51 protein-coding genes and 1 pseudogene (1 of these 52 only partly in view) are annotated in these 57,671 nt (G+C 68.6%); 32 read left to right on the top strand and 20 right to left on the bottom strand.

Features of this window, described 5'->3' with window-relative positions:
• Positions 1 to 125 precede the first annotated feature (125 nt).
• Positions 126 to 830 (top strand): trans-aconitate 2-methyltransferase, encoded by a 705-nt coding sequence (locus DL991_RS18860; protein ID WP_125785651.1) that lies wholly within the window; start codon positions 126 to 128, stop codon positions 828 to 830.
• Between the two features lie 51 nt (positions 831 to 881).
• Here DL991_RS18860 and DL991_RS18865 read toward each other — a convergent pair whose 3' ends face one another.
• Both DL991_RS18865 and DL991_RS18870 read right to left on the bottom strand, forming a co-directional pair.
• The gene (locus tag DL991_RS18865) at positions 882 to 1,472 is read right to left on the bottom strand and encodes a hypothetical protein (protein WP_125785652.1); all 591 of its coding nucleotides are present in this window, start codon (positions 1,470 to 1,472) and stop codon (positions 882 to 884) included.
• Between the two features lie 7 nt (positions 1,473 to 1,479).
• Positions 1,480 to 2,799, bottom strand: a complete 1,320-nt coding sequence (locus DL991_RS18870; protein WP_370306780.1) for a M28 family metallopeptidase — start codon at positions 2,797 to 2,799, stop codon at positions 1,480 to 1,482.
• A 265-nt stretch (positions 2,800 to 3,064) separates the two neighbouring features.
• On the opposite strand from DL991_RS18870, the gene DL991_RS18875 reads away from it, so the two are divergent.
• Positions 3,065 to 4,228, top strand: coding sequence for a HEAT repeat domain-containing protein (locus DL991_RS18875; RefSeq protein WP_125785654.1), 1,164 nt, complete (start codon positions 3,065 to 3,067; stop codon positions 4,226 to 4,228).
• A gap of 9 nt (positions 4,229 to 4,237) precedes the next feature.
• On the opposite strand, the gene DL991_RS18880 is transcribed toward DL991_RS18875, so the two are convergent.
• Positions 4,238 to 5,422, bottom strand: a complete 1,185-nt coding sequence (locus DL991_RS18880; RefSeq protein WP_125785655.1) for an HNH endonuclease signature motif containing protein — start codon at positions 5,420 to 5,422, stop codon at positions 4,238 to 4,240.
• A 130-nt stretch (positions 5,423 to 5,552) separates the two neighbouring features.
• Between DL991_RS18880 and DL991_RS18885 the strand changes: the two genes are divergently transcribed.
• The 6 genes from DL991_RS18885 to DL991_RS18905 all read left to right on the top strand — a co-directional run bounded on the left by DL991_RS18885 (position 5,553) and on the right by DL991_RS18905 (position 8,833).
• Positions 5,553 to 6,002, top strand: a complete 450-nt coding sequence (locus DL991_RS18885; RefSeq protein WP_125785656.1) for a hypothetical protein — start codon at positions 5,553 to 5,555, stop codon at positions 6,000 to 6,002.
• A gap of 173 nt (positions 6,003 to 6,175) precedes the next feature.
• The gene (locus tag DL991_RS43355; RefSeq protein ID WP_233598899.1) at positions 6,176 to 6,652 is read left to right on the top strand and encodes an inositol monophosphatase family protein; all 477 of its coding nucleotides are present in this window, start codon (positions 6,176 to 6,178) and stop codon (positions 6,650 to 6,652) included.
• Positions 6,598 to 6,819, top strand: coding sequence for an inositol monophosphatase family protein (locus DL991_RS43360; protein WP_233598908.1), 222 nt, complete (start codon positions 6,598 to 6,600; stop codon positions 6,817 to 6,819). The genes DL991_RS43355 and DL991_RS43360 overlap by 55 nt, the downstream gene beginning before the upstream one ends.
• 108 nt (positions 6,820 to 6,927) lie before the next feature.
• Positions 6,928 to 7,578 (top strand): hypothetical protein, encoded by a 651-nt coding sequence (locus tag DL991_RS18895; RefSeq protein ID WP_125785657.1) that lies wholly within the window; start codon positions 6,928 to 6,930, stop codon positions 7,576 to 7,578.
• A gap of 110 nt (positions 7,579 to 7,688) precedes the next feature.
• Positions 7,689 to 8,174 carry an NUDIX hydrolase gene (locus DL991_RS18900; RefSeq protein ID WP_125785658.1) on the top strand — a complete coding sequence of 162 codons (486 nt, stop codon included), beginning with the start codon at positions 7,689 to 7,691 and terminating at the stop codon, positions 8,172 to 8,174.
• Positions 8,175 to 8,353: 179 nt separating this feature from the next.
• Positions 8,354 to 8,833, top strand: coding sequence for a GNAT family N-acetyltransferase (locus DL991_RS18905; RefSeq protein ID WP_233598900.1), 480 nt, complete (start codon positions 8,354 to 8,356; stop codon positions 8,831 to 8,833).
• A gap of 68 nt (positions 8,834 to 8,901) precedes the next feature.
• On the opposite strand, the gene DL991_RS18910 is transcribed toward DL991_RS18905, so the two are convergent.
• The 4 genes from DL991_RS18910 to DL991_RS18925 form a co-directional block, all read right to left on the bottom strand.
• Positions 8,902 to 9,366, bottom strand: coding sequence for a VOC family protein (locus tag DL991_RS18910; RefSeq protein WP_125785659.1), 465 nt, complete (start codon positions 9,364 to 9,366; stop codon positions 8,902 to 8,904).
• Positions 9,367 to 9,375: 9 nt separating this feature from the next.
• Entirely contained in the window at positions 9,376 to 10,227 is an 852-nt protein-coding gene (locus tag DL991_RS42645) for a hypothetical protein (RefSeq protein WP_158634437.1), read from the bottom strand.
• Positions 10,228 to 10,359: 132 nt separating this feature from the next.
• Complete coding sequence (locus tag DL991_RS18920) at positions 10,360 to 12,711, bottom strand: helix-turn-helix transcriptional regulator (RefSeq protein WP_125785660.1); 2,352 nt, start codon at positions 12,709 to 12,711, stop codon at positions 10,360 to 10,362.
• Positions 12,708 to 13,850, bottom strand: a complete 1,143-nt coding sequence (locus DL991_RS18925) for a molecular chaperone DnaK (protein ID WP_125785661.1) — start codon at positions 13,848 to 13,850, stop codon at positions 12,708 to 12,710. The genes DL991_RS18920 and DL991_RS18925 overlap by 4 nt, the downstream gene beginning before the upstream one ends.
• Before the next feature lie 295 nt (positions 13,851 to 14,145).
• Between DL991_RS18925 and DL991_RS18930 the strand changes: the two genes are divergently transcribed.
• The 5 genes from DL991_RS18930 (at position 14,146) to DL991_RS18950 (ending at position 20,550) form a co-directional block, all read left to right on the top strand.
• Positions 14,146 to 15,252, top strand: a complete 1,107-nt coding sequence (locus tag DL991_RS18930; protein ID WP_125785662.1) for an IniB N-terminal domain-containing protein — start codon at positions 14,146 to 14,148, stop codon at positions 15,250 to 15,252.
• 121 nt (positions 15,253 to 15,373) lie between these two features.
• A complete protein-coding gene (locus DL991_RS18935) occupies positions 15,374 to 17,140 on the top strand; it encodes a dynamin family protein (protein WP_125785663.1) in 1,767 nt (588 codons plus the stop codon).
• Positions 17,141 to 17,171: 31 nt separating this feature from the next.
• Positions 17,172 to 18,380, top strand: a complete 1,209-nt coding sequence (locus tag DL991_RS18940; protein ID WP_125785664.1) for a GTPase — start codon at positions 17,172 to 17,174, stop codon at positions 18,378 to 18,380.
• A 68-nt stretch (positions 18,381 to 18,448) separates the two neighbouring features.
• Positions 18,449 to 20,014, top strand: a complete 1,566-nt coding sequence (locus DL991_RS18945; protein ID WP_125785665.1) for a long-chain-fatty-acid--CoA ligase — start codon at positions 18,449 to 18,451, stop codon at positions 20,012 to 20,014.
• On the top strand, positions 20,014 to 20,550 hold the full coding sequence (locus DL991_RS18950; RefSeq protein WP_125785666.1) for a TetR/AcrR family transcriptional regulator: 537 nt from the start codon (positions 20,014 to 20,016) through the stop codon (positions 20,548 to 20,550). The genes DL991_RS18945 and DL991_RS18950 overlap by 1 nt, the downstream gene beginning before the upstream one ends.
• Positions 20,551 to 20,710: 160 nt before the next feature.
• Here DL991_RS18950 and DL991_RS18955 read toward each other — a convergent pair whose 3' ends face one another.
• Positions 20,711 to 21,112 carry a PPOX class F420-dependent oxidoreductase gene (locus DL991_RS18955; RefSeq protein WP_125785667.1) on the bottom strand — a complete coding sequence of 134 codons (402 nt, stop codon included), beginning with the start codon at positions 21,110 to 21,112 and terminating at the stop codon, positions 20,711 to 20,713.
• A 153-nt stretch (positions 21,113 to 21,265) separates the two neighbouring features.
• On the opposite strand from DL991_RS18955, the gene DL991_RS18960 reads away from it, so the two are divergent.
• The 5 genes and pseudogenes from DL991_RS18960 to DL991_RS18980 all read left to right on the top strand — a co-directional run bounded on the left by DL991_RS18960 (position 21,266) and on the right by DL991_RS18980 (position 26,995).
• Positions 21,266 to 22,483, top strand: coding sequence for a glycosyl hydrolase family 8 (locus DL991_RS18960; protein ID WP_125785668.1), 1,218 nt, complete (start codon positions 21,266 to 21,268; stop codon positions 22,481 to 22,483).
• 157 nt (positions 22,484 to 22,640) lie between these two features.
• Positions 22,641 to 23,610, top strand: a pseudogene (locus DL991_RS18965) (ABC transporter substrate-binding protein).
• Complete coding sequence (locus DL991_RS18970; protein ID WP_125785669.1) at positions 23,597 to 24,511, top strand: amino acid ABC transporter permease; 915 nt, start codon at positions 23,597 to 23,599, stop codon at positions 24,509 to 24,511. Before DL991_RS18965 ends, DL991_RS18970 begins: the two are co-directional and overlap by 14 nt.
• Entirely contained in the window at positions 24,504 to 25,271 is a 768-nt protein-coding gene (locus DL991_RS18975) for an amino acid ABC transporter ATP-binding protein (protein WP_125785670.1), read from the top strand. Before DL991_RS18970 ends, DL991_RS18975 begins: the two co-directional genes overlap by 8 nt.
• Positions 25,268 to 26,995, top strand: a complete 1,728-nt coding sequence (locus DL991_RS18980; protein ID WP_125785671.1) for an aminotransferase class V-fold PLP-dependent enzyme — start codon at positions 25,268 to 25,270, stop codon at positions 26,993 to 26,995. The genes DL991_RS18975 and DL991_RS18980 overlap by 4 nt, the downstream gene beginning before the upstream one ends.
• Before the next feature lie 291 nt (positions 26,996 to 27,286).
• Here the strand turns inward: DL991_RS18980 and DL991_RS18985 are convergent, their stop codons facing one another.
• Positions 27,287 to 28,459, bottom strand: coding sequence for a macrolide family glycosyltransferase (locus DL991_RS18985; RefSeq protein ID WP_125785672.1), 1,173 nt, complete (start codon positions 28,457 to 28,459; stop codon positions 27,287 to 27,289).
• Positions 28,460 to 28,748: 289 nt separating this feature from the next.
• On the opposite strand from DL991_RS18985, the gene DL991_RS18990 reads away from it, so the two are divergent.
• From DL991_RS18990 to DL991_RS19015, 6 genes are all read left to right on the top strand, one after another.
• The gene (locus tag DL991_RS18990) at positions 28,749 to 30,254 is read left to right on the top strand and encodes an alpha/beta hydrolase (RefSeq protein ID WP_199754002.1); all 1,506 of its coding nucleotides are present in this window, start codon (positions 28,749 to 28,751) and stop codon (positions 30,252 to 30,254) included.
• A gap of 143 nt (positions 30,255 to 30,397) precedes the next feature.
• Positions 30,398 to 31,300, top strand: a complete 903-nt coding sequence (locus DL991_RS18995; protein WP_125785673.1) for an ABC transporter ATP-binding protein — start codon at positions 30,398 to 30,400, stop codon at positions 31,298 to 31,300.
• Positions 31,297 to 32,028: an ABC transporter permease gene (locus tag DL991_RS19000; RefSeq protein ID WP_125785674.1), complete on the top strand. Its 732-nt coding sequence runs from the start codon at positions 31,297 to 31,299 to the stop codon at positions 32,026 to 32,028. The genes DL991_RS18995 and DL991_RS19000 overlap by 4 nt, the downstream gene beginning before the upstream one ends.
• 20 nt (positions 32,029 to 32,048) lie before the next feature.
• Complete coding sequence (locus DL991_RS19005; protein ID WP_125785675.1) at positions 32,049 to 32,678, top strand: hypothetical protein; 630 nt, start codon at positions 32,049 to 32,051, stop codon at positions 32,676 to 32,678.
• Positions 32,675 to 32,998 carry a transcriptional regulator gene (locus DL991_RS19010; protein ID WP_125785676.1) on the top strand — a complete coding sequence of 108 codons (324 nt, stop codon included), beginning with the start codon at positions 32,675 to 32,677 and terminating at the stop codon, positions 32,996 to 32,998. Before DL991_RS19005 ends, DL991_RS19010 begins: the two co-directional genes overlap by 4 nt.
• The gene (locus tag DL991_RS19015) at positions 32,985 to 34,301 is read left to right on the top strand and encodes a DNA polymerase IV (RefSeq protein ID WP_125785677.1); all 1,317 of its coding nucleotides are present in this window, start codon (positions 32,985 to 32,987) and stop codon (positions 34,299 to 34,301) included. The genes DL991_RS19010 and DL991_RS19015 overlap by 14 nt, the downstream gene beginning before the upstream one ends.
• A 292-nt stretch (positions 34,302 to 34,593) precedes the next feature.
• Here the strand turns inward: DL991_RS19015 and DL991_RS19020 are convergent, their stop codons facing one another.
• Positions 34,594 to 35,013, bottom strand: a complete 420-nt coding sequence (locus tag DL991_RS19020; protein WP_125785678.1) for a hypothetical protein — start codon at positions 35,011 to 35,013, stop codon at positions 34,594 to 34,596.
• Positions 35,014 to 35,130: 117 nt separating this feature from the next.
• On the opposite strand from DL991_RS19020, the gene DL991_RS19025 reads away from it, so the two are divergent.
• Entirely contained in the window at positions 35,131 to 36,258 is a 1,128-nt protein-coding gene (locus DL991_RS19025) for a CapA family protein (RefSeq protein ID WP_125785679.1), read from the top strand.
• 57 nt (positions 36,259 to 36,315) lie between these two features.
• Here the strand turns inward: DL991_RS19025 and DL991_RS19030 are convergent, their stop codons facing one another.
• A complete protein-coding gene (locus DL991_RS19030; RefSeq protein ID WP_125785680.1) occupies positions 36,316 to 37,341 on the bottom strand; it encodes a family 2 encapsulin nanocompartment cargo protein polyprenyl transferase in 1,026 nt (341 codons plus the stop codon).
• A 485-nt stretch (positions 37,342 to 37,826) separates the two neighbouring features.
• On the opposite strand from DL991_RS19030, the gene DL991_RS19035 reads away from it, so the two are divergent.
• Positions 37,827 to 38,591 (top strand): DUF4239 domain-containing protein, encoded by a 765-nt coding sequence (locus DL991_RS19035; RefSeq protein ID WP_125785681.1) that lies wholly within the window; start codon positions 37,827 to 37,829, stop codon positions 38,589 to 38,591.
• Between the two features lie 22 nt (positions 38,592 to 38,613).
• Positions 38,614 to 39,813, top strand: a complete 1,200-nt coding sequence (locus DL991_RS19040) for a serine protease (RefSeq protein ID WP_233598902.1) — start codon at positions 38,614 to 38,616, stop codon at positions 39,811 to 39,813.
• 1 nt (position 39,814) lies between these two features.
• On the opposite strand, the gene DL991_RS19045 is transcribed toward DL991_RS19040, so the two are convergent.
• From DL991_RS19045 to DL991_RS19065, 5 genes are all read right to left on the bottom strand, one after another.
• Complete coding sequence (locus DL991_RS19045; RefSeq protein WP_370306802.1) at positions 39,815 to 40,831, bottom strand: autoinducer 2 ABC transporter substrate-binding protein; 1,017 nt, start codon at positions 40,829 to 40,831, stop codon at positions 39,815 to 39,817.
• Between the two features lie 814 nt (positions 40,832 to 41,645).
• Entirely contained in the window at positions 41,646 to 42,866 is a 1,221-nt protein-coding gene (locus DL991_RS19050; RefSeq protein ID WP_125785765.1) for a glycoside hydrolase family 88 protein, read from the bottom strand.
• 94 nt (positions 42,867 to 42,960) lie between these two features.
• A complete protein-coding gene (locus DL991_RS43995) occupies positions 42,961 to 43,152 on the bottom strand; it encodes a BBE domain-containing protein (protein WP_370306805.1) in 192 nt (63 codons plus the stop codon).
• A 102-nt stretch (positions 43,153 to 43,254) separates the two neighbouring features.
• Positions 43,255 to 44,490 (bottom strand): hypothetical protein, encoded by a 1,236-nt coding sequence (locus DL991_RS19060; RefSeq protein ID WP_125785684.1) that lies wholly within the window; start codon positions 44,488 to 44,490, stop codon positions 43,255 to 43,257.
• A 135-nt stretch (positions 44,491 to 44,625) separates the two neighbouring features.
• Positions 44,626 to 47,577: a BTAD domain-containing putative transcriptional regulator gene (locus DL991_RS19065; protein ID WP_125785685.1), complete on the bottom strand. Its 2,952-nt coding sequence runs from the start codon at positions 47,575 to 47,577 to the stop codon at positions 44,626 to 44,628.
• Between the two features lie 144 nt (positions 47,578 to 47,721).
• On the opposite strand from DL991_RS19065, the gene DL991_RS19070 reads away from it, so the two are divergent.
• Both DL991_RS19070 and DL991_RS19075 read left to right on the top strand, forming a co-directional pair.
• A complete protein-coding gene (locus DL991_RS19070; protein ID WP_199746623.1) occupies positions 47,722 to 48,378 on the top strand; it encodes a hypothetical protein in 657 nt (218 codons plus the stop codon).
• Between the two features lie 43 nt (positions 48,379 to 48,421).
• On the top strand, positions 48,422 to 49,993 hold the full coding sequence (locus tag DL991_RS19075; protein WP_125785686.1) for an alkaline phosphatase: 1,572 nt from the start codon (positions 48,422 to 48,424) through the stop codon (positions 49,991 to 49,993).
• Between the two features lie 422 nt (positions 49,994 to 50,415).
• Here the strand turns inward: DL991_RS19075 and DL991_RS19080 are convergent, their stop codons facing one another.
• Positions 50,416 to 51,420 (bottom strand): helix-turn-helix domain-containing protein, encoded by a 1,005-nt coding sequence (locus DL991_RS19080; RefSeq protein ID WP_125785687.1) that lies wholly within the window; start codon positions 51,418 to 51,420, stop codon positions 50,416 to 50,418.
• Between the two features lie 54 nt (positions 51,421 to 51,474).
• Positions 51,475 to 52,653: a glycoside hydrolase family 105 protein gene (locus DL991_RS19085; RefSeq protein ID WP_125785688.1), complete on the bottom strand. Its 1,179-nt coding sequence runs from the start codon at positions 52,651 to 52,653 to the stop codon at positions 51,475 to 51,477.
• 174 nt (positions 52,654 to 52,827) lie between these two features.
• On the opposite strand from DL991_RS19085, the gene folP reads away from it, so the two are divergent.
• Positions 52,828 to 53,694: a dihydropteroate synthase gene (gene folP, locus DL991_RS19090; RefSeq protein WP_199746624.1), complete on the top strand. Its 867-nt coding sequence runs from the start codon at positions 52,828 to 52,830 to the stop codon at positions 53,692 to 53,694.
• A 13-nt stretch (positions 53,695 to 53,707) separates the two neighbouring features.
• On the opposite strand, the gene DL991_RS19095 is transcribed toward folP, so the two are convergent.
• Positions 53,708 to 54,271 (bottom strand): dihydrofolate reductase family protein, encoded by a 564-nt coding sequence (locus DL991_RS19095; protein ID WP_125785689.1) that lies wholly within the window; start codon positions 54,269 to 54,271, stop codon positions 53,708 to 53,710.
• 141 nt (positions 54,272 to 54,412) lie between these two features.
• On the opposite strand from DL991_RS19095, the gene DL991_RS19100 reads away from it, so the two are divergent.
• Complete coding sequence (locus DL991_RS19100) at positions 54,413 to 55,132, top strand: TetR/AcrR family transcriptional regulator (protein WP_233598903.1); 720 nt, start codon at positions 54,413 to 54,415, stop codon at positions 55,130 to 55,132.
• A 119-nt stretch (positions 55,133 to 55,251) separates the two neighbouring features.
• Here the strand turns inward: DL991_RS19100 and DL991_RS19105 are convergent, their stop codons facing one another.
• Positions 55,252 to 56,772 carry a sensor histidine kinase gene (locus DL991_RS19105; RefSeq protein WP_125785769.1) on the bottom strand — a complete coding sequence of 507 codons (1,521 nt, stop codon included), beginning with the start codon at positions 56,770 to 56,772 and terminating at the stop codon, positions 55,252 to 55,254.
• 216 nt (positions 56,773 to 56,988) lie between these two features.
• On the opposite strand from DL991_RS19105, the gene DL991_RS19110 reads away from it, so the two are divergent.
• Positions 56,989 to 57,671 carry the 5' portion of an ABC transporter substrate-binding protein gene (locus tag DL991_RS19110; RefSeq protein WP_125785691.1) on the top strand. It continues 379 nt past the right edge of the window, so only the first 683 of its 1,062 coding nucleotides appear in the window; the start codon lies at positions 56,989 to 56,991; its stop codon lies beyond the right edge, outside the window.

The following is a 57,671-nucleotide window of genomic DNA, read 5'->3' on the forward strand; positions in this document are numbered from 1 at the left end:
TCCCTGATTCCGTCGTGACAAACGCTTCGGCGGCGAGATTGCGCCGATTGGCCGCACCTCGCCCACTGCCCGGAGGTGATCCGTGACGGAGTGCTCACCAAGTGATATCGATTATCATTACCAGCATGACTGTCGGCGACTGGAATGACGGCTGGGAACGCCTGATGGCGAGATATCAGCCAGGGCGCGCTCAAGCGATCGAGCGGATGATCGATCTGGTCGCGACGCGGTGCGAAGGCGCCGCGCCGCGCGTGCTGGACGTGGGAGGTGGCACGGGCACCCTTTGCTCCCGGCTGCTCGAACGCGTGCCTGGGGCAGAGGTCACTCTGCTCGATCTCGACCCGGTGATGCTGACGATCGCCGGCTCCTCCCTGCCGCCGTCGGTGCGGGTGGTCCGGGCGGATCTGCGGGAGCCGGACTGGACCGCCCTGCTGCCGGATACCGGCTACGACGCCGTTCTGGCGGTCATGGCGTTGCACTACCTGCCGCCTGGCCGGTTGACCGAGCTGTACGCCGAACTCGGCGGGCTCGTGCGGGCGGGCGGATTCGTGGCCAACGTGGACGACATGCCCGATGGGGAGGCGGTGGCGTCCACGGTCGAGGACGGCGAAGACCTCTGGGGCACTTGGTGGAGCCAGGTCGCGGAGGACCCGGTGCTCGGCCCGGCGATGGCCGAAAGGAACCGGCTGTTCGGAGAGTCACCTTCGGCCGAATGGCATCCGCCGGCCGAGTGGCATCTGCGGGCTCTGGAGGCCGGGCCGGTCGACGAGGCGGCCGTGGCGTGGCGGAACGGTGCCCAGGCCGCCGTAGTGGCCTTCAAGCCCCGCTGAACGGCGTTGTGCTCTCCCGTACGGCGTTGTGCTCTCCCGTGGCCTGCTCGGTCAGTCGTCCAGAGGCGCGCCGCGCCACTGCCAGCCGGCGCGGGAGGGACGTCCGGGGAGGTCCACCCTGTCCGTCGCCCACAGCAACGCCGTCCAGGGATCGACGTCGGCGGCGTCCACCTCCGGGAACATCCGCGCGAGCACTCGCGAACAGACGTCACGTGGCGGGTCGAGGGTGACGTCGAGGCCCCTGGCCATGTCCTCGCCGTGAACCAGGACCTCGACACAGCCCATTCCGGCGAAACCTTCGACGTCGGCGCGTCCGCTCGGGTGGTACGCGCGGACATCCGGGTCCGTCGTGCGGAGCGTGGCACCGAGGATGCCGCCGCCGACCGTGACGAACTCCAGCAGTTCCGACGGCGTCGCGGCCTGGTCGGCGACGGCTTCGAAGCAGACGAAACGCGGTGTGGACGGCCGGGCGATCAGCAGTCCCGCGTAGGAGATGAGGCAGTCGCCGAGATGCTCGGCCGTGCGCCAGGCGTTCAGTTCGCCGGTGCCCGGTGCCGCCGACCAGTCACGGCCCGATGCCTCGCGCAGGTTGCCCGTCACGCTCGTGATCGCCGCTTCGAGGTCGTCGGGGGTGACTGTCATCGTGGCATCAGCTCAAAGGTGTCGGAAACGCGACCGGACCGCGGCGGCCGTTCTTCCCGACCGCGCGCACACCGAAGAACACGTTGTCCTTCGACAGATCCACTTTAGCCTCGGTCGTGTCGCCGACCTTGATCGCGTGCGTCCAGTCGGGCGCCGTCGTCTCCCGCCACACGACCTCGTAACCGGCGAGATCCGGGTCTGTTCCGCGCCGCCACACCAGATCCGTGTCGTTCGTCAGCCGGTTCGTCCGGATCCGGACGTCTTCGGGGGTGCCCGGCGCGGTCGCCAGCGACCACATCGTCGCGGCGTTGACCCGTGCGACCCTGGCGATGAACGGGAAGTCGCAGAACTCCGGCAGATCGCCGAACCGCTTGCCGTCCTCCACCCGGATGTCTTGGTGCTGGTGCGCGTAATCCTCGTGCGGTTCGGTGAACCGCGCGGCCGGATAACCCTGCTCCAGGAACGGGATGTGGTCGCCACCCCGGAGGTAGCGGTCGCGCCGGTGGATCACCCGCACGGCCATGCCGGTCGCGTCGTTCTCCGCGACCGAACGCACGAACCGGGCCAGCTGACGGGACGGCGAGTCGTTTTCGCCACCGACCGCGCGCCGGATGTCCGCCTGCGCCGGGGTTTCCGACGTCGGCACACCTTCGGCGAACAACCGGATCGTGCGCGGGTCCCTCGTTCCGTCGTCCGCCCGGCTCGAGCCGACGATGTCGTTGGTGAACATCGCCTGCACATTCGTGCCCGCCGACTTGTACAGCGTGGCCATATGCCGCGCGCCGAACAGGCCCTGTTCCTCACCCGCGACCGCCGCGAACACGATGGTCGCGGCCGGACGGCGAGTGGCGAACACCCGCGCGAGCTCCATCGCGACGGCCACCCCGGAAGCGTCGTCGTCGGCGCCCGGAGCGTCCTTCGTCGCGTCGAGCGGATCGGAACACCGCGAGTCGTAGTGGCCCGACACGACATAGACCCGCTCGGGAGTGGAGGAGCCGCGCAAGGTGGCGACGACGTTGGTGATCGTGGTGGCCACAGGGATCCTGGGAGGAGCGGGCTGTTGCAGATACGACTGCGACTCGACCCTCATCCGGCCGCCCGACCGTTCCGCGGACTTCACCAGTTCCGCGAAGATCCAGTCGCGGGCGGCGCCGATGCCGCGGACGGGATCGGTCTGCGAGGACAACGTATGCCGCGTCCCGAAAGCCGCGAGCCTGCGTACGGTGGCCTCGATCCGGTGCTCGTCGATCTCCCGCAAGATCGCCCGGAGTTCGGCGTCGGGTCGTTGCGGGGAGAGACGTTCGCCGGGGCCTCGTTCGTCGAGCACTTCTGCGTCGGCCGGGACCTCGGCGCTGGCGGTTGATGACAGGGCAGTTGCGGACAGAGCGGTTGATGACAGAGCCGTTGAAGATAGAGCCGTTGAAGATAGAGCCGTTGAAGATAGAGCGGCCGCCGAGAGCGCGGCCGACGTGGACAGGAAAACTCGTCTGGACCTTTCCTCAGCCATTCTCCGTTCCTACGCGCCTTGTGTTCGGGCGTCTACCCGCGAAAAGGATGAGCGCGGCGGACGGGGGATGAGGGAGGATCACCGGGTGATCTTCGGGAGAAAGACGTCAGTGGCCGAGGCACTCCAGGAAACGTTGGAGAGCCGGGGGCGCTGTGTGGGCGTGCTCGTCGATGCGCTCGTGCTCGTAGACAAGTCCGGCGCTGCCGCTGAAATCGCGGCGGCCTTCGAGATGATCACTGAGACACCGGCGCTCATCGCGACTCTCGACGAGTACTGGCGGTACGAGCGGGCTCTGGATGAGGTCGCTCTGACACTCAGGGCCGGTAAGGCAGGACTGCTGACCACCGCGATCGCGGCTTCGTACCGCGACGGCCGGGTCCGGGAGCTGGCGGTCACGAGACTGCTGGCGAAACCGTGCCCGAAGACACTTCCGTTCCTGCTGTTGCGCATGACGGACTGGGCGTCTCCGGTCCGCGACGTCGCCCGCGCGGGTGTCATCCGGGTGCTGCACGATGATCCGGCGACTTACCTGCGGCCGGCTGCCGAAACGATGCTTCACCTGGGGCGCCGTCGCCGCGGCGGGTTCGGCGTGCGACAGCTGTACGCGGCCGCTTACGACGTCCCGGTGGCGGTACTCGAGCAACTGATGTGCTCGGTGAACCTCGCGGTGCCGCGGTTCGCGTTCGAGGTCCGGACCCGGCGGGGTGACCTCGAACTCGACGAGCTGATCCGGCTTGCTCTGACGAATTCCGACAAGGGCATCCGCGCACGAGCCGGTGAGGCCGTCGCACGCCAGGCCGTCTGGACCGGTCGCGTGGACGTCCTGCGCAAGCTGGCCGTCTGCCGCCACGGCGAGGTACGGATCAGCGCACTGACCGGACTCGCGCGCCTCGGCCATTGGGAGGAAATCGCCGGTCTGCTGGACGACCGTTCCACGCTGATCCGTGCGCTCGCACGGGATGCCGCCCGGCGTACGGGAGTCGACGCCGTCGATTGGTACCGGTCCGCTGTTTCCGGTGCGAACCCTTCGCTGGGGGCCATCGCGGGACTCGCGGAGTCGGGGCGGGAAGAGGACGGGCAACTGCTGTATCCGTTGCTGAGGCACCCCGTGGCCAGGGTGCGAGCTCAAGCCGTTGGGGCACTGCGGATTCTGGACGCTGTTCCGGTCGATTCGGTGATGTCGATGGTCGAGGATCCTTCGCGACGAGTGGTCAGGGCGGCTTTGAAGGCGTTGCGGACACGGGCCTGAGTTCGTTGCTCAGACCTCCTGAGGTTCGTCGTCTTCGGGACCTGTGCGTGGCTCGTGGAGCGGCTCTGGCGCCGTCTCGTAGGTATGGCCGCTCGGCGTGGTGATGATCATGCCGCCGTCGCCGGTGGGCACGGTCGACCAACCGGGTTCTTCTCGAAGCAGGTTGTGGGTTTTGCAGTGACTGTGGCAGTTGTACTGGTTGGTCTTGCCGTCGCGAGCCCAAGAGATGATGTGGTCGATCTCGGAGAACTCGGCAGGCTGGTGACAGCCCGGTTGCGTGCACTCGCGATCCCGCGCCTTGATCAACCGTGCCAAGGAGGCCGGTGACCGGTGTTTGCCGGCGCCGGCTTCGATCAGTTGGCCGGTGGCGGAGTCGGTGATCAGCCGCGACCAGGTCGAGTCGGGGTCGGAGGCGATCTCGCGGACCAGCCAATCGGGGATGGGCCCGTACCCGGCGAGTGTCGCGGGGTCGTTGCGCGCGCCGACGAGTGTCAAGAAATCGACATAGACATGGATGTGCGCACGCGGCTTGCCGTGACCGTCTTCGGCCAGCAGGCGTTCGCCGAAGATATCGGCGCGATGCTGGTCGAGGGTCCGGGATTTGTCCTTGTTACGCCGAGCTCGCGCGGCTCTGCTCATCGAGGCGTAGACAGAACTGGCGACTTCCGTGGGCAGATAGGCGGAAATCGTGGACATGGTCTCGTCATTGTGTTCCAGCGAGATATGCCGCAGAGCGCGTTTCTTGGTGGCTCGTTCTTGATATCCGCCGGGGTCGAACTTCTGCACGGCGTACCTCACCGAACGACGGATCGAGACAGGATCACGATCGGCGAGACGCTTCGCCAGCCAGGCGTCGACCTGCGCCGCGACCTCGTCCGACACTTCCCTGGTCAGTTGCATGACCTTGGAAGCCTTGTACAGGTCGATATCGCCACGCTCCAACGCCGCCAGTGTGTTTGGCAGGCGAGCGACGAGGGCGCAGGAGGTCTCGACGAGCAGGAACGCGTGATTGCGGGTGACCGAGAAGCGCAAGGCGACCTCCTCGGTCACAGATCTTCGTGATCCGCCGCGAGCGGCGAAATCGGCTAGCGCTCGTACCTGACGTCCCTGTGTCCGACGAAGCGAAAGCTCTTCGTCGAACGCGGTGTCAAGAAAGCGAGCGGCTTTCGGGTTATAAGGGAGAGTGGTGGTCATGCCCATGATCTTACCCGAACAGGCGTTCGAATGCGATCAAGTCTGTGATCGAATTTACGCGGAGAGTGAACGGGCGTCTCGTTCACCCAGACCGTGACCGACGGCCCGGCTTGCCTGCTTGAATGGGTGAATGAGCGAGGACTACCCGAGACTGCTGGAAGACCGAGAAGTGCTGCTGGCGCGAGGAGTTGAGCGACGACAAGCGCGGCTGCGAGGCTGGCTTGACGGCTACGACGGGCCGCGACCGCTCTATCGGATCGAACTGTTCCTCGGCCGTGACCGGTATACGGCCACCGCCATGGACATGTTCGAGTCACTTGTCCGGTTGCGTCTTCAGCTGGAACCCAGGGGCTGGACGATCGCCGTTCAAGGGGCCCGCCGCGACACCTATCCGAGCGGGATGTGCAGGGATATGGGTGGCGGTATGCGAATCTACGTAACGCGGACCGGCAGCAAGACTTCGGCGGCCGACCTCGTCGATACGCTGGCCGATGCGGAACTCGACCAGATCGTGACTGTTGCGGAGCAGAAGACCCGGCACGCCGAATGGTGCGAGTCGGCCACGGGTCGCCGAGTCTGAGCGCACGTCACGAGGCTGGTGGGCGAAGATGGTGTCTTCCTGGGAATCTGACGCGGAGGTGGCGATCCGTGCCGCGGGTGCCGCGTGCGAGGTGATCCGGCGATCCTACGGTCGAACGGGTCGACAAGAGTGACGGCGATTTCGCCACCGAGGCCGATCTCGCCGCGGAGCGCGTGATCCGGGGAGTTCTGCGGGAGGCGCGGCCGGACGACGGGATCGTCGGCGAGGAGTACGGCGCGGACGAGGGAGCCGGATGGCGGACCTGGCTGGTCGACCCCTTGTGCGGCACGATGAACTACGCGGTGCGGACCCAGTTGGTCGCGGTCGACATCGTCTTGCGTGTCGGCGACGACGTGACCGCGGCGGTGTCGGCGGACCCGTTTTCCGGAGAGGTGTTCTGGACCGGCGGGGCCGAGGCGTTCGTCCGTCGCGACCGCCGTGACGAGCCCTTGGTGCCTGGGCAGGGCGGCGATCTCGTGGATCTCAACCTCGACCCGCCGTTTCCCAACGCCGTGTCCTTCCGTGCGGCACGGATGCTGATGGACGACGCCTTCACCGGACGCTTTCGCCCCCGCGTGGTTCCACGACACTGGCGCTGGCCTGGGTCGCGGCCGGGCGGCGGGCCGCTTACGTCACCGATGGGCACCTGAAGGACAGTGTGCATTTCACCAGCGGAATCGCTTTGTGCCAGGCGGCCGGTTGCGTGGTGACCAACCTCGCCGGAGAAGCCGTCCACACCGGCGCTCAAGGACTTGTCGCGGCCTCCGATTCCGCGATCCACCGAGAGCTGATCGACCTCGTGACACGCCGGTCATGAGGAGTGAACGTCCACTCGGACCGATGGGCTCCGGCGGGTCCACAACGGAGACGACTGTCGCCACCGGACGCGTGGTGCAGGGTATTTCAAGTCCGCTATCTTGCGGAGGTGGAGATCCAAGTGCTGGAGGGTGCGCTGGTCGAGGTGCCCACGAACGCCGTCACGGGAATGGACCGGCGTGCGTTCGGCGAGTTCATCGGGCCGCAGGGTGAACTGGCCTCGTACGCGCTCGGCTGGACCACCGGGTCGGATCCGCACGTCGCCCGCCTGTCGGTCGGGATCGGCGCGGGTAACCCCGGCGGCGGAACATTTCACGCCGTCATCTTCGAAAACGAGGGCGGACACGCGTTCTCGCTGACCGACGACCCGTTCGAGCGCGTGCCGCAGGGCGGTCCGGATCTGACCGCGGACGAAGCACGCGCCCATGAGGATCTGCCGTTCGTCTGGTGGGTCACCGACCGGATCCTGGAGCGCGATCGGCGGGCCTGGTGGCTGCGGCACTGGCTGCTGCGGACCACCTGCGTCCAGACCTTGGAGGTCTTCGAACGCCGCGAGCCCATTCTGTTCGTCCGGCACGACGCGGATGACGGCGTCTGGCGGCTCATCGGTGCCTCCGACGCGGACGGCGGCACCGGAAAGACCGGGCACCTGCACCACGCCGTCGACGAGGATCAAAGCCTGATCGACATCCTCGACCTGCCGCCTGGCGGCAGCGCGACGCGAACGGGCGCCGGAAGTCCCTGGAACGGTCACTTCTAGAGCTGCAGCACGCTCACTCGCCGCGAGTCGAGCTGTCATGCCGATGTGCGGACACTGCTTGGCTGGTTCGTCTCGTCTGCATTCCGTCGGTATTGCGGTGGAATGGCGTCATGGTTGAACTTCCGATCTGTGATCGTGCCGGCAACGCCTTGATCGGGTTTCGCTTCGTCACGGAAGAGGAATTGGGGCGTCTGGTCAAGCGGGTGACCGTGCCCGCGTCGTTGGTTGTCGCTATCCACGCGGAAGCCGTCCTGATGATGTTCGATAGCCGGCGGAGGCAGTGGGAGCTTCCGGGAGGGATGCGGGAGACGGGTGAGAGCCCGCGCGAGGCCGCGGTCCGGGAGCTGGGTGAGGAGACCGGCATCCACGGCGTGGACCTGTCGTTCGCCGCCATGGCCGAGTTCGATCTCACGAAGCCGGAGCGTCGGGAACTCCTAGCCGTATATCGGGTTCGGCTCCAGGTCGTGCCTCGGATGACCGTCAACGATGAAGCGCTGGACTTTCGATGGTGGCCGCCATCGGAACCGGTGAGCGAGGATATGAGCCCGCTGGACGCGGAGATCGCCAGGCGCGTGGTCCAATCGTCTACCAGCTGAATTCGCCGGGTCGTGCTGTCGTGCCGCGAAGCGCGCAGACATGCCGATGAGCGGTCGTGCTCTAGCGGGTGCGTCGTGCTCGGCTGCCGAGGCAGGTTCGTCTCCGTGCCGGACGATCATCACGCGGCGACATCGAACAGGCCGAAGCCGGCGGTTCGTATCGTGCGTCTGACCGGCCCGTGTTCGACTCGCTCGCTCGCGGTGATCTGGCCGGAGTGACCGCGACCAGCCCGATACCGCTGACGACCTACCTGACCGGATCGGACCGGCGTGGGCTGTGGCAGAGGCGCAGCAGGCAGGTCGCGGCGGACCCCGGCAGCGCCGCCTGGGTTACCGGCATCATCTGGGACCAGCAACATCTACTGGCCGTCGGTACGGTCGGTTACCACGGGCCTCCCGACACATCGGGGATGGTGGAGATCGGCTACGCCGTCGACCCGGCACACCGGCGACGGGGTTACGCGCGGGCGGCGCTGGAGCCGTTGCCGGCGCGGGCCGCCCAGACGCCGCAGGTCCACACCGTCCGGGTCACAATCGGCCCCGGCAATACGGCTTCTTATCGGTTGGCGTCGCAGTACGGCTTCGTCAAGGTCGGTGAACAGTGGGACGACGAGGACGGGCTGGAGATCATCTACGAGATCCCGGCGGATCGCCTGTAGTCAGGTTTCGAATCTCCGCTCTTGCCGCCGTGCGTGCACTGAAGTCCACTCGATCTCGGAACAGTCCTTCACGGTCCGACGGCCGGGTCGTCGAGGTCGAGTGGCGGCATCGTCGCGGTGTCTCGGGCCCAGGTGTCGCGGAATCCCGGCTGGACCGCGAGATCGACCAGTTCGATCCTGGCCCCGATGCTGTCGAGCCGGTGGTAGGTGAAGGAGCGACCGTAGGGGCAGGAGTCGAACTCGATCGGCGCGCCTCGATCCGCCAGGCGCTGTTTGTCCGTCATGACGTCCTTGGACCAGTAGCCGAGGTGATCGAAGCGGGACCCGTCCGTCGCATCCCACGGACTGCCGGCGGGGCCTTGGATCACCTCGAAGAACGGTGGCCCGTCAATGGAGAACACGATGCTGTAGTCCCAGTCCCCGAGGGTGCCCGCACGGACTGGACTCCAGGTCACACCGAGAGTTCGTGTGAGGTCCTCGGTCGCCTGTCCGATATCTCGAACGACGAAGCACAAGTGGTAGAAGGCGTTCACCCGTCCTGTCTACCAACTCCGCGATGCACGAAAGTTCGTGACCGCCCGCGAGCCTGGGGACGAGGGAGGGACGGCGTTATCGTTGATCGATGTCGCGCGCAGTCGTTCTCGGCGGGACAGGGTCGATCGGTCGCGCCACCGCACGCCGGGTGGGAGGTGATCGTTGTCGGCCGAGACGCCTCGCGCATGCCCGAGGATGTCGCGGTCGCGGGTGGCCGGTTCGTCGCCGCGGACCGCTGCGAACCCGGCGGACTCGGGGTGGCGCTCGGTGCGGGGGCGGATTTGGTGGTCGACTGTCTGTGCTTCACCGCCGCGCACGCCCGTGATCTGCTGCTTCTGCTGGACGACGTGGGGTCCACGGTGATGATCTCCAGCAAGGCCGTGTACGTCGATGCGATGGGCAACCACGTGAACTCCGCCGCCGCACCGGAGTTCGACGGCCCGATCCGCGAGTCGCAGCCGACCATGGCCCCACGCGAGGATCTCGACTACCGCACTCGCGACGGCTACGGCGCCGACAAGGTCGCCGCGGAACGTGTCCTGCTCGACAGCGGACACCCGGTCACCGTTCTGCGACCATCCAAAGTCCATGGAGAGGGGGCGACCAAGCCCGGTGAATGGGTGTTCGTCAACCGCGTACTGGACCGGCGCGAGGTCCTTCTCCTGTCCCGCGGTGGCCGCGGCGTCGACCACCCGAGCGCGGCCGGGAACATCGCCGCTCTGATCGAAACCGCCGCGAACAACCCCGGCAGGCGTGTCCTCAACTGGGCCGACCCGGACGCACCCGACGCCCTCGACGTCTCGCGGACCATCGCGAGACACCGCGGCCATCGATGGGAGGAAGTGCTCCTCGACGACCACGCCCCTGACGGACTCGGCCTGCACCACTGGGACCGCACACCGGGTATCCGGCTGGACATGACCGCGCCGGGCGTTCGGCTACGCCGCAGAGGACGCCTACCTCGCGGAGCGGTAGCCGGGCCCGAACCCGTGTCAGCCCTCGCCCTCCGCAAGCAACTCCCGCAGCATGGCCAGCAGTTCCCGCCGGTCCCCGGCCCCGAGTTTCCCCCGGATCCGGGCCATGTGGTGCTCCACGGTCTTTCCCGAGATGAACAGTTTGCTCCCGGCCTGTTTGTACGTCAGCCCGTCGACGACCAGGCGGGCGACCTCCAGTTCGCGTTCGCTCAGCGTGCTCAACCCGGTGGTGGCGGCGGGTTCCGGAGCGCGTCCTTGGAACTGGCGGGCCGCTTCGAGCAGCTGGACCATCGCCTTGCGGTCCGAGGTCCGGATCGCCGCTTGGCCCGCCAGGCGGGAAGCGTCCCAGCAGAGGCCGAGTTCGTGCAGCTCCGAGGAGGACGCGGTGATCTCTTCGGGGTCGAAGGTACCGGTCAAGACCGCGAGCCAGCCGGTCGCGGCGGCGGCGAGTGCGGCCGGATAGCGTCCGCAGGCCGCGAAATCGTCGAGTGCGGCCAGATGGTCCGCGGCCGACGTGTGATCCTCGACGGTGATGGCGGCGTGCAGTTCGTGCCAGCGTAAGGTGGCTGTCCACAGTGGAGGGTTGCCGAGCGCGTCGAGCACGGTGTGCGCTCGCTCGAGTCGCCCGGCCAGTTTGGCGCTCGCACCGCCCCGTGCGGCCGCGATCGCGAGTTCGCCCAGCGGCAGCAACGAATACAGGTCCGGCTGCTGCCGCATCGAAGCCTGATACGCCCGGTCCCAGGAGCGTTGCAGGCCGGGAAGATCGCTCGCCCGCCGCGCCAGGCCGAGCTGCAGGGTGGCGGCGAAAAGTTCGTCGCGCGCTTCGAGACCGTCCGGTGGCATCAAGGACTCGGCTGCGGTTTTGAGGTCGCCCGCGGTCATCGCGACCCAGCCGAGCAGCAGCCGATGCCGTTTCGCGAGCAGGTCGCCGCCGATCCGACCGCTCACCGCGCGGCTCAACACCGACTCGGCCAGCGCGAGTTCGCCGGAATGCAGGCCCACCAACGCGGCGAGGGCAGCCGGGCTGTCCGGGAGCGGTGCCGGCGCCCCCGCCGATTCCAGCATCGAAGCCGCGCCCAGCAGGGCCGACAGGGTTTCGGCGCCACAGCCGGAGACCGAACCGGTGATCGCGCGCGCCATCCGTGAGGCGGCGCCCGCGAACAGGGTCGGGACTTCGGGGGTTTCCAGCACGCCGCGGGCGGCTTCGAGTTTTCCGGTGCCCAGCAACGCGATCGCGGCGAACGCCTTCGAGCCCGCCCGGCCGGACCATTGGTACAGCTCCGCGCTGTGCGCCAGTTCGCCGCGATGCGCGAGCACGGTCGCCGCCACTTCGGCGCCCGCGGCCCGGGCGTCGGTGTCGGAGGTGCTGCCGAGCATCCCGTCGCCGAGCCGGAGCGCGGTGTCGAGGTCCCCGGCCAGCGCCGCGGCGTGAGCCCAGCCGACGGTGAGCGCCGCGCCGCGCCCACCGGCCTCGGACGCGGCTTCGTAGAACCGCGCCGCGAGTTTCGTGTCGTCGGGCATCGCTTCACGCGCGGCCGCCTCGAAGGCCGCCGCCGCGCTCGCGCCCGAACTTCCCGTTCCCAGCAGGGATCGGGCGAGGTCCAGCACCGGAAGTCCGTCGCGCAGCTGGAGTTCCACCAGCCGCTGCAGCACGGTCAGCCGCCTTCCGGGCGACCCCCAGGTGCGGATGGCCTCGGCGGCGATCGGCAGCAGCACGTCGTCTTCGCCGAGGAGACCGGTCGCCCTGGCGCTGTCGAAGACTTCGGGCAGTCCTTCGCGATCGCGGTTGAGCAGGGCCGCCAGGAGATCGAGATTCCGGCCCGCGCCGGCCTCGGCCGCGATCAGGAACCGGTGGACGTCGTCGTCGAGCTGTTCCAGCTCACCGCGGAAGTCCGCGAGCCTGCCGGTGACCGCCCGCACCACCAGCCCCGGCACACCACCGGTCCTGGCGTGGACGTCCTCCGCCGTGGCCGGGTCGCCGCCGGCGTGCTCGACGAGCCGCCGGACGTCGTCGACGCCGAACGCGCCCAAGGTCACCGCTGTGCCGAAGGAATCGGCGAGTGCGCGCAAGGTGGTGGTCCGCGCGGCGGGCCGGAAGGCCAGGACGACGGGTGCCGTCGTTTCCTCCGCCAGAGCCTTGATCTTCGCGATCTCGTCGTCGCCGAGCTGGTCGGCGTCGTCGACGAGCACCGCCTCGACCCCGGCGTGGTCGAAGTGGCGTCCGAGCAGGCCGAGTAGATGGGTCTTCCCGTGCGCGCCGGGGGCGACGACGGTGACCCGCACCGGGAGTTCCGGGGCGGCGGTCACCTCGTCGAGCAGGCGCCGGGCACCCGGATGGATGATGCCGGGCTTGTCGAGCAGTGCGTTCAACAGCGACCTTCGGGGGAGGAAGTCACGCCGGGGGTGACCGGCGCGCACGAGCTCGAAGTGGTGGGAGGGGCTTCGGGACCCTTGTCTGCGGTGGCTTCTCGGGTGGTCAAGGTGAGCAGCAGCGTCGTCGCGGCCAGCACCACGACCGCGGCACCGGCGACGAGCGGCTTGCGTCGGCTGAGCAGTTTCGCCGCCCCGGTGCGTTCTGGCAAGGGGAACGGGGTGATGTCGACGGGTGGCCGTTCGGGCCGCTCGGTGAGCTCTTCCGGCACGTCGACCCGGGGAAGAAGGGTGGTTTCGACGGTCGCGACGGCGTTCGACGCCGGGCCCCCGGGTTGAGGAAGGTCACGTCGCGCGGCGATGTTGGCCGCACCGGTCGCCACCGTCAGCACCGGATCACTCGACGCGAAGAGGGGGCACGGTGTCCGGCCGGGAACCGGTGGGGCGTCGCCACAGAGCACGATGCCCGCCAGCGCCTGCGGCGGGATCCCCGCGCCGTGCGCGAGTTCGAAGACCTTGCCGACGGCCTCACCCGGCTCGACGCCTTCCACCGTTTTGACCGGCTGCCAGCCGTTGACGCCGGCCGCGGCGATCGTGACCACCGCGCCGTCGGGCCCGAATTCGCAGACACCGGCGGTGACGTCGCCTTGCGGGGCAAGGTACGCGTGCAGTGCGGCGATGGGCGCGGCGACCAGCGCGGCGCGGGGGAAGCCGGCTTCGGCCAGTGCCCGGCGCAGCAGCTCCCGGCGGAACGAACCCCAGTCGACGGGGTGGGTGAGCACGATGTGCTGCGGCTGCTCGCCGAAGCGTTCGGCCGCTTGATCCACCGCGGCGTCCACCAGGACCGCGCTGAGGGATTCGGCCGGGAACCGCTCGCCGCCGACGATCACGGGGACGTCGTCGCCGACCCTTTCGTGGAATCCGGTCAGCAGCCGGGCGGGCGCGGACCGGCCCGCTTCGACGGCGGCGTCCCCGGTGAGCAGGTAGCCGTCGTCGTCGAGGAACACCGCGGACGCCGCCGCCGGGCCGCGCGCGCCGAGCCACGACGGCTCGGGCACGCCCCAGCCGTCGCCGGTGTTCACGCAGGTGGCGGCGGTGGTGCGGGTCGAGGCGATATCGATGCCGAGGACGTAGGGCAACGAGCATCCTCCTTCGCTTGACCAGCCCCTAAGGACCAAATAGGGCCACTCACCCGAACGGCTTGACCCGTCTGGGTGAGGGTTGGCATTAAACCCAACCGAACGCGTCTCGGTTAAGCCCCTAACGCCCTAACGATGTCATACCGATCCCCTATTGGCTGAGTGAGCGACGACCAGGAGTGATCCCCGATGTGCCCAGTGGCGCCGGCTCACTAACTTCGGTGACCTGCGCTCAGCCGTGCCCTCCGGCCGCTGTGCCTGCCCCACCGACCTAGACCTCCAGGAGAGTCCTTTCATGGGTTCCGTCCAGACCCTGCACGACTTCACGCTGAACCTGCTGAACGACACCGCCGCCCGTGCGGCGTTCGCCAACGACCCGCAGCAGGTGCTGGCCGACGCCGGCCTCGGTGACATCAACGCCGCCGACGTGCACGAGGTTGTCCCGCTGGTGCTCGACTTCGTCCCGGTCGGCACCGCCACAGACCTCACCGGAACCACCGCGGCCACCGCCGACAACCTGGCCGGCTTCGGCGGCGTCACCAACGCCGTCAACGGCACCGACGGCGAGTGCGCCGACGGCGTCCAGGGCGCGATCGACCAGCTCACCGCGCTGACCGCCGGCCTGCCGGTCGCCGTCCCCGGTGCGGACGCCCTCCCCGGCGTGCCGAGCCTTCCGGGCCTGCCCGAGGCCGGTCTCCCCGCCGTTCCGGGACTGCCGGAGCTGGGCGGCCTGCCCGCCGTCCCCGCCGTGGGCGACCTGCCGGTCGCCGTCCCGGGCCTGCCCGCCGTCCCGGCCGTCTCCGACGTGACCGACGTGTCGAACGCCGCCGCCGGCGTGACCGCGCTCGCGCAGAACACCGTCGGCAGCTTCGGCCTGACCGACGACCTTTCGCGTGGCCTCGACGCCGCCCCCGCCGCCCAGGCCGGTGACGTCGCCACCGGTGCCGTCGACACCGCGACCGACCTGGTCCACGACGTCCCGGCCGTGGACACCGCCGGTCTCCCGGCCGTCGACTCGGTTCCGGCCGTCGGCGACCTGGCCGGCGACCTGCCGCGCGCCGACGGTGTCGCGGGCGGTGCCCCCGACTTCCTGTCGACGGTCGGTGACCTCACCAGCGTCATCGGTCAGGCGGGTGTCGCGGACGTCACCACCAAGGTGCACGACATCGCGAACAACTACGGCAACGGTGACATCGCCAACAATATCGCCCACAACAACGGTGACGTGACCGGCAACGTGGCCAACGAGGTCGCCAACGTCGCGAACCACGCGGGTGTCTCCGAGGTCCACGACACGGTTTCCGAGGTCGGCAACAACATCGGCCACACCATCGGCAACCTGAACGACGTGCACATCGGCACCGGCGACATCGGTTCGGGCAACGACATCAACATCGGCTGATCCGAATATTTTTCAGTTCTGTGCCAGGGCCCCGCGACCGCACCAGGTCGCGGGGCCCGCAGGGCATTGTTGGCCCATGCCACATTGATTCCGCGCTTGGTTAAGGGAACACTGCATCCCCGTGACAGCCCCAGCCTGGCTCGACGTGCTCAACGAGACCTTGGACGCCTGTGCCGCCCACGGTCGCGCCGACCTGGCCGAACGCCTCCGGCGCAGACGTGACCAGCAGGCGCCGGGCACCCGGATCGCGGTGGTCGGTTTTCCCAAGCAGGGCAAGGGTTACCTGCTCAACGCGCTGCTGAACGCGCCGGTCTGCGCGGTCGGGGACGCGAGCACGCCCGCCGTGCCCACCGAGATCGGTTACGCCGCGGACCCCGCCGCGACGCTGATCGGGCACGCCAGGGAAAGCGTGCCGGTCGGGAATCTCGCCAAGGAACTCGAGGTACGGCCGCCCGGTTCGCTGCGCCGGGTCGAAGTCGGCCTGCCGCGCGAACTGCTCGGCACGGGACTGGTGCTGGTGGACACCCCGGCGATCGGGGATCCCCGATCGCCGCGCACGGCCGCCACCCTCGACGTCCTCGCCGACGCGCACGCGGTGATCCTCGTCTCCGACGCGACGCAGGAACTCCAGCCGGCCGAACTGGCGCTGGCAAGGCATATCCGGACCTGGTGCCCCGCGTTGGTGCTGGCACTGACCAAGATCGACGTGAGCCCGGACTGGCGGGAACTCGCCGCCCGCAATCGTGCCGCGCTCTCCGAGACCGGTGTCGTCGCCGACGTCTTCCCCGTGTCCGCGACGGTGCGCCAGGCGGCCGCGAAGGCCGGTGACGCCGGCCTGAACGGACGGTCCGGTTTCCCGGAACTCCTGAACTGGGTGGGGGAACAAGCCGCGCGCCCGATCGAGCGCACCCGCGCGCTCGCCGCCGCGGTGAGTGTGCGGGCGGCGGCGGTCGAACTCGTCGAGACGCTGCAGGCGCGGCTCAACGCCGTCTCGCAGGACAACGGGGCCGATCAGATCACCCTGCTGCACCAGGCACAGCGGCGCACCGAGGAGCTGCGGCGGCAGAACGTCCGCTGGCAGAACCTGTTGTCGGACGAGATCACCGACCTGATCTCCGACGCCGAATACGATCTGCGCGAGCGGACCAGGGTGATCGTGCGCCATATCGACCGCACCTTCGACGAGGGCGATCCGGTGCAGATCTGGCCGGATTTCCAGACCTGGCTGGAAGAGAACCTCGCCGAAGCCGTCGAGACGAACTACAACTGGGTGTCCGACCGGGCGACGTGGATCGCGCACGCGGTCGCCACGAGTTTCGGGCCGCGCTACGGCCAGGCTCCGGAACTGCCGCTGACCGGGTCCGGAGTGGACTCGATCCCCGAGGTCGGCGCCCCCAAGATCGAGCGGTTCAAGATCGGGCAGAAACTCTTCACCGGCTTGCGCGGCTCCTACGGCGGCGTGCTGATGTTCGGCCTGGTCACCAGTCTCGCCGGGCTGCCCCTGATCAACCCGGTGTCGCTCGGCGCCGGTGTCGCGTTCGCGACCAAGAGTGTGCGCGACGAAGGCGGGATGCGGTTGCAGCGACGCCAGGCGCTGGCGAAGGCCGCGGCGCAGCGCCACGTCGACGACGTGTTCATCCGGTTCAGCAAGGAGATCAAGGACGAGGTCCGTCAGGTCCAGCGGCGGCTGCGCGATCATTTCGTCGCGTTGTCCGACGAACTCGCGGAAGAGCTGACCCGCCAACGGGAACTGATCATCGCGGGCTCCGCCGAACGGGACCGGCGCACCCAGCGGGTCAAGAAGGAGATCGATCGGTTGGCCGCTCTGCACCGGAAGGCGGGGGCGCTCGGCAGTGGCGCCGCGCCGCGCCGGGAGCTTTCGGCGTGACCGCCGACGTACTCTTTTCCGCGGAGGCGGCATGAACACCGCACTCGATGTCCGTGAACTCCTGAACGAGGCCGCGGCGCACTATCGTGGCCGCCCGCATGCGGTGGCGATGCTGCGGGAATGCCTGGAGCGACTGGAAGAACCGCTGCGGGTCGGCTTCGCGGGCACGCCGGGCACCGGGAAGTCCACTTTGGTCTCCGCGCTGGCGGAATGGCCGACCAGGGCCTTGCGTGAACTCGATCTGTTCGACACCCCGGCGCCGGCCGAACACGTCGACGCGACCGTGCGCCTGGTGCGTCATCTCGAACCCGACGAACTCGCCGGTACCCGGCCGGTGGGCGGTTCGCCGTTCGCGCGGCAGACGGCGGTGAATTCGGTGCTGGTGCTCGGCAGGGCCGACGAGGTCGGCGCGGGCCGGATCGACGCCTTGCTCACCGCGAAACAGCTGGCACGCCGGGCCTGGCGCGAGGACCCGGATTGCGCTGGATTCCAGGGGGTCATCGCGGTCGCCGGACAACTGGGGTACGCGGGACGCGCGCTGCGGGACGACGAATTCGAGGTACTGCGCGCGCTGGCGTCGGTCACCCGGCCGGAGCTGGAGCGGTATCTCCTGTCCGTGGATTCCTTTGTGGACGATCCGTTCCCGGTGGCGGTCCCGCCGGAGTCGAGGAAACACCTGGTGTCGCGGTTCGGCCTTTACGGAGTCCGGCTGGCGATCACCCTGATCCGCACCGGCTGCGAGAGCAGGCTGAAACTCTCGGCGGAACTCGTGCACCGCAGCGGCCTCGGCGACCTGCGGGACACGCTCGCGGGGTGCTTCGTCGCGAGGGCCGACGCGCTGAAGGCACGCACGGCGGTGGTGCGGCTGGAAGGGCTGCTCGCCGCCGAACCGCTTCCGCACGGTGACCGGCTGGCCGCCCGCGTGGAGCGCTTCGCCGCGGCCGCGCACGACTTCCGGGAACTGCGGCTCATCGCCGGCATCCGCGGTGGCCGCACGGCGTTGTCCGGGGAGATCGCCGAGGAGGCCGTCCGGTTGCTCGGCGCGCAGGGACTCGCGCCCACCGAGCGGCTCGGTCTCGAACCCGACGCGGATCCCGCCGAGATCCACGCGGCCGCGGAAGGCGCGCTCGTCCGCTGGCGGCAGGAGGCTGAACGGCCCGATGCCGCGCACGCCGAACGCGCCGCCGCACGGGTGATCGTGCGTTCGGTCGAGGGACTGCTCAGCCTGTTCGTGGCTTGACGCCTTCCGGTCCCGGAGTCACCATAGACCTCTCTATGGTGACTCTGACCAGGCGAAAGGGGTCCGGCATGCCCGACGACGTGCGTCCGGATGTGCGGCTTCTCGGTGAACTTTTCGCGCATTGGGCGAAGACGACTCCCGAGCGGGAAGCTCTCTCGTACCAGGGGCGGCGGCTCACCTGGGCCGAACTCGACGAGCGGGCGAGGCGGGTCACCGGCGCGCTCGCGGCCGCCGGGCTCGGCAGGGGGGACAGGGTCGCGTTCGTCGACAAGAACACGCCCGCCTGCCTGGAGGTGACCTTCGGCGCGTCCTCGCTCGGGGCGGCGAACGCGGTGGTCAACTGGCGCCTCGCACCGGAGGAACTGGCGTACGTCCTCGGCGACAGTGGCGCGCGGATCGTCTTCGCCGGTCCGGAATCGCTGGCCGCCGTCGAGGCGCTGCGTGATCGGCTGCCGTCGGTCGAGCGCGTGATCGTCGTCGGCGGAGAAGACGACCAGTACGAGGACTTCCTGGCCGGAGCGGCCCCCGCCGGGCTGTCACCCGAGGTCGGCGAACACGACGGCGCGCTGGTCATCTACACCAGCGGAACCACCGGTTTCCCCAAGGGCGCCGTGCTGACGCACCGGAACCTGCTGGCGCACAGCCGCAACGCCGGCGCGCAGTTCCCGATGGGGGAAGGCGACCGAAACCTGGTCGCGATGCCGCTGTTCCACGTCGGCGGGAGTTGTTACGCCATCATCGGTTTCCACTACGGGCAGCCGACGACGATGACCCGCGACCCCGACGGCGAGTCCCTGCTGGGCGCGCTGGCCGAAGGGGTCACGCACGCGTTCCTGGTACCCGCCGTGGTCGCCGGGATCGTGCAGGCGGGGGAGCAGGCCGTCGCCGCGTTCTCGCGGTTGAAGTACCTGGGTTACGGCGCGTCGCCGATGCCGCTCCCGTTGCTGCGGAAGTCGCTCGCCGCCTGGCCGGACACCAGGTTCGTGCAGGTCTACGGCATGACCGAACTGTCGGGAGTGGTGACGGCGCTCGATCCGGAGGCACATCGCGACCCGGCCGGGCCCGAGCGGCTGGCGTCGGCGGGCACGGTGCTGACCGGGGTCGAGATGCGGGTCGTCGACCCGGCGACGCTGGAGGACGCCGAGCCCGGGGCCCCTGGCGAACTGTGGTTCCGGACCGACCAGGCGATGGCGGGCTATCTGGGCAAACCCGAGGCGACCGCGGAGACGATCGTCGACGGCTGGGTCCGCAGCGGCGACGTCGGCAGGGTCGACGACGGCGGCTTCGTCTTCATCGAAGACAGGGTCAAGGACATGATCATCACCGGCGGCGAGAACGTCTACTCGCCCGAGGTCGAGCGGGTCATCGCCGAACATCCCGCGGTTGGCGAGGTCGCCGTCATCGGTGTCCCCGACGAGCGCTGGGGAGAACAGATCAAGGCGGTCGTCACCCCCGCCCCCGGGCAGCGGGTCGACGTCGACGAACTCGTCGGATACTGCCGGGAACGGCTGGCGCACTACAAATGCCCGCGTACGGTCGAAATCGTGGAGGCGTTGCCGCGCAACGCGACCGGCAAGATCCTCAAACGCACCCTGCGGCGTCCGTACTGGGAAGGGCGGGAGCGGGCCGTCTGATGCCGTCGATCGTCAGTCGCGAGAAGTACTTCGACGCGGCCTTGGACATCCTCGCCGAGTCCGGGTTCGCCGGCCTCAACGTCGGCACGCTCGGCAAACGCCTGGGCGTCACCAGCGGATCCTTCTACCACCATTTCGGCGGCTGGCCGGCTTTCGTCGGCGCGCTGCTCGAATTCTGGACGCAGCGGCAGGTGCGGATCCTGCGGGAACTGGACTTCGGTTCCGGCGGGCCCGAGGCGGACTTCGCCGCGCTGATGAGCCTGACGCGCGGCCTCAGACATCGTGCGGAGGCGGCCATCCGTGCCTGGGCGGCGAACGACGAAACCGTTCGCGTGGCGCAGAAACGCGTCGACGACACCCGGGTCAAGACGGTCGGGAAGGTGGTGGCCGAGCTGATCCCCGACCGGCGTCGCGCGGAGGTCGTGACCTCGCTCGGGCTGGCGATGCTGGTCGGGTATCAGCAGCTGGCCTCGGCGGGGGGATTCACCGACCTCGGCGAGATCCTCGACGAATACACCCGGCTGGTGCTCGCCTAGGCCGTGTCCGGTAAGTCATGTTCGCGGTCTTCGCGCCCAGGTGGTCCCTGACGGCACGGGCGGACGCGGCCGAGTACGACCTGGTACGAGGCCGATCCGCCCGCACCGCCAGGAACCACCTGGATCACGAAGCCCATCGAACAGACTTACCGGACACGGCCTAGGCGTTGCCGAGGACCCGGGTCACGGTGATCTCGATGACCACGCGTTCCGGATTCGGCTTGGGCTGCCGGTACCGCGCGGCGTAGCGGTTCTCGGCGTCGCGCACCGACTCCGGGTCTTCGCGCAGCACCGCGCGTCCCTCCAAAGTGGACCAGCGTGGTCCGTCGAGCTGGCAGGCGGCGACCGGAATGCCCTTTTCGCCCGCTTCCTTGACCATGCGGGCCTTTTTGGACGAGCGGAACGTGATCACGCGGGCGATCCCGGCATCGAAGTCCACTGTGACCCCGACCGCGACGACATGCGGGGTCCCGTCCGGTCGGACGGTGGTCAGGGTGGCGAGGTGCCGCTCGGTCCAGAAGTCCCGGAAGGTCTCGCCGCGCGCGCTCAGGTCGATCGTCATGCGGTCAACGCTAGGACACGGCCTCGGCCGCCGATCACGAAGGCGTCTTTTGAGGTAATAGTAAGGAAACTTTCTTAACTCTCTTGTTTTTGACCGACCCGGATGTCACTCTCGGAACGCGCCGCCGCCACCAACGACGTTTCCGGAGGAGCCATGAGAAAGACCGTTCGGACAGTGCTGGCCGCGGCCGCGCTGACCGCCGGGCTGGTCGCCACGACCGCCCCCGCCACCGCGGTGACCACTCAGGGAACCCCTTACCTGCCGGGAGTTCTGCGCCCGTCGGTGTCGCAGGCGACGCAGGACGCCGCCCTCGCCAAGTACTACGACTACTGGAAGAAGAACTTCCTCACCACGAAGTGCGGGACGGGCACCTACGCGGTCAAGGCGCCGGACGCCGACCACGCCTTCGTGGCCGAGGGTCAGGGCTACGGGATGACCATCGCGGCGATGATGGGGACCAAGGACTCGCAGGCCCGGACCGTTTTCGACGGCATCCTGAAGTTCGTGAAGGCGCATCCGTCGGTGATCGACAAGGATCTGCACGCCGCCGAGCAGGATCCGAACTGCAAGAGTGTCAACGGCAGCGACGCGGCGACGGACGGCGACCTTGAGATCGCCTACGGCCTGCTCCTCGCCGACAAGGTCTGGGGCAGCGGCGGTTCGGTGAACTACAAGGCCGAGGCGCTGCGGATCATCAAGGCGATCAAGCGCAGCGAGGTCAACCCCGACACCAAGTTCATGCGGCTGGCGGACTGGGCCGACAGCGGCAAGTACATCAACAGCTCCCGATCCTCCGACTGGATGCCGGGTCACCTCCGCGCGTTCGAGAAGGCCACCGGAGACTCGTTCTGGGGTCAGGTCCGGACCCGCCAGGAGAAGGCCGTCACCCAGCTTCAGCAGCAGTACGCGCCGAAGACCGGGTTGATCCCGGACTTCGTCGTCAACACCAACTCCACGCCGAAGCCCGCTCCGGACGGCTTCCTCGAGGACAACGACCCGCACTACGCCTACAACGCCTGCCGTGACCCGTGGCGACTCGGCGTCGACGGGATCACCGTCTCGGGAAGCCCCGCACAGGGACAGGTGCGGAAGATGAACACCTGGATCCGGCAGAACACCGGCGGCGACCCGGCCAAGATCACCACCGGCTACACGCTGTCCGGGTCCAAACTGCCGGGCGAGACGGGTCAGCACCCCTGCTTCACCGCGTCGTTCGCCATCGCGGCGATGAACGACCCGGGCAGCCAGGCCTGGCTGGACAAGCTGTGGACCTCGATCACGACGTGGTCGCCGAACGCCAAGGACTACTACGGCACCGGCATCACCGTGCAGGTCCTGCTCATCCTCTCGGGGAACTACATCGCGGTTTGATCCCACTCGCGTGAAGGCCCCTTCCCTCGGCTCAGCCGAGGGAAGGGGCCTTCACGCACGAAACGGACATCGACTGGACAGGATTTCAACTCCGAGTTGACCTCTTCAACAGCCAGTTGTAGCGTCGGCGACCATCCGAAGCTCGTGGAGGTCCTTCATGCCGTCGACGCCGCTCACCCTGACCCGAACCTGGCGCCTGGCCGTGCTCACCGGCCTGGCCGCGCTCGTCACCGCGGCCTGCGGAGGCGGGCCCGACGGAGCCGGCGGGGCAGGAACCCGCCGCCCCGGGCGCCCCCGCCGCCATCCCGGACACGACCGCGTTGATCGAGTCCGTCCAGAAGGACGCCGCCGTCGCCGGCACCCTGCCCGCGAAGTACGCGCAGGCCGGGATGCTGCACCTGGCCTCGAACCTGCAGTCCGCGCCCAACAACTTCTACGCCGCCGACGGCAAGACCCCGATCGGCTACGAGGTCGACCTCGCCAAGGCCATCGGCAAGAAGCTGGGCGTCACCGTGCACCACCAGGACATGGCGTTCGGTTCGCTGATCACGAGTCTCCAGTCCGGCCGCGTCGACCTCACGATGGCCGCGATGAACGACACCAAGACCCGTCAGGCGCAGATCGATTTCGTCGACTACTTCTCCTCCGGCATCACGATCATGGTCCGCAAGGGCAACCCGGACCAGATCACCGGCGCGGACACGTTGTGCGGCAAGAACGTCGCGGTCGTGCAGGGGACGAGCCACCAGAAGTTCGCCGAAGAGCAGAACGGCAAGTGCACGCAGGCGGGGAAGCCCGCGCTGACCGTGACCGCGACCGATTCCGACACCCAGAACCAGAACCAGCTCCGCACCGGCCGGGTCGCCGCCATCCTCAACGACCTGCCCAGTGCGGTCTACATCTCGCGGACCGCGGGCGATGGCAAGTTCTTCGAGGTCGTCCCCGGCGAGCCGATCAACGGCGGGCCGTACGGGATCGGCGTCAACAAGGAGAACAAGCCGCTGGCCGAGTCCGTCCAGAAGGCACTGCAGTCCCTGATCGCCGACGGCGGTTACGGCAAGATTCTCCAGGCATGGGGCGTCGAGCAGGGCGCGGTCAAGGAGGCGAAGCTCAATGCCGGAAGCTAGGGGGTCGACAGCCGAGCCGCTGCCGATCGTCCGGCTGAGGCACTGGGGTCGTTGGGTCAGTGCCGTCGTCATCCTCGCGCTGCTGATCCTGCTCGGGATCGCGCTCGGGAACGCCCAGATCCAGTGGGATTCCGTCCCGGAGTTCCTCTGGTACCGGGTGATGGCGGTCGGTCTGCTCAACACCGTGCTGCTCGCGGTGATCGCACAGGGTTCGGCGATCGTCATCGGGATCGTGATCGCGCTGATGCGCCGCTCGGCGAATCCGGTGGCGCGCTGGTTCGCGGCGGGTTACATCTGGTTGTTCCGCGGGCTTCCGGTGCTGCTGCAGATCCTGATCTGGTACAACCTGGCGCTGGTGTTCGAGTTCATCTCGATCCCGCTGCCGTTCGGCGGCCACCTGCTGCACGAGCAGACCAATGTGCTGATCACCGCGTTCACCGCCGCGCTGCTGGGCTTGGCGCTCAACGAAAGCGCGTACATGGCGGAGATCGTCCGCGCCGGGCTGAACAGTGTCGACAGTGGACAGACCGAGGCGGCGAAGTCCATCGGGATGTCGCCTGGCGCGACCCTGCGCCGCGTGGTGCTGCCGCAGGCGATGCGGGTGATCATCCCGCCGACCGGCAACGACTTCATCAACATGCTCAAAGGGACGTCGATGGCGTCGGTGATCGGCGTGACCGAACTGATCCACGCCGCCAACAACATCTCGTCCAACAACCTGCTGGTCATGGAGACGCTGCTGGCCGCCGCCGTCTGGTACATGGTCGTGGTGACTGTCGCCGGGGTCGGGCAGCACTACCTGGAGCGCGCCTTCGATTCCGAAGACCGGTCGCGGAGCGCGTTCTCCCGTGCGGCCAAGGCTTTGCGCACCGCGCCGCTGGTGAGGAGTGAACGTGTCTGAGCCGCTGCTCAAAGCCGTCGGCGTCCGCAAGAGCTACGGCCACACCGAGGTGCTCGGCGGGATCGACCTCGAAGTCCACAAAGGACAGGTGGTCTGCCTGCTCGGCCCGTCGGGCGCGGGGAAGAGCACCTTCCTGCGCTGTGTCAACCATCTGGAGACGATCGACGCCGGACAGGTCTGGGTCGACGGCGAGCCGATCGGTTTCCGGCTGCGCAACGGAAAACTGTACGAACTGAAGGAGCGTGAGGTCGCCCGGCAGCGGCGCGACATCGGCATGGTGTTCCAGCGGTTCAACCTGTTCGGCCACCGGACGGCGCTGCAGAACGTCATCGAGGGGCCGGTGCGGGTCCTCGGGCTGAACCCCGAGGAAGCGCGCGTCCAGGCGCTCGAACTGCTCGACAGGGTCGGCCTCGCACACCGTGCCGACGCCTATCCGGCGCAGCTGTCGGGCGGGCAGCAGCAGCGCGTCGCGATCGCCCGGTCGCTAGCGATGAAACCGAAGCTGATGCTGTTCGACGAGCCGACGTCGGCACTCGACCCGGAACTCGTGGGCGAGGTGCTGGCGGTGATGGGTACGTTGGCCGCGGAGGGGATGACGATGGTCGTGGTGACGCATGAGATGGGGTTCGCGGCCGAGGCCGCGGACGAGGTGGTGTTCATGGCCGACGGCATGGTCGTCGAGACCGGGCCGCCGGGGGAGCTTCTGAGCGCTCCGAAGCACGAGCGGACCAAGCAGTTCCTGGCACGGGTCCTCGCATGACGCGGATCTCCCCGCGGTACCTGCTGCAGTTCGACGAGCCTGCCGGGTACCTCGACTTCGCGCGGTTCGGCCCGCCGTCGCACGCCGTGCTCGACACGACGGCGAGCCTGCTCGACGCCTCCACCAAGGCCGGTCCGTCCACTGTGGACGACCTGATGCGGCAGGAGACCAGGGCCAAGGCCGCCGCCGCGCGGCTTTCCGGCAGCGACACCGACCACACGGTGTTGTTGCCGCACACCAGCCTCGGCCTGTTCCAGGCGGCGTTCAACGCTCCCGGCGGTGAGACGCTGGTGTCTTCGGCGGAGTTCCCGGCCAACACCTACCCATGGGCGCGGGCCGAACAGGCGGGACGGCTGACCGTGCGGCGGCTGCCGCTCGGGAACGTCACGGCGGACGCGGTCAAGTCGGCGCTGACGCCGGAGACGTCGCTGGTCAGCGTGAGCGCGGTCGACTTCCGTACCGGGTATCGCGCCGATCTGGCGGCGATCCGGGAGGTGGTCGGCGACCGGCTGCTCGTGGTCGACGGGATCCAGGGCTTCGGGGTGACCGAGGCACCGTGGGAAGTCGCGGACGTGCTCGTCGTCGGTGGGCAGAAGTGGTTGCGGGCGGGCTGGGGCACCGGTTTCGCGGTGCTTTCGGACCGGGCGCTGGAGCGGATGGAACCGATCCTGTCCGGCTGGACCGGCGCCCGTGACCCGGGCCTGTTCGACGACGAGATCCATCCTGCCGACGAGACCGCGGCCGCCTGGTCGATTTCGAACTTGAGCCCGATCACGTCGGGCGCGTTCGCCGCCGCTTTGGAACTGGTCGAAGAGGCGGGCGTCGAGGCCATCGCCGCGCGGATCACCGAACGCGTCGGTGAACTCGAAGAAGTCGTGAAATCCGCCGGGGGAGAGGTGGTTTCGGCCGTGGACCGGCGGGCCGGGATCCTCGCTTTCACTCTGCCAGGGCAGGCCGCCGAACAGGTCGGGGCCGCGCTGGCGGACGCCGGGATCGCCGCGACCGTGCGGCCGGAGCACGTCCGGCTGTCCCCGCACGCGTCCACTCCGGCGAGCGCGGCGGAACAGGTGCGGACGGCGTTGGAGCGGCTGAACAAACCGGTCACGGTGTTCTCCGGAGTTCCCGCGGTCGGAGTGGCGTCGAGTGACCTGCTCACCGCGCTCGTCCCGGCGGTGCACGCGCTCGCGGCGATGCTGGGGCCGGGCAACGAGGTCCTGCTGCACGATCTGAGCAGGCTGCCGGACTCGATCGTCGCCATCGCGGGCGACCTCACCGGCCGGACGGTCGGCGGGCCGATGACGGATCTGCTGCTGGGCCTCGTCCGTCGCGGCACCACGCAGGACCTGACGAACTACGAGACCCACGGCCCCGACGGCCGGGCGATCCGTTCCTCGACGCTGTTCCTGCGGGACGCCGACGGCGTCGCGATCGGCTGCCTGTGCGTCAACCGGCTGTCCGACGGTTCGCCGAAAGCCAACGGGCACGAACCCGAGACCTTCCCGCCGGACGTCGACAGCCTGCAGCGGTTCCTGGTCGGGCGCGCGGTGGCGAAGGCCGGGATCCCGGTGGACCTGATGAAGAAGCGGCACAAGGCGGCGGTGGTCCGCGAACTCGACGAGGCGGGGTTCTTCCTCATCAAGGACTCGGTGGACCACCTCGCCGGGGAACTCGACGTCACGCGGTACACGATCTACAACTACCTGAACGAGATCCGGGGCACCTGACGCTCTCGCGCGCGCGATGAAGGACGCTTTCATAGCAAATTTTGCAATGAAAGCGTCCTTCATCGCAGCGGGTGACCAGTCCTTTCATGGCGTGGATCCGGCTGCTGATCGGTGCCAGGCACGGTCCGTCAAGGCCTCCTTGAGGGACCAGTAGTCACAACAGCTGCGCGTGAAGGCCTCCGTCCCTCGGCTGAGCCGAGGGACGGAGGCCTCGGGCGGGCAAGGCCACCGGTACCGAGCCGGTCAAGGCTGTAAAGACGGTTAGAACCGTCCTTACCACTCATGAGGGCGCTAGTTCAGGAAGGACTCCACGGCATCGGCGGCCCGGTCGATGCCGCCGTTTCCGCGCGTCTCGGCCCGCACCTCGGCAAGCCGCGCTGCCACGGAAGGCGACCCGGCGACCCGCTCGACGGCGGCCCGCAACGTCGAGGCCGTCACCTCGTCGGCCGCGAGTTGCTCGCCGACGCCGAGTTCCGCGAGCTTCGCCGCGTTGCCGAAACCGTCGGTGGCCAGCGGGATCGCGACGGTCGGCACGCCGTACCACAGCGATTCCGTGCTGCCGCCCATGCCGGCGTGCGTGATGAACGCCGACGCGGCCTCGAGTACCGCGAGCTGCGGGACGAACGGGCGCACCTCGATGTGCTCGGGCAGCGGCCCGAGCGCGGCCGGATCGGTCTGGCCGATCGAGATGACCACGTGCCAGTCCGAGTCGCGGAACCCGTCCACGCAAGCGCGGAACAGGTCCAGCTGGTCGGTGAACGCGGTGCCGAGCGACATCAGCAGGACTTTCCTGCCGTTCGACGGCGGCGTCCAGCTCCGGTCGGCGAGGCGTTCCGGGTCCAGTGCCGGGCCGACGAAGCGGACCGACGACGGCACCCGTTCGACGTTGGGCTGCATCGCCCTCGGCAGCAGCGCGAGCACCTGGGACGGGTGGGAGATCCAGTCCCAGGCATCGGCCTCGATGCCGTTCTCGTTCAGCCACCGGGTGAAAGTGGTGAAATAGTCCTTTCCGGACGGTGAGGTCCGGATCGAGGTCAGGATCTCACCCATGTCCTCTTCGTAGCCTTCCCAGGCGACATAGGTCGGCGAAAGCTGCACCGCCGGAACGTCGTAGCGCCTGGCGAGCAGCGGAGCCGGAAGCCCGCCGATGTCGTACAGCAGCAGGTCCGGACGGTTCCGGTCGTAGAAATCGGTGAGCACCGGCATCGCCTGGATGCCCTCGTCGAGGAAGACCCGCATCTGCGACGCCGGATCCTCCGGCCACGCCGACTGGTCGCCGAGCGGGAGGATCGACGGATGCGGGACGATCTCGGCCCCGGTCGGTTCGATCAACCCGGTGAGCGGTTCGCCCACGGCGTAGCTGACCCGGTGCCCTCGGGCGACCAGCTCACGGATGACGGCCAGCGACGGGTAGATGTGGCTCGGCGCGGTGCTGCCGATCATGGCGATATGCGTGTTCTGCATGATGTCCTGTCTGAATTCGTGAAGGAGCGTCAGACGGCGCGCGGAAAAGGGGCCACCCGGTCGCGGGCGGCCCTGCGGTCACGCCGACTCAGGCGGTGCGCATGCGGACGTGGCAGATCATGATCGAGATCCTAGCGCGCCCCGCGCGGCCTCCCAACCGGTTAACGCGTTGCCCGGTTTGCCGCGATCGGGACCCGCCGTTTGCAGGGACCTTCGCCGGAAGGCTTTCGCGGGTCATGGACGTGGATAGGGTTTCCGGGCTTTCACCTTCGCAGGGAAGGGGAGAACCTTGAGACGTGTTCTCATCACCGCGCTGGCCGTGGCCACGCTCGCGTCGGTCGCGGTGACCGCGACCGCCGTCGCCGCGGAAGAGGCGCAGCCCGCCGGGACGATCACCTGGGGCGCTTGTACCGACCAGACCTTGATCAACGCCGGCGCGGAATGCGGCTATCTGCCGGTCCCGCTGGACTATTCGAGGCCGCGCGGTGAGCAGATCCAGCTCGCGCTCAGCCGCGTCAAGCACAAGGCGCCCGACGCGCGGTACCAAGGCGTCATGTTCACCATCCCCGGTGGGCCCGGCGGTTCCGGGTTGCTGCTCGCGACTCGCGGGCCGCGCGTGCCCAACCACGCCGGCGACGCCTACGACTGGGTCGGTTTCGACCCGCGCGGCGTCGGCGCCAGCAAGCCCGCGCTTTCCTGTGTCCCGGACTACATGGATTACCACCGGCCGAACTACGTGCCGACGACGCGGCAGCTGGAGAAGACCTGGTTGCTGCGCTCGAAGTCCTACGCCGACGCGTGCGCCGAGAAGAACAGCCTCGCGCTGCTCGAGAACATGAAGACGACCGACACGGTCAAGGACATGGAAAGCATCCGCGAGGCGCTCGGTGCGGAGCAGCTGAACTTCTACGGGTACTCCTACGGCACCTACCTCGGCCAGGTCTACGGGACACTGTTCCCGCGGCACGTCCGCCGCATGGTCCTCGATTCCACTGTGGACCCTCGCAATGTCTGGTATCAGGCCTTCCTGAACCAGGATCTCGCGTCCGACGTCAACCTCGGCATCTGGTTCGGCTGGGTCGCCTCGCACGACGACGTCTACCACCTCGGCAAGACCCAGGCCGCGGTGAAGCAGGTCTTCGACACGCAGCTGAAGAAGCTGGCCGCGGCGCCGGCGGGCGGCTACATCGGTCCCGCCGAGTTCCTCGACGTCTTCCTGCAGGCTTCGTACCGCCAGCTGAACTGGACGCTGCTCGGTGACGCGCTGACGAAGTTCGTCAAGGGCGACTGGCAGACGATGAAAGGCCTGTTCGAGAGCTTCGGCGGGCGCGGCGACGACAACGGTTACGCCGTCTACCTCGCCGTCGTGTGCACCGACGTGAAGTTGCCGCCGAGCTGGCAGCAGTGGAAGCGCGACAACTGGCGCACCCATGAGAAGGCGCCGTACTTCACATGGCAGAACGCTTGGTACAACGCTCCTTGCCGGTCCTGGCACGCGAAGCCGGGCAAGCCGGTGAAGGTCGACGGCTCGAAGGTGCCGAGTGTGCTGATGATCGGCGAGACGCTCGACGCGGCGACGCCGTACGAAGGCAGCCTCGAGGTGCGTAGCCGGTTCCCCGGCGCTCGCCTGATCGGTGAGCCGGGCGGCACTAGCCACGCCATCACCCCGCGCGGCAACGCGTGCGTCGACAGCCGAATCGCCGACTACCTGGCGACCGGGGCGCTCCCCGAACGCAAACCGGGGCGGATGGCCGACGTCGAGTGCGCGCCGCTGCCCCTCCCGGTGCCCGCCTAGCCCAAGTCCGTGAAGGCCTCCTTGAGGGACCCAGAGTCCCTCAAGGAGGCCTTCACGGACTTCTGAGGTTTCCGCGACAGGGCACTTTGTGTTACAAAGTGAAAGTGAGCTTTGTGATTCAGAGTGCTCGAAGGGGGAAAGTCATGGCGGACGCGTTCAGCCTCGAAGGGCTGGTGAAGCACTTCGGTGACGTCCTGGCCGTCGACGACGTCAGCGTGCGGGTCGCACCGGGGGAGGTGGTGGCGCTGCTCGGGCCGAACGGGGCGGGCAAGTCGACCACCATCGACATACTGCTGGGGCTGACCAGGCCGGATTCCGGCCGGGTGAGGGTCGCCGGACTCGGCGCGGCCGAGGCGATGGACCGGGGGATGGTCGGCGCGATGGCGCAGAACGGGACGCTGCTGAGGGACACGACGGTCGCCGAACTCGTCGGCCTGTTCGCCTCGCTGCATCGGAATTCGCTGTCCGTCCGCGAGGTCCTCGAGCGCGCCGGAGTCATCGAATACGCGAATCGCCGCTGCGGGAAGCTCTCCGGTGGGGAGCAACAGCGGGTGCGGTTCGCGCTCGCGCTGGTCGGCGATCCGGACCTGCTGGTGCTCGACGAGCCGACCGCGGCCATGGACGTCGACGGGCGGCGCCGCTTCTGGGCGTCGATGCGCGAGTACACCGGGACGGGCCGCACGGTCCTCTTCGCGACGCATTACCTCGCCGAAGCCGAGGACTACGCGGACCGCGTCGTGCTCATGCGGCACGGTCGCGTCGTCGCGGACGGCCCGGTCGGCGAGGTCCGGGCCGCGGTCGCCGGACGGGTGCTGCGCGCCGTCGTCCCGGATGCCACCGAAGCCGCGCTGGCCGCGTTACCCGGGGTGTCGCGCGCGGTACTCCGGGCAGGCCACGCGGAACTGGGGTGCGCCGATTCCGACGCCGCCATCCGCGGCCTGCTGCGGGAGTTCCCGCTCGCCTCGAACATCGAAATCACCGCTGTGGGACTGGAAGAAGCCTTCATCGCGCTGACCGCCGATGCGGCCGAAGGAGCTTTGAAATGAACATGAACTACTTGGCGCTGGAGATCAAGCGCATCGTCCGCAGCCCGCAGTTCGCGTTGTTCACCATCGGCATGCCACTGGCGATGTTCCTGCTGTTCGGTGGGATCTTCGGCGCCCAGGAGATCGCTCCCGGGATTTCGACCGCGACCGTGACCATGGTGAACATGGCCGCGTACGGCGCCATGACCGCCGCGCTGTTCACCGGCACCCGTGTCGCCACCGAGCGCACCGACGGCTGGCAGCGCACCTTGAGGCTGACGCCGCTGCGAGCGCCGGGCTATCTAGGGGTCAAGGTGTCGGCGGGGATGTTCGTCGCGTTGCCCGTGCTGCTGGTGATCTTCGCGGCCGGGATGATCCGCGGTATCCGGCTCGAAACCGGGCAGTGGCTGACGATCTTCGGCACGCTCTGGCTCGGGACGCTGCCCTTCGCGGTGCTGGGCCTGATGATCGGCCTGTTCGGCAAGGGCGACACCGTCCAGGCGGTGACCGGCGCGCTGATGCTGCCGCTCGGCATGTTCGGCGGATTGTGGATCCCGCTGCAGGTCCTGCCCGGCTGGATGAACACCGCCGGGCACCTCATGCCGACTTACTGGCTCGGTGAAATCGGCCGCGCGCCGGTGCTCGGCGGATCGGGCACGGTGACCGCCGTCGGGGTGCTCGCGGCGTGGCTGGTGGTGCCCGCGCTCGTGGTGATGGCGAGGTTCCGGCTCGACACGGCGAGACTGTGAACCCGTGTTAGTTTTCCGAAGTGGTGGAGGATGAACGGGACGACGACGCGCGGTCGATGACGCCCGAGGAGTCGCTCGCGCTCATCGCCGCGCAGTCGGAGAAGACCCGGCGTGAGATCGGGCCGAATCCCGCGGTGTTGCTGGCCATCTGGGGGCTGGTGTGGCTGTTCGGTTTCGGGCTCGTCTACGTCTCCGCCCCGCCCACCGCGCTGATGCCGATGTGGGCCGCCGCGGTGATCGCCGGCGCCGGTTTCGTCGGGGCCATGGCGTATTCGGCGGTCTACGGCATCCGTGCTGGCCGCGGCGTGCGCGGGCCGTCCCGGCTCGTCGGCGCGATGTACGGGTGGAGCTGGATGATCGCGTTCGGCGGGCTGACGGTGGTGAACACCGCGCTGATCCGCCTCGGCCTCGACACCGGGCTGATCCCGTTGCTGTGGTCGGGGACCGCGCTCATGCTGACCGGACTGATGTATCTCGCCGGCGGGATGCTGTGGCAGAGCAGACTGCAGTACGGCCTCGGCGTCTGGATCATCGCTTGCGGTGCGGCGAGTGTGCTGGCCGGGGGACCGTACAACTTCCTCGTGCTGAGCGTCGCGGGCGGCGGTGGCTTCCTGGTGGCGTCGCTGGTCTTCCTGGTGCGGGCGCGATGAGCGAAGACGGGCTGCCCCAGCTCGATCCGGTGATCCACGCGCAGGCGCGGCTGCGGGTCACCGTCGCGCTGTCGAGCCTCGAGCCGGGCGACAGCATCACTTTCCCGCGCCTGCAGCAACTGCTGGACATGACACCGGGCAACCTGTCGACGCATCTGCGCAAACTCGAGGACGCGGGCTACGTCGAGATCACAAAGGCTTTCGAACACCGCACACCGGTGACGCTGGTCCAGTTGACCACCCGGGGCCGGGCCGCGTTCGAGGAGTACACGAAGGCCCTGCACCGGCTTCTCGAGGTTCCGGGCGATGGGCGCGCATGACCGGTGGGTCATCCACCTCGACATGGACGCGTTCTACGCCTCCTGTGAACAGCTGACCCGGCCGACCCTGGTGCGGCGTGCCGTGCTGGTCGGCGGCGCGGGCCCGCGCGGCGTGGTCGCCGGCGCGAGTTACCAGGCGCGCGAACACGGGATCAAATCGGCGATGCCGATGTCGCAGGCCCGGCGGCTGCTGCCGCCGACCGGGGTCATCCTGCCGCCTCGGTTCAAACTCTACGAACTGCTGAGCACCCAGGTGTTCGACCTCGTCGCCCAGTACGCGCCGGTGCTGGAACGGATCTCCCTCGACGAGGCCTTCGCGGAACCGCCCGCACTCGCCGGGGCTTCCTCGGACGAGGTGCGGGAATTCGGTGCGCGCCTGCGGGAACACATCCGGTCCGAAATCGGCCTGGTGGCGTCGATCGGGGCGGCGTCGGGGAAACAGGTCGCGAAGGTCGCCTCGGATCTGGCGAAACCGGACGGGCTGCTCGTCGTCGACCAGGGCACCGAACGCGATTTCCTCGCGCCATTGCCGACCAGGGTGCTGTGGGGGATCGGCCCGGTGGCGGAAGGGAAACTGCGCGCGATCGGGGTCCGGACACTGGGCCAGCTGACCGCGCTCTCCGACGCCGACGCGGTGTCCACTTTGGGCAGCGTGGTCGGCAGGGACCTGCGGCGGCTGGCCACCGGCGTCGACGACCGGCCGGTGTCCGACCGCGCGGAACTCAAACAGGTCAGCGCGGAGACGACCTTCGACCGCGACCTGATCGACCTGGTGAGCCTGCGCCGCGAGGTTCGCGACCTCGCCGTGCACGCGCACCGGCGGCTCGTCAACGCCGACCGGGTCGCGCGGACGGTGGTGGTGAAACTGCGGCACACCGACTTCAGCACGGTGACCCGTTCGGAGACGATGGCCTCGCCGACCGACGAATTCGACCAGCTCGCCTCCATGGCGGAACGACTGCTGATCGACCCGACCGAATTCGGCGGAGTGCGGCTCGCCGGGGTCGCGTTCTCCGGGCTTTCGGTGCCGCATCAGGATCCGCTGTTCACCCTCTCCGTCCCGGCTTCGGACGTGCCCGTGATCTCACGCGCTCCGGCGCCGGTTCCCGTGGTGTCGTCGAGTTGGCGGCCCGGCGACGACGTCGTGCACGAGGCGTATGGAACCGGGTGGGTGCAGGGGGCCGGGCACGGGCGGGTGACCGTCCGGTTCGAGACGCGCTCCAGCGGGCCGGGGGTGGCGCGGACCTTTCCGCAGGAGGATCCGGCGTTGCGCAGGGGAGAACCCGGTGACTGCCTGCTCTGAGGCCGGAGGGTGCGTGGGTGCCTTCGGCGAGCCGGCGTGTGCTCCCCATGTGGCATTGGGGACGTTGAGCGGCCCCAATGCCACATTGGGGGCACCTCTCTGCCCGCGAGCGGGAGCCGCAACATCAGCGGGCTGCTCGGCGGACCCGTCGTCCTCGTGTTCTGGTGAAAGGCAGGCAAAGTGGTGACGCTGAGTGAGAGGTGTGTGGAAACAGGAACGTTGAGTGTCCCTATTTCCACACATCCCTCCCGTAGCGGGCATCCCACGTCACGACCCCGCCCGGATGACCGCCTCAGCCGCGGCAGACCGTCACGAAGTTCACGCTGGTCACCTTGACGTCGCGCGGGCAATTGCGGAAGCCGAAGAGGCACCAGTTCCCGTCGTCCCCTTGCACCAGCAGCGCACCGTACGACCGTTGCGCGTTTCGCTGATCGTTCAAGACAGCCATGGCGGCCTGTCCCTTTTGGTCCACGCTGCCGACGGTGACCGGTGTTTCGCCGGAGACGAGCTCGTCGGGGGCGGCCGGCTTGTCCGGCGTGCGCGGGCAGGTCAAGGCGATGAGGGCGGGGTTGTCGCCGTCGGTCATCGCGTTCGCGATCACTCCGGCCGTGCCGCCCGCCGTCGCTCTGTCGTTCGACGAACCACACGCCGCGGTCACCCAGAACGCCAGCACGACGAAACCGATCAGACCTGACCGGGAGAGCGCAGTCATGGCGGAGATGATCCCAGGACCGCCGCGAACCGGGTGGTCTCGGTGACTTCGGTTGAGTGTCTTACCCGATCGGCGTAAGGCAGGATGGGAAGAACTGTCACCCGATCGAGGGAATCGATGTTCAGCTCCCGCGCCCGTCAGACCACCGCCCTCCTCGGCGCCGCCGTCCTGCTCGCCGCCTGCAGCACCACGCCTGACCAGCAGGAACAGCCGCCCGCCATCGAGGCGCCACCGTCGAGCCGGGTGCCGGAGGGGTCGTTCACCGTGGTCGCGACCGGTGACGTGCTGATCCACCCCGCGCTGACCGACCAGGCCAAGGAGGACGGCGACGGCAAGATCGACTACCGGCCGTTGCTGGCCGGGATCAAACCGCTGATCTCCGGGGCCGACCTCGGCATCTGCCACCTCGAGACCCCGCTCGCGCCGAAGGGCGGCCCCTACAGCGGGTACCCGTCGTTCAGTGCGCCGCCCGAGATCGTCACCGCGCTCAAGGACACCGGGTACGACAACTGCTCGACGGCGTCCAACCACACGATCGACCAGGGGGTCGCCGGTGCGACCCGGACCCTCGACGAACTCGACGAGGCGGGGATCAAGCACACCGGTTCGGCCCGTTCGGCCGAAGAGGCCGAGAAGCCGCTGATCGTCGACGTCAACGGCGTCAAGGTCGCCCAGATCTCGTTCTCCTACGGGTTCAACGGGATCAAGGTGCCCGCCGGTAAACCCTGGCTGGTCAACCAGATCGACGCCGAAGACGTGATCGCCGAGGCCAAGGCCGCGCGGAAGGCCGGCGCCCAGGTCGTCCTCGCGAGCCTGCACTGGGGCACCGAGTACCAGCACGACCCGACCGCCGAGCAGCGATCACTCGCGAAGAAGCTCCTCAGCGACGACTCGATCGACCTGATTATCGGCCACCACGCGCACGTCGTGCAGCCCTTCGAGCGGATCAACGGCAAGTGGGTCGCCTACGGCCTCGGCAACAGCGTCGCCCGGCATTCGGAACCGAAGGGGTCGACCGAACAGGGCGCCGCCGCGCGGTTCCGGTTCGTGCGGGACGGCGAACGCTGGAAGGTCGACAAGGCAGAATACGTCCCGACCCTGGTCCAGCTCGGTCCGCCGATCCGGCTGCTCGACCTGAGCGCGGGGCAGGGCGGCAACGCCGGCGCGGAAGCGCTCAAGGCCACCGACGAGGTCGTCCTCAGCCGCGGCGCGGGTGAACAGGGGCTGACCCGGCCCGCACGCTGACCCGGCGGGACAAGGATGGGCTCTTCCCAGCCCACCCTTGCCTTCCCGCGCCCGCCGTCAATATCGTCGCCGCACCACCAGTTTCGCGAGGGCCGCGAGTTCGGCGCCTGGGCGGGGCACCGGATTCGAGACGGCGAGATGATGCAGCGCGCCGGTCAGGAGCACGTCGGCCTGCTCCTGGCTCCACGTCCGGCCGCCCGCCCGTTCCACCAGCTCCGCCGCGTGGGGCAATTCCGCGGCGTCGAGGTTTTCCTTGCGGTACAAGGCATCCAGTTCTCGCCCGGCGTCCGTCCCGGAGTGGAGCGCGGCCACCACCGGCAAGGACTTCTTCCGGTGGGAAAGATCCGAGTGGACCGGTTTCCCGGTCACCGCCGGATCGCCCCAGATCCCGAGGAGATCGTCGATGTGCTGGAACGCCAGCCCGAGTGCCCTCCCGTACTCGGTCAGCCGGTCGACCTGATCCTGCCTCCCTTCCCCGGCGAGCGCGCCGAGCGTGCAGGACGCCCCGAGCAACGCGCCGGTCTTCCCCTCGGCCATGTGTACGCATTCGGCGGTGTCGACGTCACCGCGTTCCTCGAACTTCAGATCCGCGCTCTGTCCCTCCAGCAGATCGATCACGGCCGTGCTGAGCACGCGCAGCGCGGTCTGCCCGAACGGGGACAGCACCTCGAAGGCCCGGCACAGCAGGGCGTCCCCGGCGAGGATCGCCGCGCCGGTACCGAAAACGGTCCAGGCCGTCGGACGGTGCCGCCGGGTGGTGTCGGAGTCCATCACGTCGTCGTGCAGCAGGGAGAAGTTGTGCACCATCTCCACCGCGACCCCTACCGGGACGGCGATTTCGGCGTCCCCGCCGACGGCCTGCGCCGACAACAGCGCCAGCGCGGGCCGCAAGGCCTTGCCACCATCCGAAGTGGACGATCGGCCGTGCTCGTCCCACCACCCGAAGTGGTAGCCGGCGATGAGCCGCATCGATTCGGGCAGTCCGTCGACGGCCTCGCGCAGAGCCGGGTCGAGCAGGTTCCGGCTCCAGGCCAGCACTTCGACGGCGGGCCGGGCACCGGTATGGGTCTCGATGGTCGTCAACGAACTCCCTTTCGGTCTCGAAGTCGACGGGATGACACAACCGGTGGTCGACCAGGTGAACTGCCGCAACTCAATTCGTGGATACCCATTCGAGTGGAGTGGGTGCAAAGTCAACATAGCAAGCGGTAATGCCCGGACAAACAACTCGATCGGGTCTGCGGAGAGGTTCACCTGTTTGCCGGATGGGCCCGGACGCGTCGTTCCGAGGCGGCCTTTCGGGTGCCGGAGCTGCGGAAAATCTCGGTATGCGGTCGCGGCGGTGACGTCTCGTGGTGGCTGCTCACCCGGTCGTGAAGCCGCGTTCCCCGACTGGTGACGGCCCTTTCCTGCGTGTGCCGGAAATCGTTTCGAATTACGGGAAACTGGGCCGAGAAGGTGATGATCGACTTTGGCTCATCCGCCACCGGTATGAATTGATTCAAGCGACCTTTTCCACTTGTCTCGGCGTGAACTAGTTTCGGCACTCTGCGCACGGAAGGAGTCGAATGGGTATTTACCTGACCGGCATCACTTGGGTCGTCGGCGCGGCGGCCTTGGCTGGATTCGTCGGCTACCTCGTCCGCCGGTTCGGCTGGGACGAAGGACGGCCGGACAACAACGACGCCGCCGGCCAGGTGTTCACCATCGTCGGCGGCCTGCACGCCGTCATGGTGGCGTTCATCCTGATCTCCCTCTTCGACTCCGCGAGCGCCGCGCGCGAAGGTTCGTACCACGAGGCGGACAGCCTGGTCGCCACCGTCTGGGCCGCCGATTCACTGGGGACCGAGGTCAAGGACGAGGTGCGGAAGCTGAGCGCGGCGTACATCGCCACCGTCGAACAGAAGGAATGGCCGCAGATGGCGGGCGGTAAGGAGACCGTCCCCGACATCGGCTGGACGCAGCTCGACCAGTTGCGCAAGGCGATCGACAAGGCTCCAACGGACGACGACTGGATCCGCGAGCGCAAAGCCGAGGCGTCCACCCAGCTCTGGCAGGTCTACGAGGCCCGGCAGGAGCGGCTCAACGCGGTCGAGGGCGGCAAGGTCGGCGGCGTGGTCTGGTTCGCCCTGATCCTCGGCAGCCTCGTCTCGGTGCTGCTGCCCAACCTGTTCGGCGGTACCCGGCTGGCCGCGCACCTGGTGATCGTGTCGACGCTGGCGGGCACGGTCACGTTGCTGCTGTTCGCGATCTACCAGCTGCAGAACCCGTACGGTGGCGGCGTAGGGATCCCGCCCGACGCCTTCACCGCCGCGCTGGCGCGGATCTCTTGAGCCGGTGCGCACCGTGGACGGTGTGACGCGGACGGCGGCGACGGTGGCCGTCGCGGGGCTGGTGGGGGCGTCGGCGCTGCTGGCCCCCATGGCCGCGCGCGCCGCCGAGTCCTGCCTGGTGGTGCAGGCGGAGACCGGGTCGCACGGGAAGTCGAAGCTGCGCTGGATCGACGTCGGCTCGGGGGCCACGTCGAGAGTGACCGATTCGGGTTACCGGCTCAACGCGCTCGGCTACTCCGCGACGCGGGACCGGGTCTTCGGTGTCGCCGAAGGACTCAGCCGTGGCGCGCATGCGGTCACGATCGATCGTGACGGCGACATCCAGGACCTCGGCCCGATCACCCGCGCCGGGAACCGGCTGCCGGTGTGGAGCCCGGTCGCTGGGGTGACCGCCGGCGCGATCGGCGGGAATTCCTGGTATCTGCTCAGGAACGGCACACTGTACACAGTGGACTTGACACCGGGGGAGCGGTACCTGCGGGTGATCAAGACGGTGTTCCTGCGGCCGATCACCCTCGCCCACGACGTCAACGACTTCGCGTACCACAACGGACTGCTCTACGGCGTTTCCACCACCTGGCGCGGAAAAGGCGCAGTGATCACCATCGACCCGGCGTCCGGCAAGGTCCGCGAAGCCGAAGACGCGCGTTTCCCGCCTGCCGACGTCTACGGCTCGGTCGTGCTCGGCCGCGACGGTGCCCTGTACGCCACGGCGAACCGGATCGGCGGGCGCAGCGTGCTCTACCGGCTGGATCGGAGCGGGCAAGTGACCGCGGTGCGTTCGGGACCGCCGCTGGCGGGTTCGGACGCAGCGGGCTGCCTCACCGCGGCCGAGCTCCCCGAACCGCCGAAGCCGGAACCGCCCAAGCCGACACCGACGCCTACGCCGACCCCGGCTCCCACGCCTACTCCGTCTCGCACCCCTTCTCCCAGCGCGAGTCCATCGCCGAGCGCGTCCCCCAGCTCCAGCCCTGGTCCGACGCCGACGCCGACGCCGACGCCTTCGTCGAGTTCGGCGCCCACTCCCACCCCGAAGGTGGTCCCGCCACCCGTCGCCGTGCCGAAGCCGTCTCGTTCGGCGTCGCCGAGGGAACGGAAGGAAGAGGCTGCGGAGACCGATCCGCACGCCCGCACGAAGGAGAAACGGCGGTGGGGATTGACCGCGCTGGTGCTGATCCTCGGTGGTGGCGCGGCGGCGGGTGCCGTCCGGCGGGCCCGGTGAGTCAGTACTTGAACTGGTCGACGTTCTCGCGCGTGATCAGCAGCGGGTCGCCCAGCAGCACGGTCTTCGTGCCTTCCTCGTACTTGATCGCCGGGAGTTCGAGATTGACCTTGTTCGACGGGCCGAGCGGTTTGCCCTCGGCGATCTGCTTACCCGCCCAAGCGGTGAGATAGCCGAGCGATTCGACGTTCCACAGCACCGAAAGCGAAGAGGAACCGTCCAGCAGGTACGGCTTGATCGCCTGCGGCGTCCCGACCCCGACGGTGAAGACGCGGCCGATCTTCTGCTGCGAACGGACCGCCTCGGCGACCCCGGGCGCGGACGTCGTGCACTCGCCGACCAGACCGGTGAGGTCCGGGTACTTGGTCATCAGCTCTTTGGCGAGCGCGGTGGCGGTGTCCTTGTCCTCGCCCGCGTAGACCGTCTCGACGAGCTGCGCTCCGGGATACTGCGAAGCGGTGTAGGCGCGCTGGACGGCGATCCACGCGTTGAGGTTCTCGGCGGTCTCGCCACAGGAGACGATCGCGTACTTGCCCGCGTTCCCCATCTTCTTCATCAACGCGTCGGTGAGCGCCTTTCCGATGCCCTCCGGGGTCGCCTGGTTGACGAACAGTTCGCGATCGGTGCCGGGCGCGTCGGTGTCCGAAGTGATCACGTGGACGCCTTTGGCCCGCGCGTCGGCGATCGCGGGCGCGATCGCCCTTGGATCGTTCGGCGCGATCGCGATGACGTCCACCTGCTGGTCGACGAGGCCGCGCACGATCGAAACCTGCGCCGCGGGGTCCACCGTGGCCGGACCCGTCGAGGACCATTCGACACCGAGCTGTTTCGCCGCGGCCTGCCCGCCGGTGTTCATCGCCTCGAAGTACGGGATGTCCGCGACCTTCGGCACGAACGCGATCCGGATCGGCTTGGCCGCCAGCCCCGCCGGTTCTTCACCGGTGCAGCCGGTCAGCCCGAACACCATGCCCAAAACGAGCACAGTGGCAACGACGAGCGTCTTCGTCGGCCCTCGCATCTCCACCCCATAGTCACGGAACCACTTGAACCCAGCCGATCGGTCTGCGCGCGGTGGAGACCTCCGGCGAAACTAGGGTCTCTGGTTACCCCGGTCAACCGGATGAGCGCAAAGGGTTACGGAAGTGAGTTCATCGACCTGGCCTGATTACCGGGTCGGCCTACGGGGGTGACTTTGGGTGATTGTGGGTGGGGAGCCGGGTAGGTGTCGGTGAGCGGTTGATCGGCGAGTCGGCCGCGAAGCGGGTGATGTGGGCAGGGCCGAGTGGGGAGGATTTGGGACGTTCAACGTCCCAAATCCTCCCCACTCGCCTGGCTTTGAGCTTGATCAACGGAGGATCGGGGACGTTGAGTGTCCCCGATCCTCCGTAGACCGAGGTCCGAGGTCGGCGCCTTCGCGAAGACGTACGAATCGGGACACTGAACGTCCCAGTTCCTACATCGTCGACCATCGAGGGCGCGCTGTCCGTCGCCGGTGGGTCGTGAGTGGCCATTCGGGCTATTGCGGGGTAACGCAAAGGTGTCGGGTCGCAGGGATTCGCTCGCGGCCGTCTCGCGAAGGCCACTTCTGGGACGTCAGGCGTCGCGAAAGTGGCTTTCGCGACGCATCTTGACCATGTGTCCAGCGAGGGCACGCCTCCGGCGTAGCGAAGCGCCCCCCTTCGCAGCCGTACCCTGCCCTCGGTGTTGCGAAAGCCACTTTCGCAACATTGAAGGTTGCGAAAGTGGCTTTCGCAACCTGCCACCTTCGCCTTACCCCTCAACAGAACCCGAATCGCCACTCGCGACCCACCGGACCGAGCACCACCGCCGGGTCAAACGCTCGACAGGTCGATCGCCTTGTCGATCTCCGATGGCATCAGCACCCGCAGGATGCCCTCCAGCAGGTAGTAGTCGCCGTAGGGCAACGAGACCTCGACGCCGTCCTCGGCGCGGCGGTTGCGGGTCCCTCGCGCCATGATCGCGTCGGCGCGGGTGGAGTTCGTGGTCAGGCAGGTGTCGCACAACGCGGTGAGGATCCGGATCGCCGCCTCGCGGTACTGCGGCCGGTTCGTGACCTTCGCGAGGTCGAGCAGGCCGCACGCCATCACGGCGCCGGCGGAGGAGTCCTTGATGTCGTGCGGTGCCTGCGGCGCGAGGTAGTCCCACACCGGCACGTTGTCCGGGGTGAGGGCGCGCAGCGCGAAGTCGGCCAGGCGTTGCGCGGTCCGCAGGAACAGCGGGTCGCCGGAGCGCCGGTACATCGTGGTGAATCCGTAGATCGCCCACGCTTGACCGCGCGACCAGCAGGACGTCGGGCTGTAGCCCTGCACGGTGTTCGGGCCGATCTCGGCGCCCGTGGCCGGGTCGAAGTCGAACACGTGCGGGGTCGAACCGTCCGGGCGCAGGAAAACCCGTTCGGTGGTCTTCGCGTGTGAGACGGCGATGTCGAGGTACTTGCGGTCGCCGGTCTGCTTGCTCGCGAAGGTCAGCAGGTCCAGGTTCATCATCGTGTCGACGATGACCCGGCCGGCGTTGCCCGGGGTGCCGAGCGCGCCCCATGCCCGGATGAACTTTCCTTTTTCGTTGTAGCGCTGGATGAGCGACGCGGCGGCGTTGAGCGCGCCGATGCGCCATTTCTCGTCGCCGGTGAGCCGCCAGCCGGTCACCCACGACGGGTAGAACAGGAATCCGAGGTCGTGGTCCCGCGTCTCGTGCTGTCGCGGCGCGAGTTTTTCCGCCGAGGCCATGGCGAGGGTGCGGAATTGCGGATCGCCGCTGTAGAGCGCGGCGAGCCACAAAGTCCCCGGCCAGAATCCGCCGATCCAGCCGCCGTTCTGCGAATAGGTCCATTTCTCGAACCGGGTGATCTCGGGAAAGGCCGTCACGCCGGGCGCGACGGCCCGCAGTTTGGTCACCGCGTAATCGGCCGTCCGGCGGAAAGTCCTCAGCCCGTTGGCGTCTTGCTCGGCCGCGGTGGCGGCCGGGGTGATCGCGGTGGCCGCGACGGCGGCACTGGCGGCGGTGGTCAACAGGGTTCGCCGGGAAACGCTCACAATGCCCGCCATTCGTCAGTGGGAAATGCGTCACGGGAGTTTCGCACGACGATTACGGACTTGTGAAGAGCATTCACGGTTGTGAATAACCGCGTCACTCAGCGGGACGGATGTTCGCATTATGTCGGAACATATTGTCCGGGTCGTACACCGCCTTGATCGCGGCCGGCCGCGCGTACTTCGCCGTACGCACCCGTAATTGTCGGAACGCGGCAGGAGTTCTTCCCGCAGCGCCGCGCCCGGCCGCGGTCGCGTCGTCGTGCACCGTCGAGAACGTGTCCTGCACAGTGTCGCTGGCCGACGGCCTCGCTCCAGGGCCGCCCGCGCGGGCGAAAGGGCGAAGGCCCGGCGCTATGGGGTGCGCCGGGCCTTCGCGATCAGGAGTGCGTCACGAGCACTTGGGTGCCACCGGCAGGTCCGATCCGGTCTGCAGGTAGGTGTCGGAGATGTAGTGTCCCGGGCCGATCCGGTCCCAGATGTTGCTGGTGCCGAACTTGCCGGTGACGGTCTCGCCCTCGACGTAGCATTCGATGGTGACCTTCGCGTAGTTCGCCGCGAGGCCCTTGATCGCCGCGCTGGTGCTCGCCGAGGCCCGGACGTTCATCGGGTCGCCCGCCGTGCTGACGACACCGGTCGGGCCGGAGCCGGTCCACAGGTAGGAGACGTTGACCCAGCCGTTGTCGGTCATCTTCAGGCCGTCCCAGAAGGTGCCGTCCGCGAGGTCGATACCCGCCGGGTTGGCCACCTTGCGGCCGAACTCGTCCTTGCCGCCGTTGTAGCCGTCCTGGTAGGCGGCCTGCGCTTCGGGCTTGCCCTGCGGTAGGTTCTTCCACATCTGACGGGTGGCCGACGGGTTCCAGTAGTCGTCCTTGGTGTTCCACGGGCCGACGTCCCACACCGGCGCGTATTCGCAGCGGCTGTTGTCGGTGCGGCAGATGCGCACGGTGTAGTTGCCCGTGTTCTTCGGCGCCAGGCCGCGGCCCGAGGGGAGGGCGACGAAGTGGTCGCGGGACTTGATCACGTGCCCGTTGGCCGTGGTTCCGCCGACGAGGCCTTCGCGGGTGCCGTAGACCTTGTACGTCAGCGGGGCGGCGGCCGCGCCGATCGCGTTGACCTGCGGGCCGAGCTCACCCTGGAGGGTGACATCGCTGACCTTCGCGGTCACGCCGTCGTTCACCGTGCGCAGTCCGATGCGGACCTGGACCGTGGAGACCGAAGTGGACAGCTGGGCGGCGCCACCCTCGGTGGGCGTCCATTCGGTCCAGTCGTTGCCGTTGAGCTTGCCGCGGACGGCGACCTCGACCTCGGTGCCCTTCGGCGCGTCGGCGGTCACCTGGGCGGAGACCCGGTTCACCGGCTTCCCGAGCTTCTGCTCGGCCAGCAGCAGGTAGCCCTGGCTGCCGATGGAGTCGGGTTTTCTGTGCCAGGCGGCGTTTTCCAGGCTGAGCACGCCGTCGTCGCTGTGGACGTTGACGTCGTCACCGTCCACAGTGGACAAGTCGGCGCGCCAGCTTCCTTCGGGGGCGGCGTTCGCCGGGCTGGCGGCCAGCGAGGTGACCGCCCCCGATGCCAGCACAGCCAGCACGGCCGCCATCACCCGGCGGGCCTTAACGGTCCGGACCATTCCGGTCTCCCTTCGAGCACTCTCGGTTGCTATGAAGGGAGCTTCGCCGGGTCGTGTACACGATCGATACAAACGCAAGTCGGCACCTGATTGCGGTGGGTGAAACCCGCATTCAGGTGCCGAATTGCGAAAAGGTCAGGCGCTGGCGGAGTCGCCGTAAGAGGCTTCCGCAGATTCCTGCAGACGCGAAGCGAGCGCGGATTCCTGTGGTCGCGCGGAGAGTTCACGCCACAGCGCCAGCGCGCGTTCCGAATACGTCCGCGACCGTTCGGGCTGGCTCAGCGCCTCGTGCAGTTCCCCGAGCAACTGCGACACCTCGGCCTCGGACCGGCGGTCCCCGTTGCGCCGGTGCACGCTCAGCGAATTGACCAGCAGCAGTTGCGCGTGGGCAAGGTCGCCGCTGTGCAGGTACAGCTCGCCGAGGTTCTGGTTCGCGTAGCCGACGCAATGGTCGTCGCCGAGTTCGTTGAAGATCGCGATCGCCCGGTCGACCCGCTCCCGCGCGCCCGCGAGGTTGCCCTGATGCTGCCGCAGCATCGCGAGCCGCTTCAGCGCGTGCGCCTCGCGGTGCCGGTCGCCGATGCGCGCGGACTGTTCGAGCGCCTCGGTGAACCAGCCTTCCGCGTCGGCGTACCGGCGCCGCGCCAGCCACACCGCGCCGATCGCGATCCGCGTGACCGCCTCGCCGTGCGGATCACCGGCCGCCGCGAACTGGTCGAGCGCCGCGTGGCAATGCTCCAGCGCGACGGTGTCCTCGCCTTTGATCCGCAGCACGGTGCCGAGCCCGGCCAGCGCGATCGCCGCGCCCCGCGCGTCGCCGATCTTGTCGAACAGCAGTTGCGACTGCTCGAAGGCGACCAGGGCTTCGGCGTAACTGTCCTGGTAGAGCTGGATCTGCCCGAGGTTGCGCTGGATGATCGCCTCACCGCGGACCTCGCCGGACCGGCGCGCGGCGGCCAGCGCGACGGCGTGCGTGTGCAGCCAGTCGTCCTGGTGCCCGCGCTGGTCGAAGTACGGCGCCAGTGCCGCGGCGAGGCGCCAGGCCAGGGCGTCGAAGCCGAGGTCCGCGGCCAGCGAGACGGCGGCGACGCAGGTGTGCCGTTCGGCGGCGAACCACGCGGCCGGATCCTCGATCAGCTGCGCGGTCCCCGGCGGGAGGGCGGGCTGGACGGCGGTGTCGTCCCGGTAGAGCCCGAAGAAATGGATCGGCAGCCGGTCCGCGGCTTCGACCGCGAGCGCGAGATAACCTTCCAGCACCCGTTTCGTGGCGTCGTGCGCTTTCGCCGGGACGTCCTGCGCGCGTAGTTCGAGGGCGTAACACCGCAACAGGTCATGCAGGCGGTAGCGGGGTTCGCCGGTGCCGTCCGAGCCGCTGAGCTCGACCAGATGGGCGTCCACCAGCACGTCGAGGACGTCTTCACCGTGCGTACGGCCGAGCAGAGCCGCGACCACCCAGCCGGGGAACTGGACCGAGCCGAGTCCGCCGAGGCCGCGGAACGCGGTCGCCGCGGACATCGGCAGCAGGTCGTAGCTGAGGGTGACACTGGCCCGGACGGCGAGATCGCCGACGCGGAGCTCGTCCAATCTTCGTCTCTCGTCCCGAAGCCTGTCCGCCAGCACGCGCAACGTCCAGCCCGGCCGGTGGGTCAGCTTCGCCCCGGCGACCCGGATCGCCAGCGGCAGGTACCCGCAGTGGCGCAGGATCGCGGCCGCGCACTCCGGCTCGGCGGCGACCCTGTCGGTGCCGACGATGCCTTCGAGCAGCGTCGCGGCCTCGGCCTCGGGCAGGAGTTCGACGTCGACCGGGGTGGCCCCGGCCAGATCCGGCATCCGCACCCGGCTGGTGATCAGGACCGCGCAGGAGCCCGCGCCGGGCAGCAGCGGCCGGACCTGGGCCGCGCTGCCGGCGTCGTCGAGCACGACGCACATCCGCAAGGTGGTGAGCCGCGACCGCAGCAACGCCGCTCGTTCGGGAAGCTCACGCGGCAGCCCCGCGTCGGGGACGCCCAACGCGCGGAGCAGCTCGGCGAGCACGGTCATCGGGGGCCGGGGCGAGGACGACGTCCCGGCGAGGTCGACGTGCAGCTGACCGTCCGGGAAATCGTCGCGGACCGCGTGCGCCACCCGGATCGCGACGGAGGACTTGCCGATCCCAGGCGCGCCCGAAAGCACCACGATCGCGGGTTTTCCCTGCTCACGTCGGTCACGGAAGAGGCCGACGAGATCGCCGACCATCCCGTCGCGGCCGGTGAAGTCCGGCAGGTCCAGCGGCAGCTGGCAGACCGGCGCCATCGGCCGGGGGAGGGCGACGGCCACGGCGTCCGGGCTCACGGGCGGCGCCACGATCAGCGAAGCCCGCAGTTCCTTCAGCCGCGGACCCGGTTCCGTGCCGAGTTCGTCGGCCAGCACCTTCTCGGCCGTTTCGTAGGCCTCGATCGCGTCGGCCGTGCGGCCGTCGGCCCGCAACGCGACGATCAGCTGCTGCCAGAGTTCCTCGCGCAGTGGATGTTCGGTGACCAGGCCGCGCAGTTCGGCGACGGCCTCGGCGGTCCGGCCGAGTTCGATCCTGGCCCGTAGCCGCTGTTCCTGGACCGCGAGCCGCAATTCCGTCAGCCTGGCCACGGTCGCGCCCCAGCCGTGGTCGTGGGGAAGGCCTTCGAGTACTTCTCCGCGCCACAGCGCTTCGGCTTGATCCAGCAGGTCGAGAGCGGATTCGGCCTCCCCTCGGCCGAGCGCGGACTGGGCGTGGGCGGCCAATTCGCCGAAGCGGATGTGGTCGATCTCCCCGGGTGTGGCCTTGAGGATGTACCCGGAGGCCCGGCTCCCGATGCGTTCCCCGAGTTCGGGGTCGTGGTCGGCGAGGCGTTTGCGGAGTGAGTGGACGTAGGTGCGGATGTTCGCCGCCGCCGAACGTGGCGCCGACGAAGGCCACAGGACCTCGATCAGGAGTTCGGTGGAGACGACGACGTTGGGCTGGAGCAGGAGAGCGGCCAGCAGGAGGCGCGGTTTGGGGCCGCCGAGCGGCACCACCTGTCCGTCCACCGCCACTTCGAGCGGACCGAGAACGCGAAACCCGAGAATAGTCACCTAAACCGCCAATACGGCAGGAGCCCCATATCCGCCGATAATATTGCCGTCCCGCCATGGTTGGCTAGATCCATTCGCATGCATGTGCAGACACCTCGTCGGCGTTTGTACGTGATGTGTACGACGCCGGTCGACGCTGAAGCCATGAAGCGTTCAAGTGTCCGGCGGCTCGCCGGTTTCTTTCTCGTGCTGGTGACGGCGGGCGCCTTCGGCCTCGCCGGAGCCACTCCCGCACTGGCCGCGGCCACCGGGACCGTGAAGACGGCGGGTGATCCGCTGAACGTGCGCCGCGCCCCGAGTACCACCTCGACCGCGGTGCGCACGGTGGCCAACGGGGCCACGGTGACCATCGACTGCCAGACGATCGGGACCTCGGTCACCGGTCCGCTGGGCACCACGACGTTGTGGGACTACGTTCCCGCGCTCGGCGGTTACATCTCGGACGGATATGTCTACACCGGCTCCGACCAGCGGATCGCGCCCGACTGCGGGGTCGGTTCCGGCAGCGCCGAATGTTCCACCGGCGTCTGCGCGGGCGAGGGCCAGTTCCGTTCATCGGATGCTCATTTCCTCGTCTACGACAAGGACGCCGACGGCAAGTCCGCCGTGGTCGCCTACTGGCTGAAGGGTGGCGCCGGCCCGTTCTACGTCTGGGCCTCCGGCGGCAACGGCACCCACGTCGACAAGGCCGTGCCGGTCGCGAAGGGATCGTGGGTCTATTACAAGGTCTGCGTCGCCAACGCCGCCGCGAATCCGACCCTCGAAGCCTGTAGCGGCGGCATCACCGATTACGCCGCGTGAAATCCCTCCCCGTTCTTTCCCCACTTCGAAAGGTTGAATTCTCATGGGTCAGGTGAACCGGCGGGCGGTACTCCTCGGTGGAGCCGCGGCGGTTTCGGCGGCTGCCTTGTCGTCGACGTTGCCTTCATGGGCGAACGCCAGAACGATGGCGGCGGCGCCCGCCATCCACGATCCGTTCCAGCTCGGTGTCGCCTCGGGTGATCCCCTCCCGGACAGCGTCGTGCTGTGGACGCGGCTCGCTCCCGCGCCGCTGAACCCCGACGGCTTCGGCGGTATGCCGGACGCTTCGTACACAGTGGACTGGGAGATCGCGAACGACCAGGCGTTCTCCTCGGTCGTCCAGAGCGGCACCGCGACCGCGGCCCGCGCCTCCGGGCACAGCGTGCACATCGAGCCGGTCGGCCTCCAGCCGGGCCGCGAGTACTTCTACCGGTTCAAGACCAGCGGCTACATCTCACCGGTCGGCCGGACGCGGACCGCGCCCGCCGCCGGTGCCGCGGTGAACCAGCTGAAGTACTGCTTCTCCTCGTGCCAGCACTGGGAGGAGGGCTGGTACCACTCGTACAAGGGAATGCTCGCCGACAACCCGGAACTGGTGCTGTTCCTCGGCGACTACATGTACGAGCGAAAGTCCGGCCGCGCCGCCGCCGAACGGAACCCGCGCAGGCTGGCCTTCACCGACGACGTGACGACGCTGGCCCAGTACCGCGCCCGGCACGCCCAGCACAAGACCGACGCCGACCTGCAGAACGCGCACGCGATGGCGCCGTGGGTCGTGGTCTTCGACGACCACGAGGTGATGAACAACTGGAACGGCACCGCCAGCCCGGCCACCGCGGACCGCAAGGCCGCCGGTTTCCAGGCGTTCTACGAGAACATGCCGATCCGGTCCACCGCCAAGCCGAGCGGCGCGTCGATCCGGCTGTACCGGCAGTTCGGCTGGGGCAACCTCGCCCGGTTCCACATGCTCGACACCCGCCAGTACCGCAACGCGCAGGTGCCCGACCCGTCCGGTACGGCGGGGCCGTCGTGCACCGACATGCGGTCGACGTCGCGCAGCATCCTGGGCACGACGCAGGAGGCTTGGCTGCTGAAGGCGCTGGAGACGCATCCGGCGAAGTGGGACTTCCTCGGCCAGCAGGTCTTCTTCGCCACCCGTGACGGCGACGGCAACAAGGCGACCTGCGAGAGCCCCGACTCCTGGCAGGGCTACGAGGCCTCCCGCGACCGGATCGCGAAGGGCATCGTGGACCGCAAGGTGCCGAACCCGATCGTGCTGACCGGCGACGTCCACCGGCACTGGGCGGCCGACCTGCGCCGCGACTACTTCAACCACAGCGACCCGGTGTTCGGTTCGGAACTGGTGACGACCTCGGTCACGAGCAACAGCGACACCGCGACCGATCCGTCGTCGACCTGGCTCTCGAACAACCCGCACGTCAAGTACTGCCGGGGAAAGCGCGGCTACGTCCGGGTGACGGCGTCGCAAACGCAGATGCGGGCCGACTTCATGACGGTTTCGGACACCAGCGAGTACGACTTCTCGAAGGTGACTCTTGCCGCGGACCGGTCCTACGTCGTCGAGGCGGGGAAGCCTGGGCTCCAGAGGGTGTAAGACAACGGCTGGGCGTTGGGTCTCGCGAGTGGCGATTCGGGTTTACCGTTCTTGCCGGGCTCGGCGCCAGTGACCTTCCCCAGTACATGAAGGACCCCTTCCTTGCGCCTGGCGCAGTGAAGGGGTCCTTCATGTACTGGGGAAGGGGCCCTTCACGCGCCACTGTTGTGGCTGCTGGTGCATGTGGGGCGAACGTGATGATGCCCGAGTCCGTGAAGGACCCCTTGAGGGACCCAGAGTCCCTCAAGGGGGCCTTCACGGACCTGCGGTTCCTTTCAGCGCTTCCGATGGCCAGGCGTCGACCTCTGATGTCGTGAATGGCCCCTTTGGGACCTTCATCGTCTTAAAGGGGCCCTTCACGACATCCCCAGGATCGCGAAAACTCACGTGAGCGCCTGACTGGTGGCGCGGGTACTCGTGAGTCAGGACAGCAGGTCCACCAGCGCGTCACCACGAGGCGTCCGGACGACGAGGACGACCTGGCCCTCGCGGTGCCGCTGGATCAGCCCGGCCGAAACGAGCTGTTCGCAGTGATAGGTCGCGGTGCTGGCGGCACACGACAGCAGATTCGCGATCTCCCCCATCCGGGCGGGCTTTCCCAAGTGCCGCAACAGTTTCGCGCGGTGGGCGCCGACCACGAGGTCGAGCCCTTCGACGCCGGGGGCGGTTTCGGGCCTGCCGCTGTCGAGCAGGCCGTCCAGCCCCGGCAGCGGGTAGCCGATCCAGATGGCGTCCTCTTCGTCGAAGTTGGACACCACCGAGCGGGCGCCCGCGACCATCGGGACGAGGATCAGTTTGCGGCCGCGCGTGGTGTACCGCGCCGGTTCCGCGTCGGGCAGCAGCAGGCAGCCGTTGCTGAACCGGAAATGCGGCCGCAGCAGGCCGAGTACCGCGTCCGTCCCGCCTCGGACGGAGGCGACGCCGATACGTTCGATCTCACGGTCGAGCAGGGGACGGGCCCTGGTCCAGAGGCTTTCGGTCGCCACTCTGGTCGCGGTGAAGGCGTCCGCGAGCGAGGCGACCCAGCGTCTCGGATGGTCGGCGGCCTGCCGCCACTGCGCGGGCAACCGGTCGCCGAAAACCTCTTCGAGGCCTTTCAGGACGTCGGTTTCCGTCAGGTCGCGCAGCATTTCCGCCTGGGCGGCGGCGGAAGAGTCCTCGCCGGGGCTGATCGGGACGATGAAATCCGGCTGGACCGAGGTGCCCCGGCGGGCGAGCGCGCTCGCCGCGCGGTATCCCTGTTCGGGGATCGCCGAGCCCACCTGGCGGCGCCAGGCGGCGGGCATACCTCGGTCGTACCCGCCGACGACCTCGACGAGCATCGAAACCAGCGAAACGTGCGGGGAAACCGTCACCCCGATCGGGATCGTGCTGGTGTCACCGAGTTCGAGCCGGGTATAAGAAGCCGGGGGCGGCGTCTCGCGCATCCGGTCGTCCCTCCTGGGAGTGGGCGTCGCAGCACGCGATGTTAGCGCCTCCCGTCAATACCCGGCACTGCCAGGGAAACCCAATTGCTCATTCATGATGAGAAACGCGCCGAGACCGTGGAAATCGTTGGTATTGCGTTTGCGTGCGTAGTAATACGCCGTGTCGCCGACATTGGTGCCTTCGGAGATGTTTGCGATATCGGTCAACCCGCCGGCTCCGGTCGAAACCTGGGACAGGACCCCGCGATAACCCTTCGCCGCCACGGGTCCGTACTCCGCGCCGACGTAGCCGCGTTCCACCGCTCGGGAGAGCAGGAAGGTGTACATCGCCGAAGCCGACGTCTCCAGCCAGTTGTCCTTGTCGCCGCCCCGGTCGACGACCTGGAACCAGCGGCCGGAGGCCCGGTCCTGCCAGCGGGTGTAGCCCGCCGCGAGGAACCTGACGACGTCGACCAGCCGCTTTCGGCGCGGATGGTCACAGGGGAGGATCTCGAGCAGGTCGATCGCCGTCATCCCGAGCCAGCCGATCGCGCGGCCCCAGTGGTACTTCGAATGCCGCCCGGCGCCCGAAGCCCACGGTTCCGAGCCGTCCTCGTCGTAGGCGTGGTAGAGCAGGCCCTTGGCGGGCTCCTTGAGCCGGTCGAAGTAGACGCTGACGTTCTTCGCGGCCTCTTCGTAGCAGTAAGCGGTGTCGCCGAAGGTCTTGCCGTACAGGGCGAGAAACGGCTGCGCCATGTACACGCCGTCCGCCCACAGTTGTCCGACCTTGCTCGTGGCGTGGAACATCCCGCCGTCGGACGTCCGGGGATAGGACGGGAACCGGCCGCGCAGCTGCTCCGCCGCCGTCTTGTACTTCGCCTGCCCGGTTTCGGTGTACAGCAAGGGGAACATCTGCCCGGAGCGCATCGCGTCCAGGTTCGTGAAGCCGTTGGAAATCCCGCTCTCGGTGACGAACCGGTTGTACCAAGCGAGGATGTAGTCGAGATAGGACTTCTCGCGGGTGCGCCGGTACACCAGGTACTGGCCGTAGAGGTAGAGGCCCCGGGTGTAGCTCCAGCCGCCGAGGGTGGCCGGGGTGAAGCGTTGCATCGTCGAGTCGACGATCGCCCGCGACCGGTCCACCGGCGCCGCGGTGGCCACGCCGGGCAGGGTGAGCGCGCCGAGGGCGCCCGCGGTTCCCGCCAGTACCGTGCGCCGGGAAAGCCGTGCCGCGTGAAGAGGATCCGATGACATTCGAGGCCCTTCCTGCACCGGGAAACCGGGGAGGCGACTCGCCGGGCTGAACTTCCTTGCGAGACAACGTCTACTCGGGTGCTCGACGGCGAGTCAATGGCTGCTCCCGGTGTCCGGGACGGTCCCGATGGGCGGCACTCTCCGCGGCGGCCTCCGCTCGCCTACGATCGGTGCGTGAACGAGCTGACCTTCCGCGGGCGCCGCGTCGCCCGGGACCGCGCCCTGGTCATGGCGATCGTCAACCGGACCCCCGATTCCTTCTACGACAAGGGTGCGACCTTCTCGGATCCGGACGCGCTCGCCGCCGTCGCCAAGGCGGTGGCCGACGGCGCCGACATCGTCGACATCGGCGGGGTCAAGGCCGGGCCCGGTGCGGAGGTCGACGTCGAGGAAGAGATCCGGCGGGTGGTCCCGTTCGTCGAGCGGATCCGCGAACTGCATCCCGACCTGGTGATCAGCGTCGACACCTGGCGCCACGAGGTGGGCAGGCGTTCGGCGGAGGCCGGCGCGGATCTGATCAACGACACCTGGGCGGGAGCCGATCCGAAACTGGCCGAGGTCGCCGCGGAGTTCGGCACCGGCTACGTCTGCTCGCACACCGGGAACGCCGTCCCGCGCACCCGCCCGTTCCGGGTGAACTACCCGGACATCGTCGCGGACGTCGTCGCGGAGACGACGGCGCACGCCGAGGCGGTCGTGGCACTCGGCGTCCCGCGTGAGGGGGTGCTGATCGACCCGACCCACGACTTCGGCAAGAACACGTGGCACAGCCTGGCACTGCTGCGGCACGCGCGGGAACTGGCCGTCACCGGGTGGCCGGTGCTGATGGCACTGTCCAATAAGGACTTCGTCGGCGAGACGCTCGGCGTGGAGCTCGCGGAGCGGGTCGACGGGACCCTCGCCGCGACGGCATGGGCGGCGGCCGAGGGGGCGCGGGTGTTCCGGGTGCACGAGGTCAGGCGCACCCGGCAGGTGCTGGAGATGGTCGCGTCGATCCAGGGGGTGCGGCCGCCCGCGCGCGCGATCCGCGGGCTGGCCTGACACCCTCCCCGGCTCAGGAGCTCTTCGGCTCCAGGTGCAGCGCGGTGATCCCGCATTCGAACGTCTTGGACCGCACCAGCCGCAGCGGCTGATTGCCGCCGAGCGCGGGGAACACCGGCAGGCCGGCGCCGATCGCGGTCGGGTTGACGAACAGGTGGATCTCGTCCAGCAGGCCCTTGGCGATCAGATCCGCCGCGAGCCGGGCGCCACCCGAGGTGATGATGTCGCCGCCCGGCTGGTCCTTGAGCTTGTGCACGATCTCGGTGAGATCCCCGCCCGCCACGGTGGCGTTCTCCCAAGGCGACTCGGTGAGGCTGTTCGAGATCACCACCTTGGGCGTGTTGTTCATCTTGTCGATGGTCTCCTGCGTCTCTCCCTCCATGTCCGACTGCCAGGCCGGGATGAACCCTTCGGCGAGGTTGCGGCCCAGCACGATGCAGTCGACCGGGTCCCAGAGCGGGCCGACGTAGGCGTTCACGTCGTCGGTCCACGGCATGGTCATCCAGTCCATCTCGCCTTCCGGGCCACCCATGTAGCCGTCGACGGTGGTCTGGACCTGCAACTTGAACTTGCGCATGGCGCTGTTCCTTCCCAGTGAAGTATCTCTCGGACGCTCTTGTGTCCCCAGGAGAGCGATGTGTCCGCCGGACACATGGTGTACGTTAGACACATCCGAGACCGGATGACAAGTCCCGAATGTCCGAAAGCGGAGTGCACGATGGCGACCTCGACGGGAGCCGGCCCGGACCCCGGCGCCGGCAGTACGGAGCTGCTCTGGGGGCTGTCCCAGCGCGAGCCGAAGCCCACGCGCCCGGCGTTGACGATCGAGCGGATCGCCGACGCCGCGACCGGGATCGCCGACGCAGACGGCATCGCCGGCGTCTCCATGCACCTGGTCGCGAGCAAGCTCGACGTGACGAAAATGGCGCTGTACCGCCATGTCAGGAACAAGGCGGAACTGCTCGCGGTGATGACCGAACTGGCCATCGGCCCCGCCCCGGACCTCCTCGTGCTGCCAGGAGACTGGCGCTCCCGGCTCGAAGAATGGACGGTCCGGATGCGCGAGACCTGGCAGCGGCATCCGTGGCTGCCCGACGCCACGGTCGGCGTCCGGGCGACCGGGCCGCGGGAGATCGGCTGGACGGAGTCCGCCGTCGCCGCGCTGGCGGGCACCGGCCTGACCGGCGCCGAACGGATGGACGCGGTCTTCCTGATCAGCGGGCATCTGCGCAACACCCATTCGACGAACAACGCCGGAACCCAACCCTGGGAAGGCGACCGCGGCCTGCGCGGGCACGTCGCGGCGAACCCGGACATGTTCCCGGCGCTGCACGAAGCGGCGAAGGCGATCGAAGACGCCCCCGCGGACAACGGTTTCGAGTTCGGGCTTCAGCGGATCCTCGACGGACTCGCCGCGCTCATCGACCGACGGCGCTGACCGCCGCGCCTCCTTCGGCGAATGGCGATCATTCGTGCTTGGAGGCGGAACTCGCGTGATTGGGGAGCGCACACGCGTGATTGGAGGCGTAACTCGCGTGATTGGAGGCGGAACTCGCGTCAGCCGTCCAAGGGGATGACGGCCGAAACCGTGGTGCCCGACCCGGGTTCGCTCGCGACGGTCAGTTCGCCGCCGAGCGCCCGGACCCGGTCGCGGAGGCCGTGCAGCCCGGAGCCGCCGTCGATGTCGGCCGTGCCGGTGCCGTCGTCGTGGACGTCCACCCGCAGACCGTCCTCTTTGACGCGGATGAACACGCGGACCTCGCGTGCCCGCGCGTGTTTCAAGGCGTTGGTGACCGCTTCCGAGACGACGAAGTACGCCGTCGCCTCGACGGCGCCGCTGAGCCGCGGCACGTCCGCCCCCGCGAGGTCGACCGCGAGCGGGACCCGGTCCAGCAGTGACCGGACCGCGGGGATCAGCCCGGCCTCGGTGAGGATCGCGGGCCGGAGCCCGCGCGCGAGTTCACGCAGTTCGGTGATGGTGGCCTGGAGTTCGTCGATGGTGCCGGTCAGCAGGGCCGCGACCGGCGGCGTGAGGTCGCTCCCGAGCCGCCGTTCCGCCATCCTCAGCAGCAGCACGACACTGACCAGCCGTTGTTGCGCCCCGTCGTGCAGGTCCCGTTCGAGACGTCGCCGTTCGTCGTCGGCGGCGGCCACGATGCGGGCGCGCGACGCCTGGACCTCGACGAGGCGCTCCTCCAGTTCCGCGGCGAGCCGCTGGTTGTCCAGTATCAGCCCGGCGGCGGCGTTGAGCGCGTCGATCGACCGGCTGTCCTTCCACACCTCGTCGTCCTGCACGAGCGCGGCCAGGCCGGAACCGTCGCGTTCCAGCAGGAGCCGGATCATCTCCGCGTTGCCGACCCGCGCCCGCAGCACCCCGATCAGGAAGGTCAGCGGCCACAGGCAGAACGAGATCCGGTAGACGTCCAGCAGCGGTCCGGAGAACGGATGCGCGGAGCCGAGCGCGCTGCCGACCGTGGTGCTCACCGCGCCGACCACCGCGATCGCGACGACGGGGGAGAGCAGCCGCCGCTGCGGAAGCCGTCCGGCGAGCCAGCGGTAGAGCAGCACGACCAGCACCCCGGCACCGATCAGCGCGCCGACCAGTTCCAGCAGTCGTTTGACCAGCTGTTCGGCCTCCGTCGAGGCGGCGACCGCGGCGAGGTTCTTCGGATCGTCGTTGACCAGCAGGCCGAGCACCGCCGCCCCGAAGATCACGGTGTACGCGGAAAGGACGAGCACGCGTTCCCAGCGGGACCGGAGCTTCCCGTGCGGGAAGACGACCACGAGATGGGCGATCACCGGACTGGACGCGGCGGTCAGCGCCAAACCGGCGGTATGCGCGAGCGGCTCGTCGGCGAACTGCAGGTCCTCGGCGAACAACGCGAGCCCGGCCAGCGCGATGAGCAGGCCGATGGGGTTCGAAGCGCGGCGCACGTGCGCGACGGCGCCGGCGAGGAGGAAGAGGAACCCGGTCGTGGACGAGAGGGTGGTGTCGAGCACGGTGTGCGTGCCGTCGGCGATCTTGAGCGTCGTCGCTACGACACCCATGCCGATACCGGCGGTCAGCACGCCCGCCATCGCGACGGTTCGAGGGTGCTTCACCACTAAGCGTGATTCGCCCGTTCGGCCCGAACCGTTACACCGGTCCTGAAATGTGGAACAGGAGTTCCGCCAGGTGTCAAGGATTCTCGGCATCTTTCCCGTCATTCGGATGGCGATGCAGGCACGTGGGTGAACATGCGACTCTCGCGCCACCACCCGAGCCGAGTCGTACCCTCCGAAAGGCGACCTTCCGTGCGCACCCACCACAGAGCCCGCTTGCTGGCCGCGGCCTTCGCCGCCCTGACACTGGCCGGCGGGATCGCGGGATGTTCACGCGCGGACAGCGGCACCGCCCCGGCGGCGCAGAAGAGCCAGGGAGCCGCGGCCGAGGTGCGCGTCGGGTACTTCCCGAACGTGACGCACGCGCCCGCGCTGATCGGGACCAAGAACGGCTTCTTCGCCAAGGAACTCGGCTCGACGAAGCTCACGACCCAGACGTTCAACGCGGGCCCCGAAGAGGTCAACGCGCTGCTCGGCAACTCGCTCGACATCGCGTTCATCGGCTCCGGCCCGGCCATCAACGCCTTCACCAAGTCCAAGGGTGCCATCCAGCTGGTCTCCGGCGCGGTCACCGGCGGCGCGCAGCTGGTGGTGAAGCCGGAGATCACCACGCCGGAGCAGCTCGCCGGCAAGAACATCGCGACGCCGTCGCTGGCGAACACCCAGGACGTCGCGCTCAAGAAGTTCGTCGCCGAGAAGAAGCTGGCGGGAGTCAAGGTCACCAACCTCGACAACCCGAAGACGTTCGACGCCTTCAAGAAAGGTGAACTCGACGGCGGCTGGCTGCCGGAGCCGTGGTCCTCACGGCTCGTGCTGGACGCGGGCGCGAAGGTGCTCCTGGACGAGAAGACCCTGTGGCCGGAAGGCAAGTTCCC

Source organism: Amycolatopsis sp. WAC 01375, from assembly GCF_003947325.1.
Lineage (GTDB): Bacteria > Actinomycetota > Actinomycetes > Mycobacteriales > Pseudonocardiaceae > Amycolatopsis.

Coding starts and splice junctions, on each gene's coding strand:
- DL991_RS18860 (WP_125785651.1), top strand. CDS start 126: ATGACTGTCGGCGACTGGAATGACGGCTGGGAACGCCTGATGGCGAGA.
- DL991_RS18865 (WP_125785652.1), bottom strand. CDS start 1,472: ATGACAGTCACCCCCGACGACCTCGAAGCGGCGATCACGAGCGTGACG.
- DL991_RS18880 (WP_125785655.1), bottom strand. CDS start 5,422: ATGACCACCACTCTCCCTTATAACCCGAAAGCCGCTCGCTTTCTTGAC.
- DL991_RS18885 (WP_125785656.1), top strand. CDS start 5,553: ATGAGCGAGGACTACCCGAGACTGCTGGAAGACCGAGAAGTGCTGCTG.
- DL991_RS18900 (WP_125785658.1), top strand. CDS start 7,689: ATGGTTGAACTTCCGATCTGTGATCGTGCCGGCAACGCCTTGATCGGG.
- DL991_RS18930 (WP_125785662.1), top strand. CDS start 14,146: ATGGGTTCCGTCCAGACCCTGCACGACTTCACGCTGAACCTGCTGAAC.
- DL991_RS18940 (WP_125785664.1), top strand. CDS start 17,172: ATGAACACCGCACTCGATGTCCGTGAACTCCTGAACGAGGCCGCGGCG.
- DL991_RS18945 (WP_125785665.1), top strand. CDS start 18,449: ATGCCCGACGACGTGCGTCCGGATGTGCGGCTTCTCGGTGAACTTTTC.
- DL991_RS18950 (WP_125785666.1), top strand. CDS start 20,014: ATGCCGTCGATCGTCAGTCGCGAGAAGTACTTCGACGCGGCCTTGGAC.
- DL991_RS18955 (WP_125785667.1), bottom strand. CDS start 21,112: ATGACGATCGACCTGAGCGCGCGCGGCGAGACCTTCCGGGACTTCTGG.
- DL991_RS18960 (WP_125785668.1), top strand. CDS start 21,266: ATGAGAAAGACCGTTCGGACAGTGCTGGCCGCGGCCGCGCTGACCGCC.
- DL991_RS18970 (WP_125785669.1), top strand. CDS start 23,597: ATGCCGGAAGCTAGGGGGTCGACAGCCGAGCCGCTGCCGATCGTCCGG.
- DL991_RS18980 (WP_125785671.1), top strand. CDS start 25,268: ATGACGCGGATCTCCCCGCGGTACCTGCTGCAGTTCGACGAGCCTGCC.
- DL991_RS18985 (WP_125785672.1), bottom strand. CDS start 28,459: ATGCAGAACACGCATATCGCCATGATCGGCAGCACCGCGCCGAGCCAC.
- DL991_RS18995 (WP_125785673.1), top strand. CDS start 30,398: ATGGCGGACGCGTTCAGCCTCGAAGGGCTGGTGAAGCACTTCGGTGAC.
- DL991_RS19000 (WP_125785674.1), top strand. CDS start 31,297: ATGAACATGAACTACTTGGCGCTGGAGATCAAGCGCATCGTCCGCAGC.
- DL991_RS19010 (WP_125785676.1), top strand. CDS start 32,675: ATGAGCGAAGACGGGCTGCCCCAGCTCGATCCGGTGATCCACGCGCAG.
- DL991_RS19015 (WP_125785677.1), top strand. CDS start 32,985: ATGGGCGCGCATGACCGGTGGGTCATCCACCTCGACATGGACGCGTTC.
- DL991_RS19020 (WP_125785678.1), bottom strand. CDS start 35,013: ATGACTGCGCTCTCCCGGTCAGGTCTGATCGGTTTCGTCGTGCTGGCG.
- DL991_RS19025 (WP_125785679.1), top strand. CDS start 35,131: ATGTTCAGCTCCCGCGCCCGTCAGACCACCGCCCTCCTCGGCGCCGCC.
- DL991_RS19035 (WP_125785681.1), top strand. CDS start 37,827: ATGGGTATTTACCTGACCGGCATCACTTGGGTCGTCGGCGCGGCGGCC.
- DL991_RS19045 (WP_370306802.1), bottom strand. CDS start 40,831: ATGCGAGGGCCGACGAAGACGCTCGTCGTTGCCACTGTGCTCGTTTTG.
- DL991_RS19060 (WP_125785684.1), bottom strand. CDS start 44,490: ATGGTCCGGACCGTTAAGGCCCGCCGGGTGATGGCGGCCGTGCTGGCT.
- DL991_RS19070 (WP_199746623.1), top strand. CDS start 47,722: ATGAAGCGTTCAAGTGTCCGGCGGCTCGCCGGTTTCTTTCTCGTGCTG.
- DL991_RS19075 (WP_125785686.1), top strand. CDS start 48,422: ATGGGTCAGGTGAACCGGCGGGCGGTACTCCTCGGTGGAGCCGCGGCG.
- DL991_RS19080 (WP_125785687.1), bottom strand. CDS start 51,420: ATGCGCGAGACGCCGCCCCCGGCTTCTTATACCCGGCTCGAACTCGGT.
- DL991_RS19085 (WP_125785688.1), bottom strand. CDS start 52,653: ATGTCATCGGATCCTCTTCACGCGGCACGGCTTTCCCGGCGCACGGTA.
- DL991_RS19095 (WP_125785689.1), bottom strand. CDS start 54,271: ATGCGCAAGTTCAAGTTGCAGGTCCAGACCACCGTCGACGGCTACATG.
- DL991_RS19100 (WP_233598903.1), top strand. CDS start 54,413: ATGGCGACCTCGACGGGAGCCGGCCCGGACCCCGGCGCCGGCAGTACG.
- DL991_RS19105 (WP_125785769.1), bottom strand. CDS start 56,772: ATGGCGGGCGTGCTGACCGCCGGTATCGGCATGGGTGTCGTAGCGACG.